The following is a 57,671-nucleotide window of genomic DNA, read 5'->3' on the forward strand; positions in this document are numbered from 1 at the left end:
TAAAGGCCAGACCAGTAAAAAGAAAATGAAAGTCAAAGAAGCCATGCGTCTGTTGGTCGATGAAGAAGCCGATAAAATGGTCAATGAAGAAGACGTTCGCCGCGAAGCGCTCGAAGCGGTGGAGCAAACCGGCATCGTGTTTATTGATGAAATTGACAAAATTTGCAGCCGCGAGAGTGGGCATTCGGGCGAGGTGTCGCGCCAAGGCGTGCAGCGCGATTTGCTGCCGCTGGTCGAGGGCACCACCGTTTCCACCAAATACGGTTTGGTTAAAACCGACCATATTTTGTTCGTTGCATCGGGTGCGTTTTCACTGTCTAAACCAAGCGACTTGATTCCGGAGTTGCAAGGGCGCTTTCCGATTCGTGTTGAATTGGGGTCATTGTCCGTGGATGATTTCAGTGCGATTTTGACCAGCACTGACGCATGTTTGACGCGCCAATACGCGGCCTTGATGGCGGTGGAAGATGTCAAACTCGAATTCACGCCAGAAGGCGTACAGCGTTTGGCGGAAATGGCCTGTCAGGTCAATGAACGCTCGGAAAACATTGGCGCGCGCCGTTTGCACACCGTGATGGAAAAGTTGCTCGAAGAAATTTCCTACAAAGCGCATGAATACAACGGCAAAACCGTGAGCATTGATGCGGCGTTTGTTGAGGCGCGTTTGGGTGACTTAATTCAGGACGAAAACCTCGCGCAATACATTTTGTAACGCATAGTGTTGTTCGCAAAAACCGCAGTCCACCGATTGCGGTCTTTTTTAGTTTTGCCAATGCAAATAGGCAATCACCGCCAACACAATTGTGTTGAAGACCAATAAAATAAACACCGCCGCACTACCGACGTCCTTCGCACTGCCGAGTAAAGCATGATGATCGGTGCTGGCGTGATCAGCCAGATACTCCAAACCCGTGTTGAGCAGCTCTGTGACCAGCAGCAAGGCGTTGCTTAAACCAAACAGCAGCCACAGCCACAGCGGCGGTTGCAACCATAAGCAAAGCGCTTGCACGATCAGCACCAGCAAAACATCATCGCGAAATGCCGCCTCGGTGCGCCAAGCGCTGCGCAAACCTTTAACGGTGTAAGAAAAGGCCAGTAAAATTCGTTGAGGTGAAAGCATGATTCCGAGCAAAAAATAGAACAAAAAAGTCTCACAAAAGAGACGAAGAATTCGAATTATAGGTGAAAAATTCAAAAAATACGCAGATAAACGCGCAAAGCGGCGCAAAAGCAGTTGACAAACAAAATGATAATGTCGATAATTGCATTCTCTTACAGGAGAGGTGGCCGAGTGGTTAATGGCAGCAGACTGTAAATCTGCCCTCTATGAGTACGCTGGTTCGAATCCAGCCCTCTCCACCAAAGAAAACCGTGGGTAATAGCATCCCGAACAACAATGTATGATGCTTATGCGTGCGTAGTGCGGGAGTAGTTTAATGGTAGAACCTTAGCCTTCCAAGCTAATGACGCGAGTTCGATTCTCGTCTCCCGCTCCAGCAAAGGTTTTCCTCATATCGCCCATGTGGCTCAGTGGTAGAGCACTCCCTTGGTAAGGGAGAGGTCGCGGGTCCGATTCCCGCCATGGGCACCAGATTATCCAATATTTACTATCCATTACTTCCTAAAAAAGGGGTCTATTATGGCAAAAGGCAAGTTTGAACGTACCAAACCGCACGTGAACGTAGGTACGATTGGTCACGTGGATCACGGTAAAACGACATTGACCGCGGCAATCACGACGGTATTGACCAAAAAATTCGGTGGTGAAGCCAAAGGCTACGCGGATATTGACGCGGCACCAGAAGAAAAAGCACGTGGTATTACCATCAACACTGCGCACGTCGAGTACGAAACCGCAGGTCGCCACTACGCCCACGTAGACTGCCCGGGTCACGCCGACTATGTGAAAAACATGATTACCGGTGCGGCGCAAATGGACGGCGCGATTCTGGTGTGCTCGGCCGCTGACGGCCCAATGCCACAAACCCGCGAACACATCCTGTTGGCGCGCCAAGTAGGTGTACCGTACATCATCGTCTACCTGAACAAATGCGACATGGTTGACGACGAAGAATTGTTGGAATTGGTCGAAATGGAAGTTCGCGAACTGCTGTCCAAATACGACTTCCCAGGCGACGACTTGCCTATCGTCAAAGGTTCTGCCAAATTGGCATTGGAAGGTGACCAATCAGACATCGGCGAGCCATCCATCTTGGCTTTGGGCGAAGCATTAGACAGCTACATCCCAACTCCGGAACGCGCGGTTGACGGCACATTCCTGATGCCAATCGAAGACGTATTCTCTATTTCTGGTCGTGGTACCGTCGTAACCGGTCGTATCGAACGTGGTATCGTTAAAGTCGGCGAAGAGATCGAAATCGTTGGTATCAAACCAACCCAAAAAACCACCTGTACCGGTGTAGAAATGTTCCGCAAATTGCTGGATCAAGGTCAGGCCGGTGACAACGTGGGTGTACTGTTGCGTGGTACCAAGCGTGAAGACGTAGAGCGCGGTCAAGTATTGGCCAAACCAGGTTCCATCAACCCACACACCAAATTCGACGCGGAAGTATACGTATTGTCCAAAGAAGAAGGTGGTCGTCACACCCCATTCTTTAACAACTACCGTCCGCAATTCTACTTCCGTACTACTGACGTGACCGGTGCCGTGACTTTGCCAGCAGACAAAGAAATGGTGATGCCGGGTGACAACGTATCTATGTCCGTAGAATTGATCGCGCCAATCGCGATGGAAGAAGGCTTGCGTTTCGCGATTCGCGAAGGCGGCCGTACCGTCGGCGCGGGTGTTGTGGCTAAGATCACTGCGTAATATTTAATTACCCCGAAGGGTAATGCTGGACGGGATTCTATTTTTGTGATAGAATCCCGCTTCTTTCTCTATTGAAAAGAGAAAATCAGTCGATTCAATAAGTTTTGGTTGTAGGGGCGTAGCTCAATTGGTAGAGTGACGGTCTCCAAAACCGTAGGTTGGGGGTTCGAGACCCTCCGCCCCTGCCACAGTCAAAACAGCTATTCAAATTTTATAAGCGAAGAGGCAATGTCTCAAACTCATGTTGTCGATGCCAATCCTTCTAAGTGGGGTGTTTGGGCGCCGATCGTTGTTTTAGTCGCCGCGTTTGTGGCGTATTTATTTCTCCCGCTGCAACCTGCGTACTTGAAATCGCTTTTGTTGTTGGCGGGTTTTGTCTTGGCTGCGGTGGTGTTTTTTGTGTCGCCCAGCGGCAAAGCATTTGTGGCGTTTGCCAAAGAGAGTTATCGCGAAACCCGTAAAGTGGTTTGGCCGACTCGAAAAGAAGTTTTGCAAATGGCGGGTGTGGTGTTCCTGTTTGTGTTTGTGATGGCCTTGTTTATTCTGGGTGTTGACAAACTGATCGAATGGGTGCTGTACGATCTGATTTTGCGTTGGAATAGATAATGGAAAAACGTTGGTACTTCATTCAGGCTCATTCGAGCATGGAAAAGAATGTAGAGCGCTCATTGAATGAGCGCATTGCGCGTTCTGGCATGGACGATATGTTTGGTCGTGTTTTGGTGCCGACAGAGGAAGTGGTCGAGATGCGCAATGGCAAGCGTGTGGTTGCCGAGCGTCGCTTGTATCCGGGTTATGTGTTGATTGAGATGGCCATGACGGACGAGACTTGGCATTTGGTAAAAAGCACGCCGAAAGTATCTGGCTTTGTGGGTGGTGTGGGCAATAAACCGCGTCCGTTGCCGCCGCACGATGTGGAAAAAGTATTGAGCCTGATGAGTGGCGAGCGTCCACGTCCGAAAATCGAATTTGAGGTGGGCGAAGAGTTGCGCGTCACCGAAGGGCCGTTTGCCGATTTCAATGCGTTCGTTGAGGAAGTTAACTACGAGCGAAACAAACTGCGCGTAGCGGTCACGATTTTTGGCCGCTCAACGCCGGTGGAATTGGGGTTTGATCAGGTTGAAAAAATCGTCTGATTTAGAGACAAAATCAAAATTTAAGGTTAAGCGACTTTACCTGCATTTGCGATCAGTGAATGAATAAATAAGTTGCAAGAGGAGCCAAAGTAGCGTGAAGTGATTCACCGAAATGGCGTTACCACTCAAGGAAGTGAAAAATGGCAAAGAAGATTGTCGGCTTTATTAAGCTGCAAATTCCTGCGGGTAAAGCAAACCCGTCTCCTCCAGTCGGTCCTGCGTTGGGTCAACGCGGTCTGAATATCATGGAGTTCTGTAAAGCGTTTAACGCGGCAACCCAAGGTGTAGAGCCGGGTCTGCCAGTACCTGTGGTGATCACAGCGTATGCGGATAAAAGCTTCACCTTCGTAATGAAAACCACTCCGGCAACGACCTTGCTCAAACGCGCGGCTAAGTTGCAAAAAGGTTCGGCTCGCCCGCACTCGGATAAAGTGGCGACCATTACCCGCGAACAAGCGGAAGAAATCGCAAAAACCAAACAACCAGACTTGACTGCGGCCGATTTGGACGCAGCGGTGCGTACCATTGCCGGTAGCGCACGCAGCATGGGTATCATCGTGGAGGGCGTGTAAAATGGCTAAATTGAGTAAACGCGCCAAGTTGTTGGCTGAAAAAGTTGATCGCAACAAGCTGTATGCTGCTGATGAAGCATTTGCTTTGGTGAAAGAATGTGCCAATGCCAAATTCACCGAGTCGATTGACGTTGCGGTGCAGTTGGGCGTAGACCCTAAGAAATCCGATCAAACCGTTCGTGGTTCGGTGGTATTGCCTGCCGGTACCGGCAAATCGGTTCGCGTTGCGGTGTTTGCGCAAGGCGAAAAAGCCGAAATCGCTAAAGCGGCCGGTGCGGAAATCGTCGGTATGGAAGATTTGGCGGAACAAGTTAAAGCCGGTAATATGGACTTTGATATTGTGATCGCTACGCCGGATGCGATGCGCGTGGTGGGTGCTTTGGGTCAAATCTTGGGTCCGCGTGGTTTGATGCCAAACCCGAAAGTCGGTACCGTGACTCCGGACGTTGAAACTGCGGTGAAAAACGCGAAAGCCGGTCAAGTGCAGTTCCGTGTGGACAAAGCCGGTATCATTCACGCGACTTTGGGTCGTGCGACCTTTGAAGTGGACGCATTGAAAACCAACTTGCAAGCATTGATCGCTGAGTTGACCAAACTCAAACCTGCGTCAAGCAAAGGCGTTTACATCCGTAAAGTGGCCTTGTCTTCGACTATGGGTGTGGGTGTGCGTGTGGACAGCACAACGATTGCTTAATCGCTGAATCGTTAAAAAACATGAGCTCGTCGCTCACAGGTTGGGTCGGCGAGCGATAAAGTGCTTTGGGTCGCTGTGGTGTATTTTTTTATCACAGCGAGCTTTCAAAGACCGTTGGTGCGAGGTGGTTTAGTTCAAATCATCATTGCTTAATCTCTTGAGAGGCATGTGTTTAACATGCAGTTCAAATAGCCAGCGCAGAATAGCGACCCCGAAAATGAATTGCCGTTGTTTGTTGGGGTGTACCGACAAATAACACAGTCGTTGAGGAAGTCGTTGGGTGTTGTGATTGATGCGCGATGCGCATGAACCATGACTTTTCCTTAAAATGATGTAGGAGCTAACAAGTGGCATTGAATCTTGAAGATAAAAAAGCCGTCGTTGCCGAAGTAGCGCAATTGATTGAAAACGCGCAAACTATGGCCGTGGCTGAGTATCGTGGGATTAGCGTTGGCGCTCTGACAACATTGCGTAAACAAGCCCGTGAGCAAGGCGTGCAAATCCGTGTGTTGAAAAACACATTGGCGCGTCGTGCGGTGGCGGGTACTTCGTTTGAAGTATTGGCTGACGAAATGGTCGGTCCATTGCTTTACAGCATCTCTGAAGATGCGGTAGCTGCGGCAAAAGTTTTGAACGACTTTGCCAAAACCAATGACAAATTGGTTTTGAAAGCAGGTGCTTACAACGGTTCTAAGCTGGATACTGTGGGCATCAAAGCCTTAGCAAGCATCCCAAGCCGCGAAGAATTGTTGTCGAAGTTGGCATACGTGATGAAGGCCCCTGTTTCTGGTTTGGCGCGCGCTTTGGGTGCGGTTGCCGAGCAAAAACAGTCAGAAGCGGCATAATCTCATTTTTAACTGATGTTGGGCTGCTGAGTTTTTTAAATTTGATTCAGCACATAGCCCGAAAATATTTGGAGCAATACAAATGGCAATTACTAAAGACGATATCCTAGAAGCAGTAGCGGCGATGTCTGTAATGGATTTGAACGACTTGGTTAAAGCGTTCGAAGAAAAATTCGGTGTATCAGCAGCTGCGGTAGCGGTTGCGGCAGGCCCTGCAGCAGGTGGTGCAGCGGCAGCTGAAGAGAAAACTGAATTTGACGTGATCTTGGCTGAAGCCGGCGCGAACAAAGTATCTGTGATTAAAGCGGTTCGTGAAATCACTGGCTTGGGCTTGAAAGAAGCCAAAGACATGGTTGACGGCGCACCTAAAGCAGTTAAAGAAGGCGTGTCTAAAGCTGAAGCTGAAGAAGCTAAGAAAAAATTGGAAGAAGCGGGCGCGAAAGCCGAACTCAAATAATTGGGTGCTTTTTCGAGTGGGGGCTGACGTTTTCGGACGTCGGCCTTTTCCCGTCTTATCGTCGCCGCTATTGTGTGCTTCGTGTGGCGATCAAAGGGAAGCCGTTGGAAGTGAGTGTAAAGTGTTTGGCAGAAGCCAAAACCGAGTTGATTCGTTGATTTAAATCAGTTGATTTAAATGCGATGAGTGAATTTCGTTTTGTTTTCTTTTTAAAGACGAGAAAATAAATTTGGTCGGGTATTGTTCGAGTCCGACAGTTTGGGTGCTTTCGGCGCGCGGTGTTTTTGATGGTCGCGTGTTGTGGCTCAAGTCGACAGTGAAGTGCTGCGCTTGCCACATGAATGGGTTCAGACTGTGCTGGGATGATATTGTCCGCCAGCGACCGGTAGTGGCCGGTCACCAAATTCAACGGGTCTTTAATTTTCTTTGTTTATTCCGATAAACCCTCTGTCTTGGAGTGCTTCATGGCCAAAGCTCAGTCTTACTCATTTACTGAGAAAAAACGCATTCGTAAAAGTTTCGCCAAGCGCGAAGTCGTTCAGCAAGTGCCTTATCTGCTGGAAACCCAGCTACATTCGTATTATGAATTTTTACAAGCCGACGTGGATCCGATGCAACGCCGTAATATCGGCCTGCAAGCGGCATTCACCTCGATTTTCCCGATCGTGTCGCACAATGAAATGGCGCGTTTGGAGTTCGTGAGTTATCACCTCGCGCCGCCGGTGTTTGACGTGAAAGAGTGTCAACAACGTGGTTTGACTTTCTGCTCGGCCTTGCGCGCGAAAGTGCGCTTGGTGTTGATGGACAAAGAAGCGTCCAAGCCGACCGTGAAGGAAGTGAAAGAGCAGGAAGTGTACATGGGCGAATTGCCGCTGATGACCAACACCGGCTCATTCGTGATCAATGGTACCGAACGCGTGATCGTGTCGCAGTTGCACCGCTCACCGGGCGTGTTCTTCGAGCATGACAAAGGCAAAACCCACAGCTCGGGCAAATTGCTGTTCTCAGCGCGCATCATTCCTTACCGCGGTTCATGGTTGGATTTCGAGTTTGATCCGAAAGACGTGTTGTATTTCCGCGTCGACCGTCGCCGTAAAATGCCTGTGACCATTTTGCTCAAATCCATAGGCATGACTCCGGAACAAATTTTGGCTACGTTCTTTGAATTCACCGATGTGACTTTGGTGAAAGAGGGCGGCTACATTCCGGTCAATACCGAGCGTTTGCGCGGTGAAGTGGCGCGTTTTGACATCGTGGACAAAGACGGCAAAGTCTTGGTCGCGCGTGACAAGCGTATCACCGGTAAACACATTCGTGACATCGAAAAAGCGGGTTTGCAGGAAATCCATGTGCCGGAAGATTACTTGCTTGGCTTGGTCTTGGCGAAAAACGTGATCGATGCGGACACGGGCGAAGTGATTGCCAAAGCCAACGATGAGTTGACCGAAGAATCTTTGCGCAAATTGCGCGATGCAGGCATCAAACGCGTGGAAGTGCTGTACACCAACGAATTGGATCACGGCGCGTACATTTCCAACGCCTTGCGTTTGGACGAAACGGCCGATCAAAATGCCGCGCGCATTGCGATTTACCGCATGATGCGCCCGGGCGAACCGCCGACCGATGAAGCCGTAGAAGCCTTGTTCAACCGCTTGTTCTACTCCGAAGACGCGTATGATTTGTCGCGCGTGGGTCGTATGAAGTTCAACCGCCGCTTGGGTCGCGACAGCGATGAAGGCGCGATGGTATTGGACAACGACGACATCCTCGACGTGGTGAAAACGCTGGTTGATCTGCGCAACGGTATTGGCGAAGTGGATGATATTGATCACTTGGGTAATCGTCGCGTGCGTTGCGTCGGCGAATTGACCGAAAACCAATTCCGCTCAGGCTTGGCGCGTGTAGAGCGTGCGGTCAAAGAGCGCTTGGCGCAAGCGGAATCTGAAGGTCTGTTGCCACATGATTTGATCAACTCCAAACCGATTTCATCGGCGATCAAAGAGTTCTTTGGTTCCAGCCAATTGTCGCAGTTTATGGATCAAACCAACCCATTGTCGGAAATCACCCACAAGCGCCGTGTATCAGCACTCGGTCCGGGCGGTTTGACGCGTGAGCGTGCCGGCTTTGAGGTGCGTGACGTACACCCGACGCACTACGGTCGCGTATGTCCGATTGAAACGCCAGAGGGTCCAAACATTGGTTTGATTAACTCCATGGCGATTTACGCGCGTTTGAACGAATACGGCTTCCTCGAAACGCCGTACCGCCGCGTTGAAAACATGAAAGTGACCGACAAAATCGATTATTTGTCTGCAATTGAAGAGGGTAAATACGTCATCGCGCAGGCGAATGCGGAAGTGGACGACAAAGGCACTTTGATCGGTGAGCTGGTTTCTGCGCGTGAAGCGGGCGAATCCATGCTCGTATCGCCGGAGCGCGTGCAGTACATGGACGTGGCGCCATCGCAGATCGTTTCCGTGGCGGCATCCTTGATTCCGTTCCTCGAGCACGATGATGCGAACCGTGCATTGATGGGTTCAAACATGCAACGTCAGGCCGTTCCGTGTCTGCGCGCTGAAAAAGCGGTTGTCGGTACGGGGATTGAGCGCACCGTGGCGGTTGACTCGGGTACAGCGGTACAAGCGCTGCGTGGCGGCGTGGTTGATCACATCGAAGCGAACCGCATTGTGATTCGCGTGAACGACGACGAAACAGTGGCCGGTGAAGTCGGTGTGGACATCTACAACCTGATCAAATACACCCGCTCGAACCAAAACACCAACATCAACCAACGTCCGATCGTCAAAAAAGGCGACGTCGTGGCGCGCGGCGACGTGATCGCTGACGGTGCATCGACCGACTTGGGCGAATTGGCGCTGGGTCAAAACATGATGGTCGCGTTCATGCCGTGGAATGGTTACAACTTCGAGGACTCGATTTTGATCTCCGAAAAAGTTGTGGCCGATGACCGCTACACCTCGATTCACATCGAAGAATTGAGCGTGGTCGCACGCGACACCAAGCTGGGCGCGGAAGAAATCACCCGCGATATTTCCAACTTGGCCGAATCGCAACTGACCCGTTTGGACGACTCAGGCATCATCCACATCGGTGCGGAAGTGAAATCCGGCGACGTATTGGTTGGTAAAGTCACGCCAAAAGGTGAAACCCAACTCACGCCGGAAGAAAAACTCCTGCGCGCGATTTTCGGTGAAAAAGCCTCTGACGTGAAAGACACCTCATTGCGCGTACCGGGCGGTATGGTTGGTACCGTGATCGATGTACAAGTATTCACACGCGAAGGCACGACCCGTGATGCTCGTGCACAATCGATCATTGACGATGAATTGAATCGCTATCGCCACGATCTCGAAGATCAAATGCGTATTGTGGCGCGTGACGCGTTTTCCCGTTTGGAAAAAACCTTGATCGGCAAAGTCGCCAACGGCGGCCCGAACAAGCTGGCTAAAGGCGCGAAAATCAGCAAAGAGTATTTGGACGAATTCGCAGACCACTACAAATGGTTCGACATTCGCGTAGCCGATGACGCCGTTGCCGCCGATATGGAAGCGGTGCGTGAAGCCTTGGATCAAAAACGAGCGCAGTTCAACAACGCGTTTGAAGAAAAGCGCAAAAAATTGACGCAAGGCGATGATCTGCCAGCCGGCGTGATCAAGATGGTCAAGGTGTATCTGGCGGTTAAACGCCGTCTGCAACCCGGTGACAAAATGGCCGGTCGCCACGGTAACAAAGGTGTCGTGTCATTGATCGTACCGGTAGAGGACATGCCGCACATGGCCGATGGCACGCCGGTGGACATCGTATTGAACCCGTTGGGCGTACCATCGCGTATGAACGTTGGTCAGATTCTCGAGGTACATTTGGGTTGGGCGGCCAAAGGGCTGGGCTGGCGCATTGACGAGATGATGAAACAGCAGGCGAAAGTCGAAGAGCTGCGTAAATTCATCGAACAAATTTACAACGCCTCTGGTCAGAAGGAAGACATCAAAGGTCTGTCCGATGCCGAATTGCTCGAATTGGCACAAAATCTGCGCAACGGTGTACCGTTTGCCACGCCGGTATTTGACGGCGCGGCGGAACAAGAAATTCACCGCATGCTCGATTTGGCCTTCCCTGATGCCGACGAGAAAACCCAAAAACTGGGCTTTAACGACAGCAAAACGCAAATGCAGCTGTACGATGGCCGCACCGGCGATCCGTTTGAACGCAAAGTGACCGTGGGCTACATGCACATCCTGAAACTGCACCACTTGGTGGACGACAAGATGCACGCGCGTTCAACCGGTCCATACAGCTTGGTGACGCAGCAGCCTCTGGGCGGTAAAGCGCAGTTTGGTGGTCAGCGTTTCGGTGAGATGGAGGTCTGGGCGCTGGAGGCGTACGGCGCGTCGTACATCCTGCAAGAGATGTTGACCGTCAAGTCCGACGATATCAATGGCCGTACGAAGATGTACGACAACATCGTCAAAGGCGAGCACGAGATCGATGCCAGCATGCCGGAATCCTTCAACGTATTGGTCAAAGAAATCCGTTCACTGGGCGTGGACATGGATTTGGACACTAACTAATTTAGGAGCTTGAACTATGAATAATCCAATGCTCAATTTGTTTAAGCAAATTCAAGCGAACGAAAATTTCGACGTGATTAAGGTCGGTTTGGCCTCGCCGGATAAAATTCGTTCGTGGTCGCACGGTGAAGTGAAAAAACCGGAAACCATTAACTACCGCACGTTCAAACCTGAACGTGACGGCCTGTTCTGCGCGAAAATTTTCGGCCCTGTGAAGGACTACGAATGCTTGTGCGGTAAATACAAACGTTTGAAACACCGCGGCGTCACCTGTGAGCGTTGCGGCGTGGAAGTCACTTTGACCAAAGTGCGTCGTGAACGCATGGGTCACATTGATTTGGCCTCACCCGTGTCGCACATCTGGTTCCTCAAATCCTTGCCATCCCGCTTGGGTATGGTGTTGGACATGACTTTGCGCGACATCGAACGCGTGCTGTATTTCGAAGCATTCGTGGTGATTGATCCGGGCATGACCCCGCTCAAACGCTGCCAAATCATGACCGAGGACGATTACTACGCCAAAGTTGAAGAATACGGTGACGAATTCCGCGCGCTGATGGGCGCGGAAGGCATCCGCGAGTTATTGCAAAAACTCGACGTGCCGTCTGAAGTTGAAAAATTGCGTGAAGAGCTGAAAAACACCTCGTCCGAAGCCAAAATCAAAAAATTGGCTAAACGTCTGAAAGTGTTGGAAGCTTTCACCCGCTCGGGCATCAAGCCGGAATGGATGATTTTGGAAGTTTTGCCGGTATTGCCACCGGATTTGCGCCCATTGGTACCATTGGACGGCGGTCGTTTCGCGACCTCCGACCTGAACGATTTGTACCGCCGCGTGATCAACCGCAACAACCGTTTGAAACGCCTGCTCGAATTGCGTGCGCCGGAAATTATCACGCGCAACGAAAAACGGATGCTGCAAGAAGCGGTCGATTCGCTGCTCGATAACGGTCGTCGTGGCAAAGCCATGGCCGGCGCGAACAAACGCGCGCTCAAATCTTTGGCCGACATGATCAAAGGTAAAGGCGGTCGTTTCCGTCAAAACCTGTTGGGTAAACGTGTGGATTACTCCGGTCGTTCGGTGATTGTGGTCGGTCCGCAGCTCAAATTGCACCAATGCGGTTTGCCAAAACTGATGGCTTTGGAATTGTTCAAGCCGTTCATTTACAACAAACTCGAAGCACAAGGTTTGGCCAACACGATCAAATCGGCCAAACGCATGGTGGAAATGCAAGAGCCGGTGGTTTGGGATATTTTGGAAGAAGTCATCCGCGAACATCCGGTATTGCTCAACCGTGCGCCGACCTTGCACCGTTTGGGGATTCAAGCGTTCGAGCCGGTATTGATCGAAGGTAAAGCAATTCAGTTGCACCCGCTGGTCTGTGCGGCGTTCAACGCCGACTTTGACGGTGACCAAATGGCGGTACACGTACCGTTGAGCTTGGAAGCGCAAACCGAAGCACGCACTCTGATGTTGGCCTCGAACAACGTCTTGTTCCCGGCATCGGGCGAGCCGTCTGTCGTACCTTCTCAGGATATTGTCTTGGGCCTGTACTACGCGACCCGCGCAAAAACCAATGCCAAAGGCGAAGGCATGTTCTTTGCCGATGTGGGCGAGGTGCACCGTGCGTACGCGGCGGGCGAAGTGGGCTTGACCACGCGCATCACCGTGCGTATTGCCGAATATGACAAAGTAGACGGGCCGGACGGCGATGAGTTTGTGAAACGCATGAAGCGTTACGAAACCACCGTGGGTCGTGCATTCCTGTCGGAAATTTTGCCGCAAGGTTTGTCGTTCGAAGTGATGAACAAAACCTTGAAGAAAAAAGAAATTTCCAAGCTGATTACCACCGTGTTCCGCCGTTGCGGTTTGCGTGAAACCGTGTTGTTCGTGGATCGTTTGAAAGCCAACGGTTTTGGCTTGGCAACGCGTGCGGGCATTTCGATTGCGATTGACGACATGCTGGTTCCGGAAGTCAAGGAAAGCTTGATTGACGCCGCGTCCAAAGAGGTCAAGGAGATTGAACAGCAATACTCATCCGGTTTGGTGACGGCAGGCGAGCGCTACAATAAAGTAATTGACATTTGGGGTCGCACTTCGGATCAAGTGGGCAAAGCGATGATGGATCAGCTCTCGACGGATCCGGTGCAAGATCGTCATGGCAATGACACGCGCGAAGAATCCTTCAATGCGATTTACATGATGGCGGACTCAGGCGCGCGTGGTAGTGCGACGCAGATTCGTCAGCTGGCCGGTATGCGCGGCTTGATGGCGAAACCAGACGGCTCGATTATTGAAACGCCGATTACCGCGAACTTCCGCGAAGGTTTGAATGTATTACAGTACTTTAACTCGACCCACGGTGCGCGTAAAGGTTTGGCTGATACCGCGTTGAAAACCGCGAACTCCGGTTACCTGACGCGTCGTTTGGTTGACGTGACGCAGGACTTGGTGGTGGTTGAAGACGATTGCGGCACATCCAACGGCGTGGCGATGAAGGCATTGGTTGAGGGAGGTGAAGTGATCGAAGCCTTGCGCGATCGTATTTTCGGCCGTGTGGCGGCTGCGGATGTCGTGAATCCTGAAACGCAAGAAACTGTGTTGGAAGCCGGCACCTTGCTTGAAGAAGACCAAGTGGACTTGATCGACAAGCTGGGCATTGACGAAGTGAAAGTACGTACGCCATTGACCTGCGACACCCGTTACGGTCTGTGCGCGAAATGTTACGGTCGTGACTTGGGTCGCGGTGGCCTGATCAACAAAGGCGAAGCGGTCGGTGTGATCGCGGCGCAATCGATCGGTGAGCCGGGTACTCAGTTGACCATGCGTACCTTCCACATTGGTGGTGCGGCGCAGCGTGCAAACGTTCAATCCAGCGTGGAAGCCAAATCCAACGGTATTGTCGGTTTCACCAGCACCATGCGCTATGTGACCAACAACGCCGGTGAGCAAATCGTGATTTCCCGCTCAGGCGAATTGGTCATCAGCGACGAACATGGCCGTGAACGCGAACGTCATAAATTGCCATACGGCGCGAATTTGTTGGTCAAAGACGGCGCGACCATTAAAGCCGGCACTTTGCTGGCCAACTGGGATCCGTTGACACGTCCGATCATCACCGAATACGCCGGTCAGATCAAGTTTGAAAACGTTGAAGAAGGCGTGACCGTGGCGAAGCAAATCGACGAAGTGACCGGTTTGTCTACTCTGGTGGCGATTGACCCGAAACGTCGCGGTGCATCCGGCGCGAAAGCCTTGCGTCCGCAAGTGAAATTGCTCAACGAAGCAGGCGAAGAAGTGGTGATTCCAGGCACGGAACACTCGGTAACCATCGGCTTCCCCGTGGGTGCACTGATTACCGTGCGTGACGGTCAAGACGTGGGTCGCGGCGAAGTATTGGCGCGTATTCCGATGGAATCGCAAAAAACCCGTGATATTACCGGTGGTCTGCCGCGCGTGGCCGAGTTGTTCGAGGCGCGTTCACCAAAAGATGCCGGTATGTTGGCCGAAGTCACCGGTACGGTGTCGTTTGGTAAAGAAACCCGTGGTAAACAACGTCTGGTCATCACCGACTTGGATGGCGGTCAACACGAGTTCCTGATCGGTAAAGACAAGCATTTGACCGTACACGAAGGTCAAGTCGTGAATAAAGGCGAGGTGATCATCGAGGGTCCATCGGATCCGCAAGACATCTTACGCTTGCTCGGTACCGAAGCCTTGGCGACCTACATTGTGGACGAGGTGCAGGACGTGTATCGTTTGCAAGGTGTGAAGATCAACGACAAGCACATCGAAGTGATCGTGCGTCAGATGTTGCGTCGTGTGCAAATCACCGATCCGGGCGATACCAAGTTCATCCCGGGTGAGCAGGTTGAGCGCTCCGAAATGCTGATCGAAAACGAGCGTATGGTTGCGGAAGACAAATTGCCGGCCAAATACGACAACGTATTGCTCGGTATCACCAAAGCATCACTCTCGACCGACTCCTTCATCTCGGCAGCGTCGTTCCAGGAAACCACCCGCGTCTTGACCGAAGCGGCGATCATGGGCAAACGCGACGAATTGCGTGGTCTGAAAGAAAACGTGATCGTCGGCCGTTTGATTCCGGCCGGTACCGGCTTGGCCTTCCACCGTGCACGCGCGAACAAACGCGTGTACGAACAGAACCGCGCGGAAGAAGAATTGTTCCGCGTGGAGCCTGAAGTGGAAGTGATGGATTTCACCTTGGACAGCGCTGAGGAAAAACCACAAGAGTAAGTACCAACTTAAGCGTTCATGCGCAAAAACCCTCTGCATTTTATGATGCAGGGGGTTTTTTTATGGCGCAAAATCGCTATAATGTGCGTCTCCCATTTCACCTGACCGTTTTGGAAAAACAATAATGAATCCAACAGCACCTACGCACGATATGAACGCCGAATCAACGAGCGTTGAACCGACCGCAGCCGATAACTCAACAGAGGCAGAAAGCAGTACACCAAACAGTGCATCCAGCAACGAATCCGGCAAAAAATACACCGGACCCAAGAGCAAACGCGGCGAGCGCCGCATCCAAATTTTGCAGACCTTGGCGCATATTTTGGAGCAACCCAACGCTGAGAAAGTCACCACCGCCGGCTTGGCCAAGCGTTTGGATATTTCCGAAGCCGCGTTGTACCGTCATTTCGCCAGCAAGGCGCAGATGTTTGAAGGCCTGATTGAATTCATCGAAACCAGCTTGCTCGGTTTGCTCAAGCAAATCGCTCTGAGCGATGTTTCAGCGGTGGTCAAGCTGCAAAAATCCATTCAAATCATGCTGGTGTTTGCACAAAAAAACTCGGGCATGGCGCGGGTGCTGATCGGCGATGTGCTGCAAAACGAGCACGAACGCCTGCAACAGCGTGTGACCCAATTGATCGAACGCCTGCAAGCTTCGCTCAAACAACTGCTGCGCAATATCGCGATGGAAACCGGCTGGGTGCCGCCGGTGGACGTGGGCGTGTACAGCGAATTTTGGATGAGCTGGATTGTCGGGCGCTGGCACAGCTACGTGCGCAGCGGCTTTAAAAATGCACCGGCGCAGGGTTTGGAACAAACTTGGGCGGCAGTGGGTATGAATGCGTTGCCGCAAACGCATTAAAAAGGACGCAGATGAATACGTCAACGATGATTCCGGTGATCGCCATCGACGGACCGACCGCATCAGGCAAAGGCGCCGTGGCGCAGGCCGTGGCGCACGAGCTGGGCTTTCACTATTTGGACAGTGGTGCCTTGTACCGTTTGGTCGCCTTGCAGGCCTTGCGCGCGGGTTGGACGGCGGAAACCGAGCTGGATGTCGCGCACGAGCAACAGTTGGCCGAATGGGCGAGTGCCTTGGATGCGCGCTTTTTGGACGAAACCATTGTGTTGGAGGGCGAGGATGTGAGCCAAGCCATTCGGCAGGAAGCGACCGGCAATATGGCCTCGAAAATCGCGACGGTCGGGGTTTTGCGCCAAGCGCTGTTGCAACGCCAACGCGACTTTGCGCAAGCGCCCGGCTTGGTCGCGGATGGGCGCGATATGGCCAGCGTGGTCTTCCCCGATGCTTTGGCAAAAATCTTTTTGACCGCCGATGCACACATTCGTGCCGAGCGTCGTTATAAACAATTGATTGACAAGGGTTTTTCTGCTAATATGACAAACCTTGTGGCTGATTTGCAGGCGCGTGATGCGCGAGATATGGCGCGAGCCTTCGCGCCGCTCAAACCGGTCGCCGATGCCTATGTACTCGATACCTCGCACATGAGCTTGATGCAGGCGATTCAGACGGTGATTGCGCAGTATGAATCGGCGTTGAACAAGGCTTAATCGAATGTGCTCCGACGTGAATTTTTGCGGCGGAGTCTTGTGGTGGAATGCTGGAATGCGTCGGCATTCTTTGTGTAAACTCCAGTGTTTTTGGGTTGTAGTCGGACATGTCGTCGGACGCTCAGGGACTCTGCGTAACTTTAAAGTGAATTGATCAATGACATCAGTTGCCAATATGGAAAGCTTTGCAGCTTTATTTGAAGAATCATTAGCGCGTCAAGAAATGCGCTCAGGTGAGGTAATCACCGCTGAAATCGTGCGTGTTGACCACAACTTCGTGGTAGTAAACGCCGGTTTGAAATCGGAAGCCTTTATTCCGGTAGAAGAATTTTTGAACGATCAAGGCGTACTCGAAGCCGAAGTGGGCGATTTCGTGAGTGTGGCCATTGATTCGTTGGAAAACGGTTTTGGTGACACCGTGTTGTCACGCGACCGTGCCAAGCGTTTGTCTGCTTGGTTGGATTTGGAAAAAGCCCTGGAAACCGGCGAATTGGTGACCGGTACCGTTACAGGCAAAGTCAAAGGTGGTTTGACCGTTATGGCGAACAGCATTCGTGCGTTCTTGCCAGGCTCTTTGTTGGACTTGCGTCCGATCAAAGACATGAGCCCATTTGAGGGTAAGACCATGGAATTCAAAGTCATCAAATTGGATCGCAAACGCAATAACGTGGTCTTGAGCCGCCGCGCGGTACTCGAAGTGACCATGGGCGAAGAGCGCGCTAAATTGGCCGAAACTTTGAAAGAAGGCGAAGTGGTCAAAGGTATCGTTAAAAACATCACCGACTACGGTGCGTTCGTTGATTTGGGCGGCATTGACGGCCTGTTGCACATCACCGATTTGGCATGGCGTCGTGTGCGTCACCCATCCGAAGTCTTGACCGTGGGTCAAGAAGTCGAAGCGAAAATCTTGAAATTCGATCAAGAAAAACACCGCGTTTCACTGGGCATCAAACAACTGGGCGACGATCCTTGGTCTGGTTTGAGCAGCCGTTATCCGCAAAATACCCGTTTGTTCGGTAAAGTCACCAACATCACCGACTACGGCGCGTTCGTTGAAATCGAACAAGGCATCGAAGGCTTGGTACACGTATCCGAAATGGACTGGACCAACAAAAACGTTGATCCGAAGAAACTCGTGACCTTGGGCGACGAAGTCGAAGTCATGATCCTCGAAATCGACGAATCCAAACGTCGCATCTCTTTGGGCATGAAACAATGCAAAGCCAATCCGTGGGACGAATTTGAAGCCAACTTCAAAAAAGGCGACAAAGTTAAAGGCGCGATCCGCTCCATCACTGACTTCGGCGTGTTTGTTGGTTTAGAAGGCGGTATCGACGGTTTGGTACACATGTCTGACTTGTCTTGGCAAGAAGCGCCTGAAGCGGCTTTGCGCAACTACAAAAAAGGTCAGGAAGTGGAAGCCGTTATCCTGTCCATCGACGTGGACAAAGAGCGCATCTCCTTGGGCATCAAACAGCTCGAAGGCGATCCATTCATGAACTACGTTGGCCTGCACGACAAAGGCTCTTTGGTTAAAGGCACCGTCAAATCGGTGGAAGCCAAAGGCGTGGTGATTACATTGGCTGATGACGTAGAAGGCTACTTGCGTGCCTCTGAAATCTCCAACGATCGCGTTGAAGATGCCGGTACACACTTCAAAGACGGTGACGCCGTTGAAGCCGTGATCGTATCAGTGGATCGCAAAAACCGCTCTATCCAATTGTCCATCAAGGCAAAAGACCAAGCCGAAACCCAAGCCGCAATGAAACACATGGCTGAGGAATCGGGTGCGGCCGCATCCGGCACCACCAACTTGGGCGCATTGCTCAAAGCCAAATTGGAACAGCAATAATGAGTACACGGCCTCACCCGCCAGCGCGGGAGAGGCTGTTGGATTGATCGGAAACCGAGGGCGGAGACGGCATCACGCCGCCCAAGGAACAACGATTGAATTTTGTACGCAATATTTGCGATGAATTGCACTCATTAAAGCTTAGCACCATGACCAAATCCGAATTAATCAATAATCTTGCCGCGCGCTTTCCGCAGTTGGTGGCGCGTGACGCAGAAATGGCGACCAGCGCAATTCTCACCGCAATTGCCCATACCTTGACGGTAGGACAGCGGGTTGAGATTCGCGGTTTTGGCAGCTTCACGGTGAACGAGCGCCCCGAGCGCATGGGACGCAATCCAAAAACCGGTGACCAAGTGACTGTGCCGTCCAAAAAAGTACCGCACTTCAAGGCGGGCAAAGACATGCGTGAGCGTGTGGATCAGTCAACTCAGCAATAAGGCCGTGATTGAGGAAGAAATGGCGAAAACGATATGCGGTTAAATATCATATTTTGGCGCAAACTATCGTGAGTCAGTGCCTTTCAGTCTCAATGAAATACGAAAAAGCGAACCTTCGGGTTCGTTTTTTTATGTGCGTTCATGAGGCTGGTTTTGGGGTGTTTTTTGGCAAGAGGTGATTTAAATCGCTTACAATGCTAAACTGTAAGAATTAATCGGGTTGTTTACAGTTTGTTTGATAAAAGTAATTTTGTAGTATCTCGTAGGGGGTTAAGTTATTTAATGATTTGTGAGGTTTAACGGTATTGTAAAAGTTAATGAAGCGATTAAGTTCAATTTGTCGGTGCAACGGGTCTTTAAATTGAATTTTCTCGTGCCACATTTGCATCAAGGTACGAATGACTCGCTCAGCTTTGCCATTGGTTTGAGGTCTGGCGATGCGAGTAAAGCGCTGCCCGATGTTGTGCTGTGCGCAGGCTTGAACAAATGCGTGATGGGGTGTACCTCTATACTCCTTGCCGTTGTCTGAGTAAATGTAGTCTATCTCATAAGGGCATTGAGCCAGCAGATGTTCCATCAGGAACTGCGCAGAACTGAATTGGGTTTTATCGGGCAGGATGGCGGCGTAGAGTTCGCGCGAGTAGTCGTCTATCGCGACGAACAGATATTCGCGAGGTTGCGTGTTGTTTTGCCCTTTGATTAGGGGCAGACGTTTGGTGTCAACATGTACCATTTCGCCGGGATAGGATTTGTTATACCTTTGAGCTTCACGCTTGAGTCGAGCTTGGATACTCAACTCAATTTTAGCCAATCGTTTAAGCCCATATTGGATCGAACGATAGCGAGCATTGGTGCTGTCGCTCGGTGCAAATTGTTGTAAACGCGCTTTTTTCAGCGCTGAATAGATGGTAGGGCGACTTACTCGGTAGTGTTCTGCCAAGTGCGTCACCTTCCATTGTCGACCTTGATATAAGCGCCATATTTCCTCTCGGTCTAACGGGGTTAGGCGGACTCGTTTGTGCATATTCATTTCAGTATTTTCTCCGAAAATACTGTAAACAACGCGTTAATTTTTTACAGCTAAACATATGAACGTAGTACTATGGGGATGGGCGCGTTGCTCGATGAGGATTTTAAATCATATATATTGTGTGTGCACAGTTGTGCTTGGAGAAGGTAATGAAAGTAATTGCGTGGATTCTACGAATTTTGGTGCTGCTGGTTTTGGTGTGGCTGGCGTTGCTGAATAATCAGACGACGACTTTTTCGGTGATGCAGGGCTTGCAGGTGGATTTGCCGTTGATTGTGTTGCTGTTTGCGTTTTTCGTGATGGGTTTGCTGCTGGGGATTTTGGTGTTGTTGCCGAAGTATTTTTCCATGAAATGGGAGGCGCGGCGCTTGCGCAAGGAAACAGAGCAAAACCGTGGTGTGATTGCCGATCAGCAAGCGTTGTTGTCCAAATATGCGCCGAATCAGGCATCATCGGTACCGGCGGCGCAGGTGGTGAATTCGGAGTTGCCGCCCTTTAATATGTAAGGCAATCGGTCATTCGATGTAGGCGAATGGCATGAAGAATGACGTGAGTCCGTGAGCGGCTGCTTGCGTTGTTTATCGAAATGCGTCTGTGGGAGTGCGTCTTGATGTGCGTCACACGGTAGCTAGATCAGGCGAACGGGCGCTCAAATAAGGTTAATCGTAAAAATATGGATTTTGAAATTGAATGGTTGCTGGTGTTGCCGCTGTTTTTTGCGTTGGGTTGGTTGGCGGCGCAATGGGACAGTAAAAAGCGCCTGCAAGAGAGTAAAAAACTGCCGAAATCGTATTTCAAAGGCCTGAATCATTTGCTCGATCAGGAACCGGACAAGGCGATTGATGCATTGATTGACGTGGCGCGCGTGGATACGGGTACGGTGGATTTGTACTTTGCCTTGGGTCATTTGTTTGGTCAGCGTGGTGAGGTGGAGCGCAGCATCCGCGTGTATCAGAGCTTGATTGATCGCCCCGATTTGTCGCCCGCGCCGCGTCAGAGTGCGACGTATAAATTGGGCATGGCGTTTTTGAGCGGCGGTTTGTTTGATCGCGCGGAGCAGTGTTTTCAGAGTTTAATCGGCACGGAGCGTGAGCACGAGGCGCGCGTGCAGTTGCTGCACATTTATCAGTCGCAGCAGGAGTGGCATCAGGCGATTGATATGGCGCAGGCAATCAATGAAACGGCGCAAACCGCAGGCCAGCAAACCACGGCATTGACGCATTTTCATTGTGAACTGGCCTTGGCTGCGCTGCGTGCGAAGGACTGGCTGCAGGCGCAGCGCGAAATCGACGCGGCTTTGAGTCAAAGTCCGAAATCGGTACGCGCGTTGTTGCTCAAAGGTCAGTGGTACGCCGAGCAGAATCGGCACGATGAGGCGCTGCACATTTGGCAAACTTTGGCGAGCGAGCAGCCCGAATCGGTGCCATTGTTGGTCAACGATATGATGAAATCCTATGTGGCGGCGAATCGCGCGCAGGAGGGGCTGAATGTTTTGCATCAAAAGGTGTTGGACAGCGGTTCAATTGATGTGTTGGATGCGTGGTTAAAGGCGCAGGATCAATATGGCGTTGCCGAGCAGACTTTGCCACAGTTGCATGAATTGTTTATGCGGCATCCGTCGCTCAATGCACTCAATAAACTGTTGGACGCGCGTATTCGTGCGGACAACGGTGGTATGAACCATGCAGAAAACGCCGGAGCAGCGCAAGCAGGTGGTGAAAATGCGGTTTCGGAAGAAAGTCTGACCCGTGGCTTGATACAAAAATACGTCAAGCAATTATCGCGTTATCGCTGCACGCAGTGCGGTTTTGAAGCGGCGCATTATTATTGGCAATGTCCGGCCTGCACCCGCTGGGAAAGTTATCCGCCCAAGCGTTTGGAAGAGTTGCAAAACATCAAACGCAGCCGTAATGATGTCAACAGCTACTACTAATCGATTCATCAACGCTCAGCGCGCAATCAATTCACTTGCGGAACGGCTCATTATGTCTGAAAGCTTTAAATCATCCTCCAAGCCCTTTAAGCCCCCCGTTTGGCTCAAGCCCGACGGTTCGGTCTTGGCCTGCGTCGAAAAGATCAAGGTGCTCAACGAAAACCTCGCCGAGTTGCGCGATCTGGCGCAGGATGCGTTGGACGACGCGGTGCTGATGGGCGGTACGCAAGCGCAAATCAAACAAACCTTACTGGAAATCATCGAGGGGCTGGACAGCCAGTATCCCGAGCAAACATCATGAGTGACCCACAAGTTCAACCTTCCGCCTCCGAATTCAATCAACGCGAACTGCACATGTCGGTGCTGATGACGCCCGATATGGCTAATTTCTCGGGCAATGTGCATGGCGGCGACATTCTCAAACTGCTCGATCAGGTGGCCTATGCCTGCGCCAGCCGCTACGCCGGCTGCTATGTGGTGACTTTATCGGTCGATCAGGTGCTGTTCAAAGAGCCGATTCGCGTGGGCGAATTGGTCACATTTTTGGCCTCGGTCAACTATGTGGGCAAAACCTCGATGGAGGTCGGCATTAAAGTGGTCGCCGAAGACATCCAAAATCGCAGCGTGCGTCATACCAATAGCTGCTATTTCACCATGGTCGCGTTTCAAGACGGCAAACCGCGCGTCGTACCGCCTTTGGCAATCGAAAATGAGACGCAGCGCCAACGATTTGAAGAAGCGGTGCTGCGCAAGGCGATGCGTGAGCAGTTGAAATAAGCGCTGAATCTCATAGCGAAACAGATGTGAAAAAATAGAAAACGCGGCATTTTGCCGCGTTTTCTATCGCTTGCGTATACAGAAATGCGTTCAAGACGCCATCACGCTTATTTTGCGCCGGCCAAAATCCAATCGACCATGATGGTGACTTCTTCGTCGCTGATTCGGCCCTTGTTCGGCGGCATCATCACAGGTCCCCAAACACCGGCACCCCCATCAATGATTTTTTTCGCCAGATAAGCTTTGGCTTCCGGTTGTCCGGCATATTTTTTCGCCACGTCTTGGTACGACGGGCCGACCATTTTGGCATCCACTTTATGGCACGCCGCGCAGCCTTTGCTGGTCATCAGTGCGAGTGGGTTGGCTTTGGTGGTGGTTGGCGCGGCGGCAGGGGCTTCGGCGGTTGGAGCGGGCGCTGGCGCAGCGGCTGGTGCTGCTGGAGCTGGCGTAGGCGCAGCCGTCGGTGCCGGAGCAGGCTTGTCAGCGCAGGCTGTCAGTGCGGATAGGCCGACGATGGCCAAACTCATGGCGAGCAAACGGAATGATGTGGACATGAAATCTCCTCGTGAAGGATAAACAGAGTGGGTTCGTCGGTTGATTGCCCAAATGACTGAGCAAGTACCGAAAAACAAGGCGCTGAGGCTGGAAAAATTATATCATTCTTTACAGAAATATCGTGTGAATATGACTATGTCCGTGTTCAGGCGCATGGGCTGTGAATAGCGATCTTTTTCGGCTGGAGCGGGTTTAGGTGAAAGTTGAGAAATAGGGTAAAATGTGACTCCATTGAATGACTCGTAGACGAGTAGCCTGCTTGGTTGTCGCGTGCGCGGATAAACGTTGCCGTTGCGGCCAAGCGTTAGGACATTGTTTTTATGAACGCACCCTTTGATTTGAGCTCTGCCCTGCAGAATCCTGTGGTACAGCCGCAGGCCCCGCGCTTGCGCGAAATTCCGTATAACTACACTTCGTTTTCCGACCGCGAAATCATCATTCGTCTGCTCGGCGACGAGGCGTGGCAATGGTTGTCCGAGCTACGTGCCGAGCGGCGCACGGGGCGTTCGGCGCGCATGCTGTACGAAATCTTGGGCGATATCTGGGTGGTCAACCGCAATCCCTATTTGCAGGATGATTTGCTGGACAATCCGCGCCGACGCAAGGCGCTGATCGAGGCGCTGAATCACCGTCTGCACGAGATTGAAAAACGCCGCGTGGCCGATTTGTCGGTCAATACTGATTTGGAAAGCAATCAGCGCGCCGAAAAGGTGCAGGCTTTGATGGTCAAAGCCAAGGTTGCGGTGTCGCATTTTGCCCAACAATTTGACGAAATGGGCAAACTGCGTGCGCAGGTGCGCAGCAAATTTGGCAAATATACCGCCAAAGGCAATATCAAATTCGATGGTCTGTCGCGCGTATCGCACGTGACCGACGCGACCGACTGGCGCGTCGAGTATCCGTTTGTCGTGCTCACGCCCGACACCGAGGCGGAGATGGCGGGCTTGGTCAAAGCCGCGATTGATTTGGATATGACCATCATTCCGCGTGGCGGTGGCACGGGCTACACCGGCGGCGCAGTGCCGTTGGACGCGCGTTCTGTGGTGATCAATACCGAAAAATTGATTCAAATTCAGCCGGTCGAAAAATGGCGCGGCAGCATGATGACGCACGAGGTCGATACGATTCTGACCGGTGCGGGCGCGGTGACGCGTCGCGTGGCTGAGGCAGCCGAGCGTGCGGGCTTGGTGTTTGCGGTGGACCCGACCAGCGCGGATGCGTCCTGCATCGGCGGCAATGTGGCGATGAACGCGGGCGGTAAAAAGGCGGTGCTTTGGGGTACGGCGCTGGATAATCTGGCGAGCTGGACGATGGTCGATCCGAAAGGCAATTGGCTGGAGGTCACGCGTCTGGATCACAATATGGGCAAAATCCATGATGCCGAGTTTGCCACATTTGAATTGGTGCGTTTTACGCCCGATCGCAAAACCGAATTGAGCCGCGAGACCTTGAAAATTCCCGGGCATACCTTCCGCAAGGTCGGCTTGGGCAAAGATGTCACCGATAAATTCCTCGCCGGTCTGCCGGGCGTGCAAAAAGAGGGTACGGACGGGCTGATTACCTCGGCGCGTTGGGTGCTGCACCGCATGCCGAAACACACGCGCACCGTGTGTCTGGAGTTTTTCGGGCAGGCGCGCGAGTCGATTCCGAGCATTGTTGAGATCAAAGAATATTTGGATCAAACGGCGAAAACCACGGGTGCAACGTTGGCCGGTTTGGAGCATTTGGACGAGCGCTATCTGCGCGCGGTCGGCTACGAAACCAAAAGCCGCCGCGCCGAGCTGCCGAAAATGGCCTTATTCGGTGACATTGTGGGCGATGACGAAGACGCCGTGGCACAGGCCGCGTCCGAAGTCGTGCGCTTGGCCAGCCGCCGAACGGGCGAGGGTTTTGTCGCGGTCAGTCCTGAAGCGCGCAAAAAATTCTGGCTCGATCGCGCACGCACGGCGGCGATTTCGCGCCACACCAATGCGTTTAAAGTCAACGAAGACGTGGTGATTCCGCTGCCGCGCATGGGCGAGTACACTGATGCGATTGAGCGCATCAATATTGAATTGTCGGCAAAAAACAAGTTCAAACTTCTGGACGCGCTGGATCAATACCTTGCGGGTGATTTGCCCGTCGTGAAAAATGACGATGGCAGCGCGAACGATCAAAGCAAACTCGAAGTCATCGGCGATCGCGCACTGGATGCGCGTGCGATGATTGCCAACGTGCGTGCGCGTTGGCACTACTGGATGGCGCAGATCGATACGCCGCTGGCGCAGATCATCGATACCGTGGATGGCATGGTGGATGCGAACACGCGCGAGGTGCTGCATCAGCGTTTGCAAGAGCGACCGGACGTGCGCATGTTTGACGTGCTGCAGGACCGCACGATACGTCTGTCGTACAAACGCGAGGTACGCCCAGAATTGCGCGGGATTTTCACCGGTTTGTCGTTCACCAAAATTTTGGACGACGTGACCGAGATTCACCAAAAAGTGCTGCGTTCGCGCGTATTCGTCGCGCTGCACATGCACGCCGGCGATGGCAACGTCCACACCAATATTCCGGTCAACTCGGACGACTACGAGATGCTGCACGAGGCGAACGAAGCGGTCGCACGCATCATGGCGATTGCGCGTTCACTCGATGGCGTGATTTCGGGCGAACACGGCATCGGCATCACCAAACTCGAATTTTTAAGCGAAGCGGAAATGGCGCCGTTTCGTGCGTACAAACAACAGGTTGACCCGAACGGTCACTTCAATCGCGGCAAACTGATGGCAGGCGCGGATTTGCGCAATGCGTATACACCGTCGTTTGGCCTGATGGGGGTGGAGTCACTCATTATGCAGCAGTCCGACATCGGAGCGATTGCCGATAGCGTGAAGGACTGCTTGCGCTGCGGCAAATGCAAACCGGTGTGTACCACGCATGTGCCGGTGGCGAATTTGCTGTATTCGCCACGCAATAAAATCCTCGCCACATCCTTGCTGATTGAAGCGTTTTTGTACGAAGAGCAAACGCGGCGCGGTATTTCGATCGCGCATTGGGGCGAATTTGAAGACGTCGCCGATCACTGCACCGTCTGCCACCGCTGCGAAAAGCCGTGTCCGGTGAATATTGATTTTGGCGACGTGACCATTGCCATGCGCAATTTACTGCGCAAAATGAACAAAAAAACGCCGAATTTGGGCACGAAATTGGCGATGACCTACCTGAATATGCGCGACCCGTCGAGCATCCGCTTGTACAAAAAAGCGGTGATCGAGTGGGGCAATAAAGCGCAAAACTGGGCGCACAATATCGCTAAAACTACGCTGGTCACGCGTGCGCAAACCACGCAACCGCAAGCAACTGTAGGGCGTGCGACGGTGCGCGAGCAGGTGATTCACTTCATCAATAAACCGATGCCGGGCAATTTGCCGAAGAAAACCGCACGCGCTTTACTCGATATTGAGGACGCCAAATACGTGCCGATCATTCGCGACCCGCAGACCACCACCAGCGACACCGAGGCCGTGTTCTACTTCCCGGGGTGCGGCTCCGAGCGGCTGTTCTCGCAGGTCGGTTTGGCGACGCAGGCCATGCTGTATCACACCGGCGTGCAGACCGTACTGCCGCCGGGCTACTTGTGCTGCGGCTATCCGCAGGCGGCGACCGGTAACGATGATAAAGCCGATCAGATCACCACGGACAACCGTGTGCTGTTCCACCGCGTCGCCACTACGCTGAACTATCTGGACATCAAAACCGTGATTGTTTCGTGCGGGACGTGTATGGATCAATTGGAAAAATATCAGTTTGACAAAATTTTCCCGAATGCGCGCCTGCTTGACATCCACGAATATCTGCTGGAAAAAGGCGTGAAGCTCGATGGTGTGGGTGGCGTGCGCTATATGTACCACGATCCGTGCCACAGCCCGATGAAAACCTATAATCCGCTCAAGGTGGTGAACGAGTTGATGGACACCCATGTGCCGTTGGCCGATCGCTGCTGCGGTGAGTCGGGTACGTTCGCCATCAGTCGCCCTGATATTGCGACACAAGTGCGCTTTCGTAAAGAGCAGGAGCTGCGCGCCGATGCCGATGCGCTGCGCGCGGACGGTTTCACCGGCGAGGTGAAGGTATTGACCTCCTGTCCGGCGTGTATGCAGGGCTTGAGCCGCTATCGCAACGATATTGACGCCGATCCCGACTACATCGTGGTGGAAATGGCCAAGCGGATTTTGGGCGAGAATTGGATGGCGGATTACGTGAAAACCGTTAATAACGGCGGTATTGAGCGGGTGCTGGTGTAACGAGTGAATGGTCATGGGACGCCAACGGATCAAGGCCGGCGGCGTCCTGTTTAAGCCGTACGAGAACCACTCTCGTATTCGTGCGCTGATTCAGCAACGTTTTAATGTCGGCTCGCGCCATGTTTTCTACGGATTTACGGGCTGAACGGACGATTGCGCCTACACGGTTTGTGCGTTTTTTCAGCATACAATCATCTATCGCTCGGCTCGGCGCTGTACTTTGGTTGGCCGACTGTTTTGACTTTCGTGAATACTTGCTATGCCCGCTTTTTCCTTACAGAAAAAATCCTTCTTGGCCTTTTTCTCCATCGCCGTGCTGTTGGTGTTGTTGACCACGGGCGTGATGCACCATCAGGTGCGTCAGGGCTTTGACGAATACGTAACGAGCGCGAAAATTCAACGGCTGGGTAAGGTGGAATCGGTGCTGGTGCACATGCATCAGCAGGATGGCGGTTTGGATGTGTTGCGTAAATCGGGCGCATGGGCCGATTTGTTGGCCTCCGTTGAAGCGGTGCGCCGCGATCAGTTTGATGCCGATACGCCGCCGGTCGCTCAGAATCGTTGGGGTTCCAGCCCGATTCAGCCGGCACCCGCTGCGCCGGTGCGCAGCCCCGAGACCGTGGCGCGCGAGGACAAAGCGATTGCTTCATCGGTCAGCATTATGTTGCAGGCGCGGCAAGAGCAGCCCACTCCGCAATCGCCTGAGCCGATTCCGCCGTATGCGCGCGGTGTGGCGCTGCTGGATGCGAACGGCTTGTTTTTGGCGGGTGAAACGGTGGATGCGCAGTACGCGATGTTTGAGCCGATTCGCAATGCACAACGACAAATCATTGCTTATTGGCTGGTCAGTCGCAACGGCTTGGCCTACGATGCTTTGGGGCGTACTTTTGTGGATGAGCAGTTTAAGGGCTTTTTGCTGATGGTTGCGGTCGCTGCGGCGTTTTCGGCCTTCATCGCTTGGTTATTGTCCCTGCACTTTCGCCGACCGATTGCCGAATTGCAAACCGGTTTTCGTGCGGTGGCCGCAGGGCGTTTGAATACCCGTTTGGACACCAGCGACGGTAATGAAATGGGGGATATTGCGACGCATTTTAATCGCATGACCGCGCAGTTGGAGGCACAGGAAACCGCTCGTCGGCAGTGGGTCGCCGATACCTCGCATGAGCTGCGCACGCCATTGACGGTATTGCGTATGCGTACCGAGGCGATGCGTGACGGCATCGTGCCGAATACGGATGAGGAATGGCAACGCAGCATCAAAACCATTGAGGATTTGGCGCTGTTGATCGATGACTTGCAACAAATGGCCAAAGCGACGGCGGGACAGTGGGATTTGAGTCTGCAAGCGATTGACCTGAATCGTTGGCTGGCCGAGGTTGCGGAGGATCATAAACCGGCGTTCGAGCAAGCGGGATTGAGCTTGAGCTACACGCCATTGCCCCAATCGGTGTATATTCAGGGTGATGAGCAACGCTTGCAGCAGGTGGTGCGCAATATTTTGGTCAACAGCATGCGCTATACCGATGCGCCCGGGCAGACGCAAATTCGGCTGTCGCTGGTCGAGGGCTGGGCGCGCATTGTGCTCAAGGACAGCTCGCCCGGTGTACCGGAAGCGTCGCTCCCGCACCTGTTTGAGCGCTTTTATCGGGTCGATGGCTCGCGCAATCGCGCCACCGGCGGCTCGGGGCTGGGTTTGGCCATTAGTCAGGGCATCGTGAGCGCGCATGGCGGTACCATGAGTGCGCAGCATTCGGATTTGGGTGGCTTACAGATCGTTATCCAATTACCGCTACCGGTCGAAACACCGGCGGCGGAAAGTCGGGTGAAAAAATTTAAACGCGGTTTGAATCTTGGAAAACAATAATTTTGCCCCATATTATGGGGTATGGACGATAACTTCAGCAAAGGAGTGACGATGGACAATAGTTTTGAACGCAAAAGCCAGATTTTATTGGTCGAAGACGAAGTCATGATTGCGCAGGTGCAACAGGCGTATTTGCAAAACGCAGGCTTCTTGGTGCACTGGCACGACAAGGGCGACGCGGTGATTGAGGCTGTGAAGATTCAAAAGCCCGATTTGGTGATTTTGGACGTCATGATTCCGGACAAAAAAGGGCGCGACGGCATGGCCTTGTGCCGCGAGATTCGCGAGTTTTCCGACGTGCCGGTGATGATGATTACCGCGAAAGTCGAAGAGGTGGATCGTCTGCTCGGATTTGAAAACGGCGCGGATGACTATTTGTGCAAACCGTTCAGCCCGAAAGAAATGGTGGCGCGTGCCAAAGCGCTGTTGCGCCGTCGCGTGAGCGGTAATACTGGACAAAATGCCTTCGTGTTTGACCCTGCGGCGCAGGTGATTCGCTATGGCGAGCAAAAGCTGGATTTGACGCCGACCGAGTTGCGTTTGTTCAATACCTTGCTGGCGCAGCCGGAGCGCGTATTCTCGCGCGACCAATTGATTGCGCAGGCGTATCACGACAATTTGGACGTGTTTGACCGCGCGATTGACAGCCACATCAAAAATCTGCGCAAAAAAATCGCGGCGGTATTGCCGGACGTGGACGTGGTGCAGTCGGTGTATGGCATGGGTTACCGCTATTCACCGCCGGAAGAGTCGTTGTAATCGGACGACGGGCATTTGTCGCTGGCAAATGCCTTCAGAATTCATGGAACGCCAAAACCCGACGATTGTCGGGTTTTTGGTTTGAGGGATGTTAACAGGCTTATTGCTGCTGTTGATGCATCGGTCTTAAACCCTCGCGTGGCGGTTTGCCAAAATTCGCCATCAATTTATCTCCGCGCATTTCGCAGGTTGCGGGTATGGTTGTGCTGGCGTTGCGCGGGCTGGTGATGTTTACGGTATCACCGGCTTTTTTACCCTCGCAGGCTTGTTCCATCGCGCGCATGCGTTCCAACTTTTGATTGGGCATGGCTTGCAATTGGCCCGTGCGTGGTGATTGGGTGCAGGTTGCATCGAGGCTCTCACCGCGTGGCGTGGTCAATTTCACAGCGGTGCCTTCGGTTTTATTCACACAGGCGGCCACGGCAGCTTGGCGCATGGCGTCGCGGTTGCCATCGCCATAACCACGGCGGCCGGATTGATTGTCCATGCTGCCACACGCGGCTAAAATCGTGCCGGAGGCGATCAGCGATGAAATGAGTAGGGTGCGTTTCATACGGTTCTCCTAAGGTTGCAAATCGTGCGTTTTGTGCATGTCGCGTATATCGCACATATCGTGCTGAAAAGAGGCACATCGGGATGATGGTGCATTTGCGTGTACAATCATAGGCCGAAAACGTAGCGCAAATGTGAGGCGCGTGTAAATTTTTGTAAAGTTGGGGCTTCGCCTGCTTTACCGATACCAGTTTGAAAGTATTTATGTTAACCGTTCATTATCAAATTTCTGTCAATCCCCATTCGGCGCACGAGCAGGTGCATTTGTCCGCCGAGCAATTGTGGTCGGGCTTGCTGCTGCGCATCGTGGAGCCAGAGCGCTTCACCATTGGTTTGGATCGTGCCGAGGTGGCGCAAATTAGCGATGTGCGGTATCAGCGCACCTTATTTTTTGGCGAGCATGCGATTCGCGACGAGGTGGTGCTAACGCCGCAGCACAGCGTGCGTTTCACGACCGAGGCAACAGACACGGTGCCGTCGGGGCAGTTGTATTATGAAATTCAGAACGACCCGATGCAGGGATTGATGTTGCATTGCGAGTACGCCACGAATTTCCCCGAACCCAATACGGACGAGGATCGATCCTTGCTGGAAGCGGTAAAAAATGCCTATCGCATGATTGATGAGGATATGGTGCGCCTCATCCGCGAATATGCGCTGATGGTGCGGCATTAAAACTGCATTAAAACCGCATTAAAAAGGGCGCTACTCAGAGCGCCCTTTGTTTTAGATCACAGGGTGATTATCCGCACGCCCCTACATGGCCGCAGCTGGTGCAAAATTCGCAGCCGTCTTTCTTAATCACCGTGTGGCTGCCGCATTCTGGGCAGGGTTTGCCTGCGATCGGCGCCAAGGTTTCGGGCTTTTCCTCGATGAACAAATCGCCTTGCTCCGGCATCATCACGCCCATATTCTCCACCGGGAAGCCTTCGTCGGTCAAAATGCCGAGCATGGCGTAACGATGAATCACCAGTCGTGCGAGGTAGGCCATGGTTGATGGCCAGCTTTGTGATTTTTCTTGATTCGGCACGCGCGCGAAAAAGTCGCCTTGCGGTTCGGCGTAATTGAGCAGTTTGCGTAGTTTCATGCCGATCCACGCGGGGTCAATCACGCGCATGTCGTGCGAGAGCATTTTGCTCAGACCGTCCAATTCGCGCGGATACGTGCCCGCGAGCCACATCGAGTATGGGCGGCGCGCGCCGTTGGGCAATACGAGTTCTTTGATGAACAGCACAAAGTCGTCACCGGTCTGCGGATTGTTGATGTCCACCGACCAGCTGATCGTGCCGTCGGGGCCGGATTTCGGTTCTTTGCGCGCAAACATCGCGTCCAATACCGGCGTTGGCTCGCCGGCGTTCTCCGCCGTGATTTCGCCAATATCACCGATGCGGTGACGCACGACTTTGGCCAAAATCGCACCCGCGCTGGTCGCGGTCACGGTGCTGTCGCCCAATTCAACCGCGTATTGCTGCTCGCCCGGCGTTTTCGCCAACGAGTCGAGTTTCATATTCAGCCATGCGGTGTCTTGGCAACGCATGTCCATCGACAGGGTTTTGGCCAATGCGCCCAAACCGCGCGGGTGATTGCCATTGACCCAGCATTCAAACGGCTGGGCGTCGTTGTCCAGATGGCCGACGAATACGGCAAAGTCGCCCGCCGCGTGCTCCACCATGTATGTCCATGATGGATTGCCGCCTTTGGTTTTCGGACGGCTCGGGTATTTCAGGCTGGCGAGTGCCGGTGTCGGCGCGGTTTTCAGACTGATGCGGCGCTCGGTGTCGTTTTCCGAGGTGCCGGATAAATCCTGCGGCGTTTCTTTGGACGGCTCTACCGACAGAACCGCGCCGAGTATCGAGTTCGGACGATAGGTGGTGATGCCTTTCAGCCCCGCTTTCCACGCGGACAGATAGAGGTTTTCAAAATCGGCAAACGGGTAATCGGCCGGTACATTGACGGTTTTGGAAATCGCCGTGTCGATGTATGGCCCGACGGCGGTACACATCAGCATGTGATCGTTCGCGCTCATCTCCAGCGCGGAGACGAAATATTCGGGCAATTGGCTCACGTCGTGGCCGAGCGTGCGGTACAGGCGGTAGGCGTGGTCTTCGACCAAATACTCTTTGTGCGTGCCGTCGGCCATGCGTTTTTTGCGCGTGTAAAACCAGCTAAACGGCGGCTCGATGCCGTTCGACGCATTGTCGGCGAAGGCCAGTGAAATCGTGCCGGTCGGCGCGATGGAGAGCAGGTGTGAATTGCGAATGCCGTGTTTGCGGATGCGTGCCTTGAGCGCCTCCGGCAGGCGGCTGGCGCAGTGCGGTTCGGCCAAATATTTGTCCGCGTCAAACAGCGGGAACGGTCCTTTTTCGATGGCCAGTTCGACCGAAGCCTCATATGCCGCATCACGCATGGCGCGCGAAATCTGCGCCGCCATCGCACGACCTTCGTCCGAATTGTATTTGAGCTTCATCATGATCAGGGCGTCGCCCAAACCGGTGAAACCCAGCCCGACGCGGCGCTTGGCTTGCGCCTCTTTGTATTGTTCGTCCAATGGCCAAACGGTTAAATCCAATACGTTGTCCAACATGCGAATCGACAACGCGGTCACGCGCGCGAAGGATTCAAAGTCAAAGGATGGATGCGTACCGAACGGGTCGCGCACGAAGGCGCACAGATTGATTGAGCCGAGGTCGCAGCAGCCGTAATCGGGTAACGGCTGCTCGCCGCATGGGTTGGTGGACTCGATGGTTTCGCAGTAGGATAGATTGTTGTCGCGGTTGATTTTGCTCATGAACAGCACGCCCGGCTCGGCGTGATCGTAAGTGGATTCCATGATTTGCTGCCACAAATCGCGCGCTTTCACCTTGCGATACACCCACAGTCCGTCGGGCCGCTGATAATAGCCTTTGAACACGCTCGCATCCGGCTCCTTCGCATGTACCAATTCCCAATCGGCATCGGCCTCCACCGCCTGCATGAAGGCGTCGGATACGCCGACGGAAATATTGAAGTTGCGCAGATCGCCCTGATCCTTGGCGTGAATGAACTCTTCAACATCCGGATGATCGCAGTCCAAAACGCCCATTTGCGCACCGCGACGCGAGCCGGCCGACTCGACTGTTTCGCATGAGCGGTCAAACACGCGCATATACGACACCGGCCCCGAGGCCAAGCTGTGCGTGCCTTTCACGCGTGCGCCTTTCGGACGGATTTTGGAAAAGTTGTAGCCAACACCGCCGCCGCGTCGCATGGTTTCCGCCGCTTGCAACAGCGCCGAATAAATCCCCGGTTTGCCGTCCGAATCTACTTCCGACACCGAATCGCCGACCGGCTGTACAAAACAGTTGATCAACGTGGCTTGAATATCCGTTCCCGCCGCCGAATTGATGCGTCCGCCGGGGATGAAGCCGCCTTCGAGCGCGCGGTAAAAATCCTCAGCCAGTTGCTCGCGCAATTCAGGCTTTTCACACTCGGCCAGCGCGCGCGCCACACGCTGTCGCACCTGCTCCAACGTCGTCTCGTCGCCTTTGGCATATTTCTCGATCAGCACCTCGCGGCTGATGTCTTGTTCGGCGGGTCGGGTCAGATGGGCGATGTTGTCGAAATGCACGAGAAGCTCCTTGCTGTTGGGTCGATGTCAGAGGCGCTGAGGGCGAATGCCGCGCGTGGGTTCTGAGCATCGGTATGATGCGGTCAATACCGCTATCATACCGAAAATTACCGTTGCCCGTTGGGCTGAACGGTTTTGATTTGATTTTTATTTTTAATTTAAAATCAAATGGTTATATTGGTTTTCGGCCGCTTGGGCGGTCAAAAAATTGGGGCGTTATAGTCAATTTCTATGGCGCAAGCTGTGGACGGAATGCGTTTGAATTCGGTTAAAGGTCTGAAATATCAGGCTAATTTTTAGCAGACTGAATGCAGGAGGAAATGATAAAAAAAGCGCACGAGGCTATTCGTGCGCTTTTGAGCTTGAGCGGAGGCATTAACCCTTGAGCTTGGCGAGTAAAATCTCATTCACCTGCGCCGGATTGGCTTTGCCTTTGGAGGCGCGCATCACTTGGCCGACGAGGAAGCCGAAGCTTTTCTCTTTGCCCGCGCGGTATTCTTCGACCACGCCTGCGTTGGCGGCCATGACCTCAGCCACGATGGCTTCAATCGCGCCGCTGTCGGATACTTGTTTCAGGCCGCGCGCATCAATGATGGCGTCAATCTGCGCGTCGCCTTGATCCGCTTGCTCGCCCGCCCACACGGCGGCGAAAACCTCTTTGGCGAGCTTGTTCGACAGGGTGTTGTCTTGGATTTTCGCCAGCAGCTGCGCCAAACGTGTGGCTGAAACAGGCGAATTACTCAATTCCAAGCCATCTTTGTTCAGCGTTGCGGCCAGATCGCTCATCATCCAGTTTGCCACCAGTTTGGCGTCCGGTTGGGTCATGGCGGCGACAGCGGTTTCAAAGTAGGCGGCGTGCGCTTTGCTCATGGAGACTTGCTCGGCATCGTACTGCGACAGGCCGTATTGCTCGGCAAAACGCGCTTGCAGTGCCGCGGGTAATTCCGGCATGGTGGCTTTGACCTGCGCTTTCCATTCGTCGGAAATCACCAGTGGCAACAGGTCGGGGTCAGGGAAATAGCGGTAGTCGTGCGCGTCTTCTTTGGTGCGCATGACGCGGGTTTGGCCGCTCGCGGGGTCAAACAATACGGTCGCTTGTTGCACTGCGCCGCCGTCCTCGATGATGCGGATTTGTTCGTTGATCTCGTAGTTGATCGCGTCTTCGAGGAATTTGAATGAGTTCAGGTTTTTGATCTCGCGGCGCGTGCCCAGCTCGGTTTGGCCGACGCGACGCACGGAGACGTTGGCATCGCAGCGGAATGAGCCTTCTTGCATATTGCCGTCGCACACGCCGAGCCAGACCACGAGTTTGTGCAGTTCTTTGGCGTAGGCCACGGCTTCGGCTGCGCTGTACATCACCGGCTCGGTGACGATTTCGAGCAGCGGTGTACCGGCGCGGTTCAAATCTATGCCGGATTCGTCCTCGAACAGCTCGTGCACGGATTTACCGGCGTCTTCTTCGAGGTGGGCGCGGGTGAGTTGAACGGTTTTGCGATAGGCTTTTTCTTTTTCGCCGACGTTGAACGACAGCGTGCCGCCGATGACCACGGGCAGTTCAAATTGTGAAATTTGGTAGCCTTTGGGCAAGTCGGGGTAGAAGTAGTTTTTGCGCGCGAATACGCTCATGGGTGCGACTTCTGCGCCGATGGCCAAACCAAAGGTGATGGCTTTTTCGACCGCGCCTTTATTCAATACCGGCAATACACCCGGCAAGGCCAGATCGACCGCGCACGATTGGGTGTTTGGCTCGGCGCCATAAGCGGTCGGCGCGCCGGAGAAAATTTTCGATGCGGTGGATAATTGTGCGTGGGTTTCTAACCCGATGACGACTTCCCAGCTCATAATGAATCCTTGTGAATACTTGGTTTAGCGTGTGGTGTTTTGGGCGCAACTGCCGGTGCGCTCGTTCAGCAAAATCGGCAAAATCCGGTCGTTTTGCGCGCATACGGATTTGCAATTGAGCACGGAGACGCTGACGTACTGGCCGTTTTCCCACATATAAATATGACAGCGGCGGTCTTTTTTCGATTGCAAATCTACCTGCGGACGGGTTTTGACTTGTGTGAAGTCGGCCAGATTGAATTGGCAACGACCCTGACGCGGATTCGCTGTCCATTCGAGCTGCTCGACCACGTTGCTGTTCACCTTCAGCTTGATAAAATCGTAGTAATTGTCCTCTTCGCGCTGCTCGCACGCGCCCTGAAAATTTACGTCGGAGGAGCGCGATGGCGCGAGGGTGCTACACGCATTCAGTACCAAGACCGCGCCAATCAGTGCGAGGCCGCTCCAAAGTGTGCGCGAGCGGATCATTGTGCCACCTCTGGTTTGCGTTGGTGCCAATCTGTGACCGACTGGAAGGCGTGTGCGACTTGCAACAGACGCGCTTCGTCAAAATAATTGCCAATGATTTGCAGTCCGATCGGACGCTCGTCCGATGAGAACCCACACGGCACGCTCATACCCGGCAAGCCTGCCAAATTCAGCGAGAGCGTGTAAATATCGGCCAAATACATTTGCACCGGATCGTCCGATTTTTCACCCAAACGCCACGCCGGTGTTGGTGCAACCGGCCCCATGATGACGTCGCACTGCGCCAAGGCGTTTTGATAATCCTGCGCAATCATGCGGCGTAGACGTTGCGCCTGCAAATAATAGGCGTCGTAATAGCCGTGTGACAAAACGTAGGTACCGACCAAAATGCGACGTTTGACTTCCCAGCCAAAGCCCTCGGAGCGCGATTTGCGGTACATATCTTCCAGATCGCTGTACTGCGCGGCGCGGTGACCGTAGCGCACGCCGTCAAAACGCGACAAATTGCTGGATGCTTCCGCCGGTGCGATGACGTAATAGGTCGGGATGGACAATTCGGTGTGCGGTAAATGCACGTCCACGACCGTCGCACCGAGCTGCTCCAGTTGCGCAATCGCGGCCAAGGTCGCTGCTTTGACCTCAGCGTCCAAACCCGCGCCGTAAAATTCGCCCGGCACGCCGATGCGCAGACCCTTGAGCGGCTGCGATTCACTCGCCTCAGACGAGAACGCTTGATCGAGCAGACGGGTGAAATCCTCGCGCTCGCGTTGCAAACTGGTTGAGTCGCGTTCATCAAAGCCGTGCATGGCGTTGAGTAAGGTCGCGCAGTCGTGCGCCGTGCGCGCCATCGGGCCGGCTTGATCGAGGGATGAGGCGTAGGCAATCATGCCGTAGCGTGAGACGCGGCCATAGGTCGGCTTGATGCCCGTGATGCCGCAGAAAGAGGCGGGCTGGCGAATCGAGCCACCGGTGTCCGTGCCCGTCGCCGCGACCACTAAACCTGCCGCGACCGCGCAAGCCGAGCCGCCCGAGGAGCCGCCGGGTACGAGTTCGGTGTTCCACGGATTTTTCACCGCGCCGTAGTAGGAGTTTTCGTTGGACGAGCCCATGGCAAATTCGTCCATATTCAGTTTGCCCAAAGTGACCGCGCCCGCGTCTTTCAGTCGCGCCACGACGGTTGCGTCAAACGGGCTCATGTACTGCGCGAGCATTTTCGAGCCGGCGGTGGTGGCAAAATCACGGGTGACGAAGACGTCTTTGTGCGCGATCGGAATGCCGGTGAGTGCGTTTGTCTGACCGGCGGCAATGGCTGCGTCTGCGGCGCGCGCTTGCGTCAGCGTGGCCTCAGCGTCGCGGCGGATAAAGGCGTTCAGATCCGCGTGCGCCTCGGCGCGGTTCAGAAAGTGTTGCGCCAGTTCAACCGCAGAGAGCTGTTTGCTGTCCAGTTGTGTGCGCAATTCGCGGATGGATAAAGTGTGTAACATAAAAATCCTGATCGTTAACAGTGGGTACGATGGTGACGATTAGTAGTGATAGTGGCGATAGTGGCGAAGTAAGGCTTTATTCAATGACCTTGGGTACCAAAAATAACCCTTGGTCGGCCTGCGGTGCATTCGCCATATTCGCCTCGCGGTTGTTCGGCTCGCTCACCGCATCGGTGCGCAAACGCTGGCTCATCTCCTGAATCATCGCAATCGGATGCATCAGTGGCGCAATGCCTGCGGTGTCCACTTGGCTCATTTGGTCAATCAGGCCGAAAATCGTGTTCATCTGCGTGAGCGTCTGTTCGGCTTCGTCGGCGCTCAGGTTCAGTTGCGACAGGCGCGCGATTTTGTGTACATCATTGATTAATAAAGACATATTGATTCCATTGACAAGATATGTAGTCAAAAAATGACATTGTACATTGAAGCGGTTGTTGTGGGGGCTATTGGCAACGCGCTTTCATCAAAATCCTCATGTCGATACGAAATATTATTTGCCTGGTTTTTATGCAATTTATGACTTTTGTTCAAAACGGGGCAAAAGGCATAAAAAGGCATATATTGAGAGGTTTAGTGGTTGCTTAAATCACACGCCGCATAGTGGATTGTGAAAATAATATGGTTATTTATCAATGTGTTAACTGTTCTTGTGTATAATGTGTTCTACTTAAATCCTATTTGACTTAAATGGTCATAAAGTGTAACAAATAGACCTTCTGTCGTACTTGTTTGCGCTTATAAATATAGTCAGCAGATATGACTGTCCGGAGAATTCATGAATAAAATATATAAGCTCGTTTTCAATCGCCGAATAGGTGCTTTTGTTGCTGTGAGCGAAGCGGCCAAAAGCGTTGCCAAAGGTGCGGTGGTTGTTGGCACTGTGTCCTTGGGGGTGTTGTTACTTCCGGACGGTGCGCTCGTACGGAGGGCTGATGGTCAAATAGTATCGCCAGAGGCTCCCTGTACGGCGGGTAGTGGCGGTAGCATGTACGGTGGTACGGCTCCATGTGTGAACTATGTCAACAATACACGCGTTATTGTGAATAGCGTTAGTACCTCCACTTCGACCGCAGTATCGAGCCTATCTACGGGCGTGAGTAGTCTCTCAACCAGTGTAAGTAGTCTGTCCACGGGTGTCAGTAGTATGTCAACGGCGGTGTCAAGCATGTCGACTGCAGTGAGCAGTATGTCAACGGGCGTGAGCAGCCTGAGTACCTCGACATCAACCGCAGTATCCAGCCTATCGACGGGTGTTAGCAGTCTATCAACGAGTGTAAGTAGTTTGAGTGCGTCAACTTCAACAGCGGTTTCAAGCTTATCCACTCGTGTCAGTAGCCTCTCAACCGGTGTGAGCAGCCTAAGTGCCTCAACATCAACCGCAGTATCGAGCCTGTCGACGGGCGTAAGCAGTCTCTCGACGGGTGTCAGCAGCCTGAGCACCTCCACCTCGACCACAGCCTCCAGTCTATCGACTGGCGTAAGCAGTCTCTCGACGGGTGTCAGCAGCCTGAGTACCTCGACATCAACCGCAGTATCGAGTCTGTCAACGGGTGTGAGCAGCCTGAGTACCTCGACATCAACCGCAGTATCCAGCCTGTCAACGGGCGTAAGCAGCCTGAGCACCTCCACCTCGACCACAGCCTCCAGTCTGTCAACGGGTGTGAGCAGTCTCTCGACGGGTGTAAGCAGTTTGTCCACCGGCGTAAGTAGTCTCTCAACCGATGTCAGCAGCCTGAGCACCTCCACCTCGACCACGGCCTCCAGCCTGTCGACTGGTGTCAGCAGTCTCTCAACCGATGTCAGCAGCCTGAGCACCTCCACCTCGACCACAGCCTCCAGCCTGTCGACGGGCGTAAGCAGTCTCTCGACTGGTGTCAGCAGCCTGAGTACCTCGACATCAACCGCAGTATCGAGCCTGTCGACGGGCGTAAGCAGTCTCTCGACTGGTGTCAGCAGCCTGAGTACCTCGACATCAACCGCAGTATCGAGCCTGTCGACTGGTGTCAGCAGTCTCTCGACGGGTGTCAGCAGTCTCTCGACGGGTGTCAGCAGTTTGTCCACCGGCGTAAGCAGTCTCTCAACCGATGTCAGCAGTCTGAGTACCTCGACTTCAACCGCAGTATCCAGCCTGTCAACGGGTGTGAGCAGTTTGTCCACTGGCGTAAGTAGCCTCTCGACGGGCGTGAGCAGCCTGAGTACCTCGACATCAACCGCAGTATCCAGCCTGTCAACGGGCGTAAGCAGCCTGAGCACCTCCACCTCGACCACGGCCTCCAGCCTGTCAACGGGTGTCAGCAGCCTGAGCACCTCCACCTCGACCACGGCCTCCAGCCTGTCAACGGGTGTCAGCAGCCTGAGCACCTCCACCTCGACCACAGCCTCCAGTCTGTCAACGGGTGTGAGCAGCCTGAGTACCTCGACTTCAACCGCAGTATCGAGCCTGTCGACAGGTGTCAGCAGTCTGAGCACCTCCACCTCGACCACAGCCTCCAGTCTGTCAACGGGTGTGAGCAGCCTGAGTACCTCGACTTCAACCGCAGTATCGAGCCTGTCGACAGGTGTCAGCAGTCTGAGCACCTCCACCTCGACCACAGCCTCCAGTCTGTCAACGGGTGTGAGCAGTCTCTCGACGGGTGTAAGCAGTTTGTCCACCGGCGTAAGTAGTCTCTCAACCGATGTCAGCAGCCTGAGCACCTCCACCTCGACCACAGCCTCCAGCCTGTCAACGGGTGTGAGCAGCCTGAGTACCTCGACTTCAACCGCAGTATCGAGCCTGTCGACAGGTGTCAGCAGTCTGAGCACCTCCACCTCGACCACAGCCTCCAGTCTGTCAACGGGTGTGAGCAGTCTCTCGACGGGTGTAAGCAGTTTGTCCACCGGCGTAAGTAGTCTCTCAACCGATGTCAGCAGCCTGAGCACCTCCACCTCGACCACAGCCTCCAGTCTGTCAACGGGTGTGAGCAGCCTGAGTACCTCGACTTCAACAGCGGTATCAAGCCTCTCGACGGGTGTAAGCAGTTTGTCCACTGGCGTAAGCAGTCTCTCAACCGATGTCAGCAGCCTGAGCACCTCCACCTCGACCACAGCCTCCAGTCTGTCAACGGGTGTGAGCAGCCTGAGTACCTCGACTTCAACAGCGGTATCAAGCCTTTCGACGGGTGTAAGCAGTTTGTCCACCGGCGTAAGCAGTCTCTCAACCGATGTCAGCAGCCTGAGCACCTCCACCTCGACCACAGCCTCCAGTCTGTCAACGGGTGTGAGCAGCCTGAGTACCTCGACATCAACCGCAGTATCGAGCCTGTCGACTGGTGTCAGCAGTCTCTCGACGGGTGTAAGCAGTTTGTCCACCGGCGTAAGCAGTCTCTCAACCGATGTCAGCAGCCTGAGCACCTCCACCTCGACTACGGCCTCCAGCCTGTCAACGGGCGTGAGCAGTCTCTCGACGGGTGTAAGCAGTTTGTCCACCGGCGTAAGCAGTCTCTCAACCGATGTCAGCAGCCTGAGCACCTCCACCTCGACCACAGCCTCCAGTCTGTCAACGGGCGTGAGCAGCCTGAGTACCTCGACATCAACCGCAGTATCCAGCCTGTCGACGGGTGTAAGCAGTTTGTCCACCGGCGTAAGCAGTCTCTCAACCGATGTCAGCAGCCTGAGCACCTCCACCTCGACCACAGCCTCCAGTCTGTCAACGGGTGTGAGCAGCCTGAGTACCTCGACATCAACCGCAGTATCCAGCCTGTCGACTGGCGTAAGCAGTCTCTCAACCGATGTCAGCAGCCTGAGCACCTCCACCTCGACCACAGCCTCCAGTCTGTCAACGGGTGTGAGCAGCCTGAGTACCTCGACTTCAACAGCGGTATCAAGCCTTTCGACGGGTGTAAGCAGTTTGTCCACCGGCGTAAGCAGTCTCTCAACCGATGTCAGCAGCCTGAGCACCTCCACCTCGACCACAGCCTCCAGTCTGTCAACGGGTGTGAGCAGCCTGAGTACCTCGACATCAACCGCAGTATCGAGCCTGTCGACTGGTGTCAGCAGTCTCTCGACGGGTGTAAGCAGTTTGTCCACCGGCGTAAGCAGTCTCTCAACCGATGTCAGCAGCCTGAGCACCTCCACCTCGACCACAGCCTCCAGTCTGTCAACGGGCGTGAGCAGCCTGAGTACCTCGACATCAACCGCAGTATCCAGCCTGTCGACTGGCGTAAGCAGTCTCTCAACCGATGTCAGCAGCCTGAGCACCTCCACCTCGACTACGGCCTCCAGTCTGTCAACGGGCGTGAGCAGCCTGAGTACCTCGACATCAACCGCAGTATCCAGCCTGTCGACGGGTGTAAGCAGTTTGTCCACCGGCGTAAGCAGTCTCTCAACCGATGTCAGCAGCCTGAGCACCTCCACCTCGACCACAGCCTCCAGTCTGTCAACGGGTGTGAGCAGCCTGAGTACCTCGACATCAACCGCAGTATCCAGCCTGTCGACTGGCGTAAGCAGTCTCTCAACCGATGTCAGCAGCCTGAGCACCTCCACCTCGACCACAGCCTCCAGTCTGTCAACGGGCGTGAGCAGCCTAAGTACCTCGACATCAACCGCAGTATCGAGCCTGTCGACTGGTGTCAGCAGTCTGTCAACTGGTGTGAGCAGCCTGTCAACAGGGGTTTCGAGTTTATCCACCACGGTTAGCAGTCTTTCAACTGATGTCAGCAGTTTGTCGCCATTGGTTGAGGCGTCTAAAGTGGCTTCTACGCGAAACGCGTCATTAGGAGCGACGGTTGAGGGCGGTGCTTTAGCCGACGGTTCAATGCAAACAACCGGTGGTGGCGGCAATAACTCTGTATTGGCAGGCTCGGTAAATGCAGCAGATTGTATCGTGGCCAATGGTTTGGATACCACGGCAACCGGCTTGTGCGCGCGTGCAGGCACGACGGATGCACCGGTCGTGGGTGCCAGTGCGTATGGTTCCAATTCATCGGCTTTGACCAATAATGCGACAGCAATTGGTTTCCGGGCATTGGCTTCGGGCAGCGGCGCGACGGCGGTGGGTATGAATGCTCAGGCGGCAGGTACATCAGCCGTTGCAATTGGGCAGAATGCACAGGCCAATGGCACGAATTCAGTTGCTTTGGGCAGTGGTTCTGTTGCGAATGAAGCCAATACCGTTTCGGTAGGCTCGTCTGGCTCAGAGCGTCGCATAACTAATGTCGCTGCGGGCGTTAATCCAACCGATGCGGTTAATGTGTCTCAGCTGTATCAAATGAATCAAAATGTTTATCAACAGCTTAATGATGTATCGCGTATTGCCTATACCGGGATTGCGATGAGCATGGCGATGTCTTCCAACTATATGCCATCATTGGATCCGGGTGAGAAAGCGCTGGGTTTTGGCGTCGGCACTTATCAAGGTTACAGCGCGTTTGCCATGAACTATCGTCAACTCAGTGAAAATGGTCATATCTCATGGGGCTGGGGTGTGAGCAGTAATGGTAAAGAGTGGGGCGGTAATGTCGGGGTTGGTTTTAAATGGCGTTGAGGCATCACCGAGGATTGTGGCAGCGATCTTGCGCCGCTTTAGCTTTGCTGGGCTTGATTTCTGGGCAAATACTGAGTGCGCAGACGAAAGCCCAAACCCCTGCCTCTGACAATATATTGGCTGAGGCGGCCAAGGCCATCGGTGTGAAGAAATGTCAGAATGCCTTGTCCCGTCTGGGTGCGGTAACCGCATATGGCAGTCAGAAGCAAGAGGTATTGATGGATTGGAATCGGCAAAATCCCGATACCAATCCGGTTTTTTCCCTGTTGGGGGCAGACTACCCGAATGGCGCCATTGCCGTATCGGTGGTTGCGGTGCCAGATGCCTCCGGCTCCGGCTGTTCGGTTTCGGCAGAGCGCATCTCTGTGGCGCCATTTACCTGCGAGAGTATTGCCAAAACGGAGCTGGCGAATTATCCCGTGACCACACTTTTGCCGAGGTTTAAAGTCTATACCGATCCGACGGATTCCAGCTCAACCGTGAGCTTGCTGGATTCTCCACCGGGGTGCTTGATGATACGGCGGTACGTGAAATTTCATTGGCTACCGCCGAAATCTTAATGACTGCTGAACAAGTCTTCCAAAAGCTGATCGTATTCTGCGATCAGTTGAGGATTATCCAAGGTGTATTGCTGACGTATCCGTTCGCGTTGCTGATCTAAATACGCTGGGTGCTGTGCATCGTGTTCGTGAAGTGCGCGTATGAGTTGCTGGCTGCCGATGGCAATATCATTTCGTGGATAGTAGTAACCCAACTCAGGGCATAGATCGGCGTTGTGAATCATCGGATAACCCAACCAGCAGACATCAAAATAGAAGTAATTTAAAGGGTTGTCCCATTGGTGTGAAATCACGATATCGGTGTGCTCGGATAAGAAGGCCGCGGTCTCGTGACGTCCGACGAAAGAGGCTTTGCGCGCACGGACAATGTCCAATTGTTTCATGATCAGCTCAAAATCAGGGCGCTCGGTGGCCCATTGCTGGGCGTTGCACACATGCAAAAAGCCAATGTCATCCGGGTGTTGGCGATAAACCTGCTCTGCGATCATGATGGGATAAATGCAGGTTTTCACCGTATTGATATTAGGCTCCATGATGCTCAGTCGAGCCGGTGCCGAACGTGGCCGATAGATGCCACGGTTCGGAAGTGTATCGGCTTTTTGTTCCAAAAAAATGGGGTTCCATACAAAAGGAACGACCTTTGCCGGGCAGCGTCTGAGCGTTTGCAAGTAACCCAGACTGTTGTTGGCAATCTGTGGGATAACCCACAGTTGGTCATACTGCTGATTGATAAAAAGGCCATTCGGCCAAAGCGTGCGATTGGCAATCAACCCTTCAATCAAATGCGTATATTCAAAACCACAGCAGTAACTCACCAATCGGGTGCCACGCTGCTTGAGATAATCGGTGTCATGCTCATTGATTTGTCCGCCGAGCTCAATCAAGACATCTAAACGATCTTTGACTTCACTCAATGCTCGGGTTGGGAATAACGAGCAATCCCAAGCCAAAGCTGATGTAATCGGCACGTCGGTGGTATTGACGATCCATACCTCATGTTCACGAGGTGAGGCGGATAAGAGTTGTGCCAAAAACAACGCATTTTGTTTGATGCCATTGACCCACAAACTCTCATCAACAGAGCGCAGGCCGATGGTGATACCGATGCTCAGAGAGCGCATAAACAACCTTTTTATTGGGATGAGGTGAACAAACGCATGATCGCCTGATCATACCAAGCGATATTGTCCGGATTCAGCGGGTCAACGGTGTGCAGATACTGTTGCGCCGAACGACGGTAGTCGTCCAATCTCAGATCATGCACGCTCAAAGCTTGGAGAATGGCCAATCCTGCCTCCTCACAGTCAAAATCCGAATAATAGTACCCACACGAGCCAACGAACGGGGAGTTGTGAATCAGTGGGTAGCCGCCCCACAGCAATTCATAGTACAGATAATTTTGTGCATTTTCCCATTGGTGCGACACCACGGCGTTGGCCACACGGGTCATGACTTCAAAGGTTGCCGCGCGATGACCATATTCAATCAAACCATGCCGTTGTAGGCTTAACGCGTCACAAAAGCCTTGCATTTCTTTATTGTTACGCAAATGTGCGGTATTGAACGCATATACCTTCTCAATCGCATTGGGATTTCTGCGGTGAGCGACTTCGCACGCCATCAATGGTACAAAACTGGTTTTGACCATGCTGACGTTTGGTTCGAATATCGCCATATTCCATGAATGTTTGCCGGGCTGATAGGCAAATTTTACCTCGTGCGCATTGCGTGCCATGGTGCGCTCCAAAACCATCGGGCTCCACAGATGGGGCATGATGGCAACCGGAATGCCGGTCGCAGCCGCGTAGTAAGGCATCGCGGTGCGCTCATATTCGGCCAAGGTCCAAATCTCATCATACGGTGAACCGGACATCAGATGGGCATGAGGTTTGTTGAAGATCATACGCTCAATGTCAATCACATAGTCATTGCCCACATGCGCTGCAATCACCTTTCCACCGCGTTCTTGAAAAGCAGTGACCCACAGTGGATCGAATTGGGCGCTCATTTCAATGGCAACGTCCAATCGGTTTTGTGCTTGCTCCATCGATAAAAACGGAAAATCAAATCCTTCCAGCAATTGCTGTCTTTGTTGTTCTGTTCCGCCGCCGCCATGTACGAGAAATACCTCGCCGACATGCGGCGCTTGTTGCAGCAGCATCACCAAAAACAGACAGTTTTGAAAGATGCCGTTTTCCCATAAAGATTGAGCGCCGTTGCGGATGTGCAACGTGACGCCGACCGACAACTTGGTTTTGGCTTTTTTAGACCGAGTACTCATTGGATGCCTCCTCCTGACATGCAATTTGAGCGTGTCGTGACATCAATCAATCGCTTGGCATACGCAGACACATTGGTCGGATTCAGCGGATTGACCGAGGCAAATAATTGCTCGCTCTTGCGGCGATAGTCGGTTAATTGTTCATCATGCTTTTGCCATGCCTCAATCAGTCGATCCGCCAATAACTCCGCATCAAAATCAGGGTAATAGTAGCCAGCGTCGGCAATCCAAGGTGAATTATGTATCAGCGGAAAATCACCCCACAGCACATCCATGTACAAGTAGTTTTGCGGATTGTTCCACTGGTGGGAAACCACCGTGTCGGCAAATTCGGCCATGAATCCAACCACGTCGTGGCGACCTTCAAATGTCGCTTTGTGGTCTTGGGTGAGCCGCAAGCTGTTTGCCAAGTACAATAAGGTCGGGTGTTCCTTCATGTGTAGGGTGTTGAGATTAAACAGATGCTCAATGCAGTCGGGTTGTCTGCGATATGCCGCGTCAGTTCCAAGCATTGGAATAACGCCGCTTTTGACCACGGAAATATTGGGTTCAAATACAGCAACGCGCAGAGGTTTATGCGGTGCAGTGGGCTGCTTGGATGTTTTGCGCTTAGACCATGAATACTGAAATCCTGCTTGTTCAACCTGTTCTACGCGCTTTTCTACAAAATTCGGCGCCCATAAATAGGGGGCTTCACGCACAGGACATTGGTACAAGGTACGCAACTGGGGTGCGAAGGGCAGGTGCTGCGCCGCCATCCAAATTTCATCGCATCTGCCCGGTTGGGCAAAAAAGCCGGATTGCTCAAAGATAATCGGTTCAATCAAACCCACATAAGGATTGCCTGCCACAAACCAAATCACCTTTTTGCCTTTGGCGCGTTGCAATTGCAGGAAACCGGGGTCCAATGCGCCGCCAAATTCAATGATGACGTCCAATTGGCTGTCAATGTCGGCAGGGCGAATCACGCGTAAGTCCAATAGGTTCGAATCAAACTGATCGGCATTTACTTCCCCGTCGCCGCAGTTGATTAAACAGACCTCGTTGCACAGGCCGGTAGCCTTGAGGGACTGAGCCAAGAAAAAAATATTTTGATTGAGCCCGTTGCTCCAAATATTGAAATTCGAGTTGATCAAAATGGATATGCCGACCTTCATCATGTTTCAGATCCGATGGGATGGTGTGTAATGGGGGCAATTATGACATATTTGTACAAAGCAAAGCCGCAAATGACAGGCTTTGAACGTGCGAACAGCGTTTATTGGGATAAGAAAGATTCGAGTTGAATCAGCATCACGCCGTCGTCATCGTCCGGTAGCGGGTGAATGCGGTGTGCGATGCGGTGTTCGGCCAGATAATCATAAAAGTTGCGCATTTTGTGGCGGAATTTGAGCACGTCGTCGATCACGATCAGTCCGCCCGCAGCGGCCAACGGACGGGCGCGCAGGTATAAGTCGAGCGTCAGTGCCTTTTGCGCGTCGATAAAGATGAAATCGAAGCCTTCGGGTATGCGAGCGTGAATGTGCGGCAACAGTTCCAGCGCATTGCCAAAATATGCCTCAATCGGTGCGCCGAGCGTGGCGAAATGGTGCTGTGCTTCGTCAAAAGCGGGGCGCGATAGATCCATCGTGACGATCTGTGCCTGCCATGCGCGTGCGATTTGCCACATGCGCAGCGTCGAGTAGCCGTTGGCGCAGCCCAGCTCCAAAATCCGTTTGGGCTGGTGTTGGCGCAGCAATTCGTGCAAAAAAACGACGTTTTGCGGGCTGATGTTCGGCGTGTGGCGCAGACGGCCGAGCCGATACAGTGCGCTCAAATACTGCTCAAGCGCGTCGTCGCTGATCGGTAGTTCGGGTTGGGGCAAGTGTTGCGCGACCTGTTCCAGACTGAAGTAACGGCGCTCAGTGCTCAATTCGGTTGGTTCAGGGTGCGACGAGCTCATGGATTACACGGATTGCCAACGCTTCAGCGTGTCGCTGTGAATACCGTGCTGGTCGAGCACGCGCGCGACGGTTTGCTCGATGATCTCGTCCATGCTGCTCGGCTGATGGTAAAACGCGGGAACCGGCGGAAAGATGGTGCCGCCGGCGTTGGCGACCGCGAGCATATTGTTCAGATGGATGGTAGACAGCGGCGTTTCGCGCACCATCAGCGTCAGACGGCGGCGCTCTTTCAATATAACGTCCGCCGCACGGCTGATGAGATTGTCCGAGTAGCCGTGTGCAATCGCCGACAGGGTTTTCATCGAGCAGGGCGCGACAATCATGCCGTCACACAGAAATGAGCCGCTGGCGATGGATGCGCCAATATTGTTGACCGCATGTGTGGTATGCGCCAGCGCGCGAATTGCGTCTTTGCTCATGTCCAATTCGTGTGCGATGGTCAGCCAACCGGCTTCGGATACGATCAGGTGGGTTTCGATCTGCGGCAGGCGTTGCAGGGTTTGCAACAAACGCACACCGTAAATCGCGCCGGTCGCGCCAGTGATGGCGACGATCAGGCGCTGCGGATGCGTCGGCTGTGTTGGCTGTGCGGACAACGGATTCATGCGGACGGACGGCGTGGATTAGGCTTTGGTTTCGTCAACGAGCTTTTGCAACTCGCCCGACTCAAACATTTCAGACATGATGTCCGAGCCGCCGATGAATTCACCGTTGATGTACAGCTGTGGAATCGTTGGCCATTGTGAAAACTCTTTGATGCCTTGGCGGATGCTGTCGTCTTCCAAAACGTTCACGGTTGCGACATTGCTCGCGCCGCAGGCTTTGAGCAATTGAATCGCTTTGCCGGAAAAGCCGCATTGCGGGAACTGCGCCGTGCCTTTCATGAACAAAACGATAGGATAGTCGGTAACGGTTTTTTGAATGAAGTCGTGTACGGTGCTCATGAGGCGTCCTTGTGTTGGTGAATGCACGAAAGTGCACGGTGTGGGTCATGTGCGCGGTTGCGCGAATCTTGGGCCGTATTATAGCGTTAAAGCGTGTGCCGTGTCGTCCTCCAAAAGGCAGAGAAGGTGCTTGGGTGACGACTGGCGGGCGTGGGTTGGGCGAATGCGGATGACGGCTTGTGAATATTGCTGTTTTGGGTGCTTGTCGTGTTGTTGGTGGTGGGCGGATGCTGCGGATGTATTTGATTTATCAAACAATATTTAATATGTCCCTAATTAAATAAAACAATATTTATTGTAATGTTTATAAATTACACTGACCCTATTTAATAAGCGTTGCCAGCCTGAGCAAACGCGGTTATAGTTGTTGTTCAATTTATACCATGCCATTCGTTGGCGTTTTTTCGCCAACGGATTGAGCAGACTTTGACCAACCACCGTGCGACGCGATACGTCGGCATACGGAGAATATGATGACCGAACAAACCATGATTTTTCAGCCCAAAGCGGAGGCGCTTAGTCAGGCGATGAGCCAATCGAATCTGAGCGAATTCGCCCAGCAGACCGCTTTGCGTGAACAAGCACACCAAGATGGCCTGTACCGCAAAGAGTCTGAACACGACGCCTGCGGTGTGGGTTTCGTTGCGCATATCAAAGGGGAGCGCAGCCACAACATCGTATCGCAAGGTTTACAGATTTTGATTAACCTGGACCATCGTGGCGCGGTCGGTGCCGATCCGCTGATGGGCGATGGTGCGGGTATTTTGTTGCAAATTCCCGACACTTTGTACCGCGAAGAGATGGCCAAACAAGGCGTGATCCTGCCTCCGGCGGGCGAATACGGCGTGGGCATGATTTTCTTGCCCAAAGAAAACGCCTCGCGCTTGGCCTGTGAGCAGGAATTGGAGCGCACCGTGCGCGCCGAGGGTCAGGTCGTGCTGGGTTGGCGCGATGTGCCGGTGAACAAGGATATGCCGATGTCGCCGGTGGTGCGCGAAACCGAGCCGGTGATTCGCCAGATTTTCATTGGCCGTGGTCAAGATATCATGGTCACCGACGCGCTGGAGCGCAAACTGTATGTGATCCGCAAAACCGCGTCGCACCGCATTCAAAAATTAAACCTGAAATACGGTAAAGAATACTTCGTGCCGTCCATGAGCGCGCGCACCGTGGTGTACAAAGGCTTATTGCTGTGCGACCAAGTGGGCGAATATTTTGCCGATCTGCGCGACGAGCGCACCGTGTCGGCGATTGCGCTGGTGCACCAACGTTTCTCGACCAATACCTTCCCTGCGTGGGAATTGGCGCACCCGTATCGCTTCATCGCGCACAACGGCGAGATTAACACGGTCAAAGGAAATGTAAACTGGATTCGTGCGCGTCAAAAAGCGATCACGTCTGCTGTATTGGGTGACGATCTGCACAAACTCTGGCCGCTGATTTATCCGGGACAGTCGGACACCGCCTCGTTTGACAACTGTTTGGAATTGTTGGTGATGGCCGGTTATCCGTTGTCACACGCGATGATGATGATGGTGCCGGAAGCGTGGGAGCAGCACGATTTGATGGATCCGACGCGCCGCGCATTTTACGAATACCATGCCGCGCTGATGGAGCCGTGGGACGGTCCGGCCGCTTTGTGCTTCACCGATGGCCGTCAAATCGGCGCGACGCTGGATCGCAACGGTTTGCGTCCGGCGCGCTACTGTGTGACCGACGGTGATTTGGTGGTGCTGGCCTCCGAATCCGGCGTTTTGCCGATCGCCGACTCGGACATCAAACAAAAATGGCGCTTGCAGCCAGGCAAAATGTTGCTGATTGACACCGAGCAAGGCCGCATCATCTCCGACGACGAAATCAAGAGCAATCTGGCGAACGCGCGTCCGTACAAAGAGTGGAGCAAACGTCTGTCGGTCAAACTCGAGGACGTCGCCGTGCCGAGCGAGGAGCGCCCGACGCCGAAATCCGAATTGCTCGACCGCCAGCAGGCCTTTGGTTATTCGCAAGAAGACATCAAAGTGATTTTGCAAGCCATGGGGCAAAACGGCGAAGAAGCCACCGGCTCAATGGGTAATGACGCGGCACTGGCCGTGTTGTCCAACAAAAACAAATCGTTTTACAACTATTTCCGTCAGCTGTTCGCGCAGGTGACCAATCCGCCGATTGACCCGATCCGTGAGCAAATGGTGATGTCGCTGGTCAGCTTCATCGGTCCGAAACCGAATCTGCTGGACATTAACAACACCAATCCACCGATGCGAATCGAAGTGGCGCAACCGGTTTTGACCTTTGAAGACATGGCGAAAATCCGCCACATCGAAAAATACACCGACGGCAAATTCAAATCCTTCCTGCTGGACATCAAATATCCGGCGGAATGGGGCGCTGCGGGCGTAGAGGCGCAGTTGGCTTCGTTGTGCGCCTTGGCGGTGGATGCGGTGAAATCGGGACACAATATTCTCGTGTTGTCCGACCGTGGTGTGGATGCCGAACACTTAGCGATTCCGGCCTTGCTCGCGACCTCGGCGATTCACCAGCACCTGGTGGAGCAAGGTTTGCGCACTTCGACCGGCTTGGTGGTAGAAACGGCCAGCGCGCGCGAAGTGCATCATTTTGCCCTGCTCGGCGGCTTTGGCGCGGAAGCGGTACATCCGTATCTGGCGTTCGCGACCTTGACCGATATGGTGCAAAAAGGTTTGATTAAAAACAAAAAACCGGCCGAAGCGATTGAATATTTCATCAAAGCGGTGGGCAAAGGCTTGCAAAAAGTCATGTCGAAAATGGGTATTTCCACCTATATGTCTTATACCGGCTCGCAAATTTTCGAGGCAGTCGGCTTGAAGCAAGAACTGGTGGATAAATACTTCAAAGGCACACCGACCAATGTCGGCGGTTTGGGTCTGTTCGAAGTGGCGCAAGAAGCCGTTTCCATGCATGCCAAAGCCTTTGGCGACAAGCAAGATTTGCAGGAAAAATTGGCAACCGGCGGCGAATACGCATGGCGTAACCGCAGCGAAGAGCATATGTGGACGCCGGATGCGATTGCGAAATTGCAACAATCCACCCGCCGCAACAACTACCAAACCTATAAAGAATACGCGCAGATCATCAACGATCAATCCAAACGCCACATGACTTTGCGCGGTTTGTTTGAATTTAAAGTTGATCCGAGCAAAGCGATTGCATTGGACGAAGTGGAACCGGCGACCGAGATCGTCAAACGCTTTGCCACCGGCGCGATGAGCTTGGGTTCGATTTCAACCGAAGCGCATTCAACCTTGGCTGTGGCAATGAACCGCATCGGCGGCAAATCAAACACCGGGGAAGGCGGCGAAGACCCACGCCGCTACCGTGAAGAAATGCGCACCGGCTCATCTGGCATTCAAGACGGCCAAACCATTGCCGATATCATCGGTAAAGACCGCGTATTGGTCGACATCCCGATGAAAGCGGGCGACTCGCTGCGCTCGAAAATCAAACAGGTCGCGTCGGGTCGTTTTGGTGTGACCGCCGAATACCTCGCCAGCGCCGATCAGATTCAGATCAAAATGGCGCAGGGTGCGAAACCGGGCGAAGGCGGCCAATTGCCGGGCGGTAAAGTCTCCGAATACATCGGTGCTTTGCGTCACTCCACGCCAGGTGTCGGCCTGATTTCGCCGCCGCCGCACCACGATATTTACTCGATTGAGGACTTGGCGCAGTTGATTCACGACTTGAAAAACGTCAATCCGGCGTCGTCCATTTCCGTCAAATTGGTGTCGGAAAATGGCGTCGGCACCGTCGCTGCGGGTGTGGCCAAAGCCAAAGCCGACCACATCGTGATCGCTGGTCACGACGGCGGTACGGGTGCGTCGCCTTTGTCGTCGATCAAACACGCGGGCGGTCCGTGGGAGTTGGGCTTGTCCGAAACCCAGCAAACTCTGGTGTTGAACCGCTTGCGTTCACGCGTGCGCGTTCAGGTCGATGGTCAGGTGAAAACCGGTCGCGACGTGGTCATCGGTGCGCTGCTCGGTGCGGAAGAGTTCGGTTTTGCGACCGCGCCATTGGTGGTGGAGGGTTGCATCATGATGCGTAAATGTCACCTGAACACCTGTCCGGTGGGCGTGGCAACGCAAGATCCCGTGCTGCGCAAACGCTTTACTGGTCAGCCGGAGCACGTGGTGAATTATTTCTTCTTCGTGGCCGAAGAAGTGCGCGAATTGATGGCGCAATTGGGCATGCGCACGTTTGAAGAGTTGGTCGGCCGCAGTGATTTGATCGACATGCGCGCGGGCATCACGCATTGGAAAGCCAAAGGCTTGGATTTCTCACGCATTTTGCACCAAGTGCCAAACATCGGCGACGACACCAGCTATCAAACGGCGGTTCAAGACCACGGTCTGGACAAGGCGCTGGATCAAAAGTTGATCGAAAAGTCCGCCGATGCGCTGAACGAAGGCAAAGCCGTGTCGTTCATGCAGCCGGTGCGTAACCTGAATCGCTCCATCGGCGCCATGCTCTCGGGCGAAGTGGCCAAGCGCTACGGTCATGATGGTTTGCCGGACAACACCATTCACATTCAAATGAGTGGTACGGCGGGGCAAAGCTTCGGTGCCTTCCTCGCGCGCGGCGTGACCTTTGATCTGGTCGGCGAAGGCAACGATTATGTGGGCAAAGGCATGTCCGGCGGTCGCATCATCGTGCGTCCATCGAATGGTTTCCGTGGTAAATCGTCGGACAACATCATTGTGGGCAACACCGTGATGTACGGCGCGATTGCCGGTGAGTCCTACTTCTCCGGTGTGGCGGGCGAGCGTTTTGCCGTGCGTAACTCCGGCGCGAGTGCGGTGGTGGAAGGCACGGGCGATCACGGCTGCGAATACATGACCGGTGGCACGGTGGTGGTGCTCGGTCAAACGGGTCGCAACTTCGCGGCCGGTATGAGCGGCGGCGTGGCCTATGTGTTTGACCCGAAACGCCAGTTCAAAAACCGTTGCAATACCAGCATGGTGCAATTGAACACCGTCTTGCCGGAAGCGGAGCAAAAAACCCAAGACCCTGTGTTCCACAGTATCTCGGTACACGCCGCACCGGCGAGCGACGAGGCGAATTTGCGCACCTTGGTCGAAGCGCATTTCAAATACACCGGCTCGGAAGTGGCGCGTGAAATTTTGGACAACTGGGAAACCGCGTTGATGCAATTTGTCAAAGTCATGCCGATTGACTACCGCAAAGTGCTGGAGCAGCGTGCGCAGAATGCGGCCTGATGTGCTGAGACTGAAAAAACAGATTAAGGAAAAATCATGGGAAAAATTACTGGATTTTTAGAACAAGAGCGCATCAGCCCAAGCTACGATGCGCCGGAGAGCCGAGTTCAGCACTACAAAGAATTCGTGCATATTTTGAAGGATGAAGATGCGGGTAAACAAGGCTCGCGCTGCATGGACTGCGGCATTCCGTTTTGTCACAACGGCTGTCCGGTCAACAACATCATTCCCGATTTTAACGACTTGGTGTACAAGCAGGATTGGGAAAACGCGATCAAAGTATTGTCATTGACCAACAACTTTCCTGAGTTCACCGGACGCATTTGCCCCGCGCCATGCGAGGCCGCCTGTACACTGAACATCAATGGCGACGCGGTCGGCATCAAATCCATCGAACAAGCGATCATCGAAAAAGCCTACGCCAACGACTGGGTGCAACCGCGCATCCCAGCGGTGAAAACCGGCAAAAAAGTTGCGGTGGTTGGCTCGGGGCCTGCGGGTTTGGCCGCGGCGCAGCAGTTGGCGCGTGCGGGTCACGATGTGACCTTGTTTGAGAAAAACTCGCGCATCGGTGGTTTGCTGCGCTACGGTATTCCGGATTTCAAACTCGAAAAACACGTCATCGACCGTCGCATGGCGCAGATGGCGGCCGAAGGCGTGACGTTTAAAACCAATACCACCGTTGGCAGCAAAGAATTCGTTAAAGGCGTGGCCAATACGGCGCAGGAATTCATTTCACCAGAGGAGTTGAAAGAACAATTCGACGCCGTGGTGCTCTCCATTGGCTCGGAAACGCCGCGTGATTTACCGGTGCCGGGGCGCGAACTCAAAGGTGTGTACTTCGCACTCGAATGGCTGATCGCGCAAAACCATGAAGTCGCGGGTGATGCGAAAAATCCGATCAACGCCAAAGGCAAACACGTTGTCGTCATCGGCGGTGGCGATACCGGCGCGGACTGCGTGGGTACGGCCAATCGCCACGGCGCAGCCAGCGTGACACAGATCGAAGTGATGCCCAAACCGGCGGAAGTCGAGGACAAAACCGCGACCAGCGTATGGCCGTATTGGCCCATCAAGCTGCGCACCTCTACCAGTCACGATGAAGGCTGTATCCGCGACTGGGCCATTGGCACGCAATCGTTTGAAGGCGCTAACGGTCAAGTGGAGAAACTGAACGCTGTGCGTGTGGAGTTCAAGGATGGCAAAATGGCCGAAGTGGCCGGTAGCGAATTTGAAATCAAAGCCGATCTGGTGCTGCTCGCGATGGGTTTCGTGCATCCGATGCAATCGGTATTGGATGCATTCGGCGTTGACAAAGACGCGCGTAACAACGCCGCTGCCCCAACCGACGGCGAGAAGGCCTACGCGACCAATGTCGATGGCGTATTCGTCGCCGGTGATGTGCGTCGCGGTCAGTCGCTCGTGGTGTGGGCGATTCGCGAAGGCCGTCAGGCCGCGCGTGAAGTCGATATGTACTTGATGGGCGCGAGTAATTTGGCGCGCTAAGAGGTCTTAGACAGAATAACGCAGTTTTTTCACCACATTGCGGTGAAAACCCCTTGCAAATACGGGCGCAGTAAGCTTTCTGTAAAAGAAAGCGCGTAGTCTGTGAGGTGTAGAGCGAAAAGTGCTCTGAACTGTTGCTTTGTGTGATTTGGGTCGCCTTCGGGCGGCCTCTTTTTTTGCCCGAAATAATGTGTTGAGTCATTGCGGGCTTGCCCCGCAATCTTCTGGCGAGGGGAGGCCGTATCCAGTACGGCATGCTCCGCTATGTTGAAGGGAATGCGTATAAATAATTTGATCCGGCGTCAACCTATCGGCACGAACTGAGTTATACTGCTCCGCGTAGTGGAAAGTGGTGACAACAAAGGCTTTGCGTTCATGAAGTCATGCTCGCCACCGAGTTTTTATGTGAATATCATTAAGTAAGGAGTCGCGAAATGCGTTCATTATTATCAGCAGTGATTGTTGCCGCCACGATGTTGTTGTCCGGCTGTGGGTATAACACCATGCAGGCGCAGGACGAGGCCATCAAAGCCAAGTGGTCGGAAGTTGTTAATCAGTACCAACGCCGTGCGGAATTGATTCCAAACATCGTGAAAACCGCCGAAGCGGAAGCGAACTTTGAAAAAGGCGTGTTGACTGAAGTCACCCAAGCGCGCGCATCGGTTGCGGGTATGAAAGTGACGCCGGAATTGATTAACGATCCGGTGGCGTTTAAAAAATTCATCGACGCGCAAAACCAATTGCAAGGCGCTTTGTCACGCCTGTTGGTTGTGTCGGAAAACTACCCGAACATCAAAGCCAACCAAGCGTTCCAAGAAGTGCGCGCCCAATTGGAAGGTACTGAAAACCGCATCGCCGTCGCACGTAAAAACTACATCGACAGCGTGCAGCAGTACAACACCACCTTGCGTACGTTCCCGAACAATATGACTGCAAAGGTGTTCGGTTACACGCCAAAAGCCAACTATACCGTGGCGAATGAAGCGGAAATCAGCACGGCGCCAAAAGTGGAATTCAATGTGGGCGGTTCTTCCGGTGCAGCCCCTGCACCGAAACAATAATCAGCTCTCATATTCGCTCAGAGCGCATCCGTCTGACCCACGGGTCAAAACCGATGCGCTCATGAGTCGATAGGAGCGCTGGATTTTCATGCATATCCCTGCGATACGGCACACGATGATGTTGAGCACCCATCCCTTTCGTACTTTGAAACACTGGCTCTTGAGCCTGTTCACCTTGCTTGCGCTGGCGAGCTTGTTTTCAGGTTTTGCGCA

The 57,671-nt window shown here is 53.5% G+C and carries 44 protein-coding genes, 4 tRNA genes and 2 pseudogenes (2 of these 50 only partly in view); 34 read left to right on the top strand and 16 right to left on the bottom strand.

The window, feature by feature from the left end:
* Window positions 1-712 carry the 3' portion of an ATP-dependent protease ATPase subunit HslU gene (hslU, locus tag ACZ41M_RS09955; protein ID WP_464731309.1) on the top strand. It extends 638 nt beyond the left edge of the window, so the window shows 712 of its 1,350 coding nt (coding positions 639-1,350); its start codon lies beyond the left edge, outside the window; the stop codon is at window positions 710-712.
* A gap of 48 nt (window positions 713-760) precedes the next feature.
* Here the strand turns inward: hslU and ACZ41M_RS09960 are convergent, their stop codons facing one another.
* Complete coding sequence (locus tag ACZ41M_RS09960) at window positions 761-1,120, bottom strand: diacylglycerol kinase (protein ID WP_464731308.1); 360 nt, start codon at window positions 1,118-1,120, stop codon at window positions 761-763.
* 157 nt (window positions 1,121-1,277) lie between these two features.
* Between ACZ41M_RS09960 and ACZ41M_RS09965 the strand changes: the two genes are divergently transcribed.
* The 17 genes and pseudogenes from ACZ41M_RS09965 to ACZ41M_RS10045 all read left to right on the top strand — a co-directional run.
* Window positions 1,278-1,362: transfer RNA gene (locus tag ACZ41M_RS09965), tRNA-Tyr, on the top strand.
* Window positions 1,363-1,422: 60 nt separating this feature from the next.
* Window positions 1,423-1,496, top strand: a tRNA-Gly gene (locus tag ACZ41M_RS09970).
* Between the two features lie 20 nt (window positions 1,497-1,516).
* Window positions 1,517-1,591: transfer RNA gene (locus ACZ41M_RS09975), tRNA-Thr, on the top strand.
* 48 nt (window positions 1,592-1,639) lie between these two features.
* Window positions 1,640-2,830 carry an elongation factor Tu gene (gene tuf / locus ACZ41M_RS09980; RefSeq protein ID WP_464731185.1) on the top strand — a complete coding sequence of 397 codons (1,191 nt, stop codon included), beginning with the start codon at window positions 1,640-1,642 and terminating at the stop codon, window positions 2,828-2,830.
* A gap of 112 nt (window positions 2,831-2,942) precedes the next feature.
* A tRNA-Trp gene (locus ACZ41M_RS09985) sits at window positions 2,943-3,018 on the top strand.
* A 40-nt stretch (window positions 3,019-3,058) separates the two neighbouring features.
* Complete coding sequence (gene secE, locus ACZ41M_RS09990) at window positions 3,059-3,436, top strand: preprotein translocase subunit SecE (RefSeq protein WP_464731307.1); 378 nt, start codon at window positions 3,059-3,061, stop codon at window positions 3,434-3,436.
* A complete protein-coding gene (gene nusG, locus ACZ41M_RS09995; RefSeq protein ID WP_464731306.1) occupies window positions 3,436-3,966 on the top strand; it encodes a transcription termination/antitermination protein NusG in 531 nt (176 codons plus the stop codon). The genes secE and nusG overlap by 1 nt, the downstream gene beginning before the upstream one ends.
* Before the next feature lie 140 nt (window positions 3,967-4,106).
* Entirely contained in the window at window positions 4,107-4,538 is a 432-nt protein-coding gene (rplK, locus tag ACZ41M_RS10000; RefSeq protein ID WP_464731305.1) for a 50S ribosomal protein L11, read from the top strand.
* A gap of 1 nt (window position 4,539) precedes the next feature.
* The gene (rplA, locus tag ACZ41M_RS10005; RefSeq protein WP_464731304.1) at window positions 4,540-5,232 is read left to right on the top strand and encodes a 50S ribosomal protein L1; all 693 of its coding nucleotides are present in this window, start codon (window positions 4,540-4,542) and stop codon (window positions 5,230-5,232) included.
* 347 nt (window positions 5,233-5,579) lie between these two features.
* Window positions 5,580-6,077: a 50S ribosomal protein L10 gene (gene rplJ / locus ACZ41M_RS10010; RefSeq protein WP_464731303.1), complete on the top strand. Its 498-nt coding sequence runs from the start codon at window positions 5,580-5,582 to the stop codon at window positions 6,075-6,077.
* A gap of 82 nt (window positions 6,078-6,159) precedes the next feature.
* Window positions 6,160-6,534 (top strand): 50S ribosomal protein L7/L12, encoded by a 375-nt coding sequence (rplL, locus tag ACZ41M_RS10015; protein WP_464731302.1) that lies wholly within the window; start codon window positions 6,160-6,162, stop codon window positions 6,532-6,534.
* Window positions 6,535-6,998: 464 nt separating this feature from the next.
* Entirely contained in the window at window positions 6,999-11,123 is a 4,125-nt protein-coding gene (rpoB, locus tag ACZ41M_RS10020; RefSeq protein ID WP_464731301.1) for a DNA-directed RNA polymerase subunit beta, read from the top strand.
* A 16-nt stretch (window positions 11,124-11,139) separates the two neighbouring features.
* Window positions 11,140-15,378, top strand: a complete 4,239-nt coding sequence (gene rpoC, locus ACZ41M_RS10025; protein WP_464731300.1) for a DNA-directed RNA polymerase subunit beta' — start codon at window positions 11,140-11,142, stop codon at window positions 15,376-15,378.
* Between the two features lie 124 nt (window positions 15,379-15,502).
* Window positions 15,503-16,240, top strand: coding sequence for a nucleoid occlusion factor SlmA (slmA, locus tag ACZ41M_RS10030; RefSeq protein WP_464731299.1), 738 nt, complete (start codon window positions 15,503-15,505; stop codon window positions 16,238-16,240).
* An 11-nt stretch (window positions 16,241-16,251) separates the two neighbouring features.
* Entirely contained in the window at window positions 16,252-16,947 is a 696-nt protein-coding gene (cmk, locus tag ACZ41M_RS10035) for a (d)CMP kinase (RefSeq protein WP_464731298.1), read from the top strand.
* 157 nt (window positions 16,948-17,104) lie between these two features.
* Window positions 17,105-18,799 carry a 30S ribosomal protein S1 gene (rpsA, locus tag ACZ41M_RS10040; protein WP_464731297.1) on the top strand — a complete coding sequence of 565 codons (1,695 nt, stop codon included), beginning with the start codon at window positions 17,105-17,107 and terminating at the stop codon, window positions 18,797-18,799.
* Between the two features lie 149 nt (window positions 18,800-18,948).
* A pseudogene (locus ACZ41M_RS10045) lies at window positions 18,949-19,236 on the top strand (integration host factor subunit beta); the annotation flags it as partial.
* A 214-nt stretch (window positions 19,237-19,450) separates the two neighbouring features.
* Here ACZ41M_RS10045 and ACZ41M_RS10050 read toward each other — a convergent pair.
* Entirely contained in the window at window positions 19,451-20,269 is an 819-nt protein-coding gene (locus tag ACZ41M_RS10050; protein ID WP_464730411.1) for an integrase core domain-containing protein, read from the bottom strand.
* Between the two features lie 149 nt (window positions 20,270-20,418).
* On the opposite strand from ACZ41M_RS10050, the gene ACZ41M_RS10055 reads away from it, so the two are divergent.
* From ACZ41M_RS10055 to ACZ41M_RS10070, 4 genes are all read left to right on the top strand, one after another.
* Window positions 20,419-20,775 carry a lipopolysaccharide assembly protein LapA domain-containing protein gene (locus tag ACZ41M_RS10055; RefSeq protein WP_464731296.1) on the top strand — a complete coding sequence of 119 codons (357 nt, stop codon included), beginning with the start codon at window positions 20,419-20,421 and terminating at the stop codon, window positions 20,773-20,775.
* Window positions 20,776-20,942: 167 nt separating this feature from the next.
* Window positions 20,943-22,202: a lipopolysaccharide assembly protein LapB gene (locus ACZ41M_RS10060; RefSeq protein WP_464731295.1), complete on the top strand. Its 1,260-nt coding sequence runs from the start codon at window positions 20,943-20,945 to the stop codon at window positions 22,200-22,202.
* Window positions 22,203-22,254: 52 nt separating this feature from the next.
* Entirely contained in the window at window positions 22,255-22,503 is a 249-nt protein-coding gene (locus ACZ41M_RS10065) for a hypothetical protein (RefSeq protein WP_464731294.1), read from the top strand.
* Window positions 22,500-22,979, top strand: coding sequence for an acyl-CoA thioesterase (locus ACZ41M_RS10070; RefSeq protein ID WP_464731293.1), 480 nt, complete (start codon window positions 22,500-22,502; stop codon window positions 22,977-22,979). Before ACZ41M_RS10065 ends, ACZ41M_RS10070 begins: the two co-directional genes overlap by 4 nt.
* Window positions 22,980-23,086: 107 nt before the next feature.
* Here the strand turns inward: ACZ41M_RS10070 and ACZ41M_RS10075 are convergent, their stop codons facing one another.
* Window positions 23,087-23,533: a c-type cytochrome gene (locus tag ACZ41M_RS10075; RefSeq protein ID WP_464731292.1), complete on the bottom strand. Its 447-nt coding sequence runs from the start codon at window positions 23,531-23,533 to the stop codon at window positions 23,087-23,089.
* A gap of 321 nt (window positions 23,534-23,854) precedes the next feature.
* Between ACZ41M_RS10075 and ACZ41M_RS10080 the strand changes: the two genes are divergently transcribed.
* The 4 genes from ACZ41M_RS10080 (at window position 23,855) to ACZ41M_RS10095 (ending at window position 30,443) form a co-directional block, all read left to right on the top strand.
* Complete coding sequence (locus ACZ41M_RS10080; RefSeq protein WP_464731291.1) at window positions 23,855-27,820, top strand: DUF3683 domain-containing protein; 3,966 nt, start codon at window positions 23,855-23,857, stop codon at window positions 27,818-27,820.
* 13 nt (window positions 27,821-27,833) lie between these two features.
* On the top strand, window positions 27,834-27,965 hold the full coding sequence (locus tag ACZ41M_RS10085; RefSeq protein ID WP_464731290.1) for a hypothetical protein: 132 nt from the start codon (window positions 27,834-27,836) through the stop codon (window positions 27,963-27,965).
* 114 nt (window positions 27,966-28,079) lie between these two features.
* Entirely contained in the window at window positions 28,080-29,684 is a 1,605-nt protein-coding gene (locus ACZ41M_RS10090; RefSeq protein WP_464737495.1) for an ATP-binding protein, read from the top strand.
* A gap of 51 nt (window positions 29,685-29,735) precedes the next feature.
* Window positions 29,736-30,443, top strand: a complete 708-nt coding sequence (locus ACZ41M_RS10095) for a response regulator (protein ID WP_464731288.1) — start codon at window positions 29,736-29,738, stop codon at window positions 30,441-30,443.
* A gap of 100 nt (window positions 30,444-30,543) precedes the next feature.
* Here ACZ41M_RS10095 and ACZ41M_RS10100 read toward each other — a convergent pair whose 3' ends face one another.
* Window positions 30,544-30,996, bottom strand: a complete 453-nt coding sequence (locus ACZ41M_RS10100) for a hypothetical protein (RefSeq protein ID WP_464731287.1) — start codon at window positions 30,994-30,996, stop codon at window positions 30,544-30,546.
* A 203-nt stretch (window positions 30,997-31,199) separates the two neighbouring features.
* Here ACZ41M_RS10100 and ACZ41M_RS10105 point away from each other — a divergent pair, with 203 nt between their 5' ends.
* The gene (locus tag ACZ41M_RS10105) at window positions 31,200-31,670 is read left to right on the top strand and encodes an AtaL-like protein (protein WP_464731286.1); all 471 of its coding nucleotides are present in this window, start codon (window positions 31,200-31,202) and stop codon (window positions 31,668-31,670) included.
* Between the two features lie 67 nt (window positions 31,671-31,737).
* Here the strand turns inward: ACZ41M_RS10105 and ACZ41M_RS10110 are convergent, their stop codons facing one another.
* The 5 genes from ACZ41M_RS10110 to gatC form a co-directional block, all read right to left on the bottom strand.
* The gene (locus ACZ41M_RS10110) at window positions 31,738-34,602 is read right to left on the bottom strand and encodes an adenosylcobalamin-dependent ribonucleoside-diphosphate reductase (protein ID WP_464731285.1); all 2,865 of its coding nucleotides are present in this window, start codon (window positions 34,600-34,602) and stop codon (window positions 31,738-31,740) included.
* Window positions 34,603-34,977: 375 nt separating this feature from the next.
* A complete protein-coding gene (gatB, locus tag ACZ41M_RS10115) occupies window positions 34,978-36,444 on the bottom strand; it encodes an Asp-tRNA(Asn)/Glu-tRNA(Gln) amidotransferase subunit GatB (protein WP_464731284.1) in 1,467 nt (488 codons plus the stop codon).
* 24 nt (window positions 36,445-36,468) lie between these two features.
* Window positions 36,469-36,912 (bottom strand): hypothetical protein, encoded by a 444-nt coding sequence (locus tag ACZ41M_RS10120; RefSeq protein ID WP_464731283.1) that lies wholly within the window; start codon window positions 36,910-36,912, stop codon window positions 36,469-36,471.
* Window positions 36,909-38,396 carry an Asp-tRNA(Asn)/Glu-tRNA(Gln) amidotransferase subunit GatA gene (gene gatA / locus ACZ41M_RS10125; RefSeq protein WP_464731282.1) on the bottom strand — a complete coding sequence of 496 codons (1,488 nt, stop codon included), beginning with the start codon at window positions 38,394-38,396 and terminating at the stop codon, window positions 36,909-36,911. The genes ACZ41M_RS10120 and gatA overlap by 4 nt, the downstream gene beginning before the upstream one ends.
* A 76-nt stretch (window positions 38,397-38,472) precedes the next feature.
* Window positions 38,473-38,772: an Asp-tRNA(Asn)/Glu-tRNA(Gln) amidotransferase subunit GatC gene (gene gatC / locus ACZ41M_RS10130; protein WP_464731281.1), complete on the bottom strand. Its 300-nt coding sequence runs from the start codon at window positions 38,770-38,772 to the stop codon at window positions 38,473-38,475.
* Window positions 38,773-39,171: 399 nt separating this feature from the next.
* Between gatC and ACZ41M_RS10135 the strand changes: the two are divergent.
* A pseudogene (locus ACZ41M_RS10135) lies at window positions 39,172-39,288 on the top strand (ESPR-type extended signal peptide-containing protein); the annotation flags it as partial.
* A gap of 122 nt (window positions 39,289-39,410) precedes the next feature.
* On the opposite strand, the gene ACZ41M_RS10140 reads toward ACZ41M_RS10135, so the two are convergent.
* The gene (locus ACZ41M_RS10140) at window positions 39,411-43,064 is read right to left on the bottom strand and encodes a hypothetical protein (protein ID WP_464732193.1); all 3,654 of its coding nucleotides are present in this window, start codon (window positions 43,062-43,064) and stop codon (window positions 39,411-39,413) included.
* A 58-nt stretch (window positions 43,065-43,122) separates the two neighbouring features.
* Here ACZ41M_RS10140 and ACZ41M_RS10145 point away from each other — a divergent pair, with 58 nt between their 5' ends.
* Together ACZ41M_RS10145 and ACZ41M_RS10150 are read left to right on the top strand one after the other, a co-directional pair.
* Window positions 43,123-43,917 (top strand): YadA family autotransporter adhesin, encoded by a 795-nt coding sequence (locus ACZ41M_RS10145; protein ID WP_464732156.1) that lies wholly within the window; start codon window positions 43,123-43,125, stop codon window positions 43,915-43,917.
* A 14-nt stretch (window positions 43,918-43,931) separates the two neighbouring features.
* Window positions 43,932-44,477: a hypothetical protein gene (locus ACZ41M_RS10150; protein ID WP_464731280.1), complete on the top strand. Its 546-nt coding sequence runs from the start codon at window positions 43,932-43,934 to the stop codon at window positions 44,475-44,477.
* Here ACZ41M_RS10150 and ACZ41M_RS10155 read toward each other — a convergent pair.
* The 6 genes from ACZ41M_RS10155 to grxD form a co-directional block, all read right to left on the bottom strand.
* Window positions 44,474-45,598 (bottom strand): DUF2827 domain-containing protein, encoded by a 1,125-nt coding sequence (locus ACZ41M_RS10155; protein ID WP_464731279.1) that lies wholly within the window; start codon window positions 45,596-45,598, stop codon window positions 44,474-44,476. The two genes, ACZ41M_RS10150 and ACZ41M_RS10155, sit on opposite strands and share 4 nt — an antisense overlap.
* An 11-nt stretch (window positions 45,599-45,609) precedes the next feature.
* Window positions 45,610-46,758 carry a DUF2827 domain-containing protein gene (locus ACZ41M_RS10160; protein ID WP_464731278.1) on the bottom strand — a complete coding sequence of 383 codons (1,149 nt, stop codon included), beginning with the start codon at window positions 46,756-46,758 and terminating at the stop codon, window positions 45,610-45,612.
* Window positions 46,755-47,918, bottom strand: a complete 1,164-nt coding sequence (locus tag ACZ41M_RS10165; RefSeq protein ID WP_464731277.1) for a DUF2827 family protein — start codon at window positions 47,916-47,918, stop codon at window positions 46,755-46,757. Before ACZ41M_RS10165 ends, ACZ41M_RS10160 begins: the two co-directional genes overlap by 4 nt.
* Before the next feature lie 98 nt (window positions 47,919-48,016).
* Window positions 48,017-48,700, bottom strand: coding sequence for an O-methyltransferase (locus tag ACZ41M_RS10170; protein ID WP_464731276.1), 684 nt, complete (start codon window positions 48,698-48,700; stop codon window positions 48,017-48,019).
* 3 nt (window positions 48,701-48,703) lie between these two features.
* Window positions 48,704-49,306, bottom strand: coding sequence for a UbiX family flavin prenyltransferase (locus tag ACZ41M_RS10175; protein WP_464731275.1), 603 nt, complete (start codon window positions 49,304-49,306; stop codon window positions 48,704-48,706).
* 18 nt (window positions 49,307-49,324) lie between these two features.
* Window positions 49,325-49,645 carry a Grx4 family monothiol glutaredoxin gene (grxD, locus tag ACZ41M_RS10180; RefSeq protein ID WP_464731274.1) on the bottom strand — a complete coding sequence of 107 codons (321 nt, stop codon included), beginning with the start codon at window positions 49,643-49,645 and terminating at the stop codon, window positions 49,325-49,327.
* 527 nt (window positions 49,646-50,172) lie between these two features.
* On the opposite strand from grxD, the gene ACZ41M_RS10185 reads away from it, so the two are divergent.
* From ACZ41M_RS10185 to ACZ41M_RS10200, 4 genes are all read left to right on the top strand, one after another.
* Window positions 50,173-54,891, top strand: coding sequence for a glutamate synthase-related protein (locus ACZ41M_RS10185; protein WP_464732155.1), 4,719 nt, complete (start codon window positions 50,173-50,175; stop codon window positions 54,889-54,891).
* Between the two features lie 36 nt (window positions 54,892-54,927).
* Window positions 54,928-56,397: a glutamate synthase subunit beta gene (locus ACZ41M_RS10190; protein ID WP_464731273.1), complete on the top strand. Its 1,470-nt coding sequence runs from the start codon at window positions 54,928-54,930 to the stop codon at window positions 56,395-56,397.
* Between the two features lie 434 nt (window positions 56,398-56,831).
* A complete protein-coding gene (locus ACZ41M_RS10195) occupies window positions 56,832-57,458 on the top strand; it encodes a LemA family protein (RefSeq protein WP_464731272.1) in 627 nt (208 codons plus the stop codon).
* Window positions 57,459-57,573: 115 nt separating this feature from the next.
* Window positions 57,574-57,671 carry the 5' end (the start) of a TPM domain-containing protein gene (locus tag ACZ41M_RS10200; protein WP_464731271.1) on the top strand. The gene runs 880 nt beyond the window's last position, so only the first 98 of its 978 coding nucleotides appear in the window; its start codon is at window positions 57,574-57,576; its stop codon lies beyond the right edge, outside the window.

This window comes from Puribacter membranae (assembly GCF_055380425.1).

Excerpts from the sequence above, each read along its gene's own strand:
- ACZ41M_RS10055 (WP_464731296.1), top strand. The coding sequence starts at position 20,419 with ATGAAAGTAATTGCGTGGATTCTACGAATTTTGGTGCTGCTGGTTTTG.
- ACZ41M_RS10085 (WP_464731290.1), top strand. The coding sequence starts at position 27,834 with ATGGGACGCCAACGGATCAAGGCCGGCGGCGTCCTGTTTAAGCCGTAC.
- rpoC (WP_464731300.1), top strand. The coding sequence starts at position 11,140 with ATGAATAATCCAATGCTCAATTTGTTTAAGCAAATTCAAGCGAACGAA.
- ACZ41M_RS10160 (WP_464731278.1), bottom strand. The coding sequence starts at position 46,758 with ATGAGTACTCGGTCTAAAAAAGCCAAAACCAAGTTGTCGGTCGGCGTC.
- rplA (WP_464731304.1), top strand. The coding sequence starts at position 4,540 with ATGGCTAAATTGAGTAAACGCGCCAAGTTGTTGGCTGAAAAAGTTGAT.
- ACZ41M_RS10120 (WP_464731283.1), bottom strand. The coding sequence starts at position 36,912 with ATGATCCGCTCGCGCACACTTTGGAGCGGCCTCGCACTGATTGGCGCG.
- secE (WP_464731307.1), top strand. The coding sequence starts at position 3,059 with ATGTCTCAAACTCATGTTGTCGATGCCAATCCTTCTAAGTGGGGTGTT.
- ACZ41M_RS10080 (WP_464731291.1), top strand. The coding sequence starts at position 23,855 with ATGAACGCACCCTTTGATTTGAGCTCTGCCCTGCAGAATCCTGTGGTA.
- ACZ41M_RS10165 (WP_464731277.1), bottom strand. The coding sequence starts at position 47,918 with ATGATGAAGGTCGGCATATCCATTTTGATCAACTCGAATTTCAATATT.
- rpoB (WP_464731301.1), top strand. The coding sequence starts at position 6,999 with ATGGCCAAAGCTCAGTCTTACTCATTTACTGAGAAAAAACGCATTCGT.
- ACZ41M_RS10175 (WP_464731275.1), bottom strand. The coding sequence starts at position 49,306 with ATGAATCCGTTGTCCGCACAGCCAACACAGCCGACGCATCCGCAGCGC.
- cmk (WP_464731298.1), top strand. The coding sequence starts at position 16,252 with ATGAATACGTCAACGATGATTCCGGTGATCGCCATCGACGGACCGACC.
- ACZ41M_RS10155 (WP_464731279.1), bottom strand. The coding sequence starts at position 45,598 with ATGCGCTCTCTGAGCATCGGTATCACCATCGGCCTGCGCTCTGTTGAT.
- ACZ41M_RS10065 (WP_464731294.1), top strand. The coding sequence starts at position 22,255 with ATGTCTGAAAGCTTTAAATCATCCTCCAAGCCCTTTAAGCCCCCCGTT.
- ACZ41M_RS10100 (WP_464731287.1), bottom strand. The coding sequence starts at position 30,996 with ATGAAACGCACCCTACTCATTTCATCGCTGATCGCCTCCGGCACGATT.
- nusG (WP_464731306.1), top strand. The coding sequence starts at position 3,436 with ATGGAAAAACGTTGGTACTTCATTCAGGCTCATTCGAGCATGGAAAAG.
- slmA (WP_464731299.1), top strand. The coding sequence starts at position 15,503 with ATGAATCCAACAGCACCTACGCACGATATGAACGCCGAATCAACGAGC.
- rpsA (WP_464731297.1), top strand. The coding sequence starts at position 17,105 with ATGACATCAGTTGCCAATATGGAAAGCTTTGCAGCTTTATTTGAAGAA.
- ACZ41M_RS10195 (WP_464731272.1), top strand. The coding sequence starts at position 56,832 with ATGCGTTCATTATTATCAGCAGTGATTGTTGCCGCCACGATGTTGTTG.
- gatB (WP_464731284.1), bottom strand. The coding sequence starts at position 36,444 with ATGAGCTGGGAAGTCGTCATCGGGTTAGAAACCCACGCACAATTATCC.
- ACZ41M_RS10185 (WP_464732155.1), top strand. The coding sequence starts at position 50,173 with ATGAGCCAATCGAATCTGAGCGAATTCGCCCAGCAGACCGCTTTGCGT.
- tuf (WP_464731185.1), top strand. The coding sequence starts at position 1,640 with ATGGCAAAAGGCAAGTTTGAACGTACCAAACCGCACGTGAACGTAGGT.
- gatC (WP_464731281.1), bottom strand. The coding sequence starts at position 38,772 with ATGTCTTTATTAATCAATGATGTACACAAAATCGCGCGCCTGTCGCAA.
- rplK (WP_464731305.1), top strand. The coding sequence starts at position 4,107 with ATGGCAAAGAAGATTGTCGGCTTTATTAAGCTGCAAATTCCTGCGGGT.
- ACZ41M_RS10095 (WP_464731288.1), top strand. The coding sequence starts at position 29,736 with ATGGACAATAGTTTTGAACGCAAAAGCCAGATTTTATTGGTCGAAGAC.
- ACZ41M_RS10060 (WP_464731295.1), top strand. The coding sequence starts at position 20,943 with ATGGATTTTGAAATTGAATGGTTGCTGGTGTTGCCGCTGTTTTTTGCG.
- gatA (WP_464731282.1), bottom strand. The coding sequence starts at position 38,396 with ATGTTACACACTTTATCCATCCGCGAATTGCGCACACAACTGGACAGC.
- rplL (WP_464731302.1), top strand. The coding sequence starts at position 6,160 with ATGGCAATTACTAAAGACGATATCCTAGAAGCAGTAGCGGCGATGTCT.
- ACZ41M_RS10070 (WP_464731293.1), top strand. The coding sequence starts at position 22,500 with ATGAGTGACCCACAAGTTCAACCTTCCGCCTCCGAATTCAATCAACGC.
- ACZ41M_RS10170 (WP_464731276.1), bottom strand. The coding sequence starts at position 48,700 with ATGAGCTCGTCGCACCCTGAACCAACCGAATTGAGCACTGAGCGCCGT.
- ACZ41M_RS10090 (WP_464737495.1), top strand. The coding sequence starts at position 28,080 with ATGCCCGCTTTTTCCTTACAGAAAAAATCCTTCTTGGCCTTTTTCTCC.
- ACZ41M_RS10075 (WP_464731292.1), bottom strand. The coding sequence starts at position 23,533 with ATGTCCACATCATTCCGTTTGCTCGCCATGAGTTTGGCCATCGTCGGC.
- ACZ41M_RS10190 (WP_464731273.1), top strand. The coding sequence starts at position 54,928 with ATGGGAAAAATTACTGGATTTTTAGAACAAGAGCGCATCAGCCCAAGC.
- ACZ41M_RS10105 (WP_464731286.1), top strand. The coding sequence starts at position 31,200 with ATGTTAACCGTTCATTATCAAATTTCTGTCAATCCCCATTCGGCGCAC.
- ACZ41M_RS09960 (WP_464731308.1), bottom strand. The coding sequence starts at position 1,120 with ATGCTTTCACCTCAACGAATTTTACTGGCCTTTTCTTACACCGTTAAA.
- grxD (WP_464731274.1), bottom strand. The coding sequence starts at position 49,645 with ATGAGCACCGTACACGACTTCATTCAAAAAACCGTTACCGACTATCCT.
- ACZ41M_RS10050 (WP_464730411.1), bottom strand. The coding sequence starts at position 20,269 with ATGAATATGCACAAACGAGTCCGCCTAACCCCGTTAGACCGAGAGGAA.